Genomic DNA, 53,762 nt, shown 5'->3' with positions numbered 1-53,762 from the left:
TTTTCTGTTCGGCAGAAAAATTGGCCATAAAAAACACCCCATAAATGTTAGTTGGTGTCTAACATTTACGGGGCAGTTCAAGTTTGCCTACAGTCTGTAACCACGAAGATGGACTCGTGATTTCAGTTTGGCAACAAGATGGTGTTAGGAGTCCGAATAGTGAGATGAAGGTCATAAAATCACGCGAACGGTCGAATATAGTACTCCGGTCTTAATAGTTTTATACTCTAATCCTTATTGGATTGAAGAAATTTGCGACAATCCTGCCGAATAACTGGCTAGCCGAGACCCCACAGAGGCTTGCGTCGAGGAGGCCTGTCAGACAGTGGGCGGAAAGGGAGCGGATTTCTGAAATCGACTGGAAGTTTTTAAATAAAACACTGCAGTCGAACTCGCTTTTCTTCGAATTTGTCTATGTTTGAAACCAGCTTACGGGCTGGTTTTTTTATGTCGATCCGGCAAGTGCTTTAGTAAGATAAGTATGATAAAATTTAACGGAATCGAATTTAACCGGATCATAGGAGCAGATAAGAATGAAAACAACCGAAGTGTACATATTGGGCGGCTTTCTCGGCAGCGGGAAAACGACGCTTCTTCGAAATATTTTAAAACAGGAAAGTGAAGCGGGTAGAAAAGTGGCCGTGCTGTTAAATGAGCTCGGCAGTGTATCGGTTGACAGCGGACTCATTGGTGATGGAGTGCCTCTTAAGGAGCTGTTTGACGGGTGCATTTGCTGCACAATTCAAGATAAACTGGAGGTTCAGCTCCATGAATTGCTAACGGAAAATGAACTGGATGCGGTTTATATTGAAACGACGGGCGCAGCTCATCCAGTTGAAGTATTGGATGGCATCATGTCGCCGATCTTCGCCAAAAGGCTGGAGTATAAAGGGATTATCACTGTCGTCGATTTATTAAGGTGGCGCGATCGGGAGGAACTGTCTCCACAGCTTCGGCAGTTGCTTGCCGAGCAAATCCACCATGCCGATTTCATATTATTGAATAAAGTGGATTTGGTAAGTGAGATGGATGCCGCACAGCTGATATATACGATACAGGCGCTGAATCCGGATGCTGTATGTTTATTGACGGAGTATGCAGCCGTATCCTTGGCATCATTGCAGCAAATGCAAAGAAACCGGCATAATGGCCATCAAAAGCTTGATGTACATGACCATTTGCATTTAACTGCAGTCGTTCATACATTCGAAGGTGCCGTGGCACAAACCGACTTTGAAGAGTGGCTTAGGGCTCTGCCGGAAACGGTCTATCGGATGAAAGGATACATTTCCTTTACACATTCACAATACCCCCATTTATTCCAATACTCATACGGAATGCCAATGTATATGAATGAAATGATGAAAATGCCATTGAATATCGTCATGATCGGGGAAAAGTTGGATAAGGAAATGTTGATCGGTCAGTTGAAAGCTTTGGAATTGAAAGCTGCCCGATAAAAGTTTACCGCCCATTAAAGAAGGGAAACATAAAAAGGAGACATTCTTATCAAGGAGGCGGTTTTAGTGCCATGGAATAAGGACGATTACCCAAACTCGATGAAGAATCTAGATAAAGATGTAAGGGAAAAGGCGATAGAAATCGCCAATGCATTATTGGATGAAGGATATGAGGATGGAAAAGCCATTCCAATCGCCATAGACCGAGCTAAGATGTCGGTAGGAAAAGATTGAAAAAATGGTCAGACCCACAAATGGGTCTGACCATTTTTATTGTTGCATTCCAAAGGCGGCAAATGTCTTTTCGTCTTCTATCAATCCGCAAGCAGCACATTGAACCCGAACTTCAGGACCATTATAGGCTAGATGGAATGGCTGAAGGGCTTCGTTCGAATATTGTTCAATGATCTCACCTGACTGCGGATCCTTTTTAATGGGGGTCGCTACTTGCTGAATGAGATTGAAGCGAGATTTATTTGTCCGGCAATTCGGGCAGCGGTATACTTGAGACATTGTACTCACTCCTTTTTTGAATTTTTAAAAGCATAATCGTATTATTAAGCTAGTCTTTACAAACTTGAACATTAATATGTATAAATTAGTAATGGATGGAAGGGATAATATGAAAGAAAATGTCAGGCAAGAAGAATTACTGATGGCTTATTTAAGCATATGGAACAATCGTAAGGTGACCGATGGAGGTGGAAGGGAAGTGTTGGCGGAACTCATCCGCCGTGAGCTTTTGGATGAAAATGCCCATCCCCGTGCCCGAAAATCAGTATTGGAGAAATTTTACCTCTGTATTAAACGCGTGATGGAATCATCGCTTTCAGAAGAAATGAAAAATGCGATCGTCATGGCCTATATCACTGAATTGGAAAGATTATAATTCCGGGTGTGTTACGGATGCTTGTTAGCAAATATTCTTTTCAGCTTCATACTTTTTTCACAAATCATTGTTAAAATCTTTAAAAAATGGCTCTTTTCGTTAAGATTGTTGTTTTTAAAACGAAACGATTTAAGGTTGATTGGAGCGCAAGTGCGAGACTCCAGCGGGAGCAGCGGGACAGGTGAGACCATAGGCGTTTACGCCGAGGAGGCTCACCGCCCGCCCCGCGGAAAGCGAGCATCTGGAGGGGAAATCAACCACACCGCTTTCCTTGGTAAATAGCAACAAAGTATGCGAAAACAGCCTAAAAAATAGATATTTAATGAATAAGGAGCTTAGAATATGAAGTGGGGCATTGGGTTTTTTCTTGCCATCGTACTGCTTACTGGGTGTAATAGCGGTAATGCATATACTAAAATCAATAAAAATGAATCTTTCCTGGCGACTGTCAATATCAAGGATACCTCACTGACTTTCATAGATGAAAACTATCATCCATTTGCAAAATGGGATATTTCAGAACCATTTACCGGAGCCCTGCTCCTGGCAGACAAAGATACTATCCTGCTTTATGGAAAAGAGATGGAGAAAGTCCAAGTGTACTCTTTATCAGCAGGAAAATTGATAAACAGTTGGGAAATTGGCAAAGGGATCGTTAATATGCAGTTATTACGTGATGGAAAAAGCATCGTGGCAGTCAACCAATCGAATCAATCCATTTATTTTTTAAATACAGATGGAGAGAAACAGGATATTGTCAAGGTTGGTAAAAGCCCCCTGACCGTTCTTCAAGGAGTGCAAGAGAATCGTTTGTATGTTATTAATTTTGGTGATACCAAATGTTCTGTGATAAACCTTGAAACGAAAAAGGTCGATTTTGAATTTCCTGTACATAGTTCCAGCACAGGCACATTGTTAAGGGAAGAAAAGGATGAAATATGGATCGGAGGACACGGTGATGGGGACAAAGTGGAAGAAGATCTATATATTTATTCGGCAAAAACGGGAGAGTTGAAGAATAAGCTGAAGGCTCCAACCATGCCGATAAAGTTCCTTGAGAATGCTGAAGGCATATTTGTCCTTAGTCATGGTACAAGCTCTTTATATAAATTGAATGATCAATATGAAGTAGTGAAAAGCAAAGTGGTCGGCGTTAACCCATTTGAAATGTCGAACTTCAACGAAGATGTGATCGTGGCGGGTTATGATAGTGATGAAGTGTATGTAATGGATGCTGAAACAGTCGATGTTAAAAAAACGATCAAAGTCGGCGAAGGTCCGTTCCAATTGATGTTGAGGGAGTAGATGACATGCATGTTTACACCATTTTAGTCGTGGATGATGAGGAGGATATGCGAAATCTAGTTGAAATGTATTTGCTGAACTCAGGTTATCGATGCCTTCAAGCTGCGAATGGAAAAGAAGCTATTAGTATGGTTGAAACAGAGGAAGTGGATTTAATCCTATTGGATATCATGATGCCAGGTATGGATGGTTTCTCCGTTTGTGAAGAAATCCGAGAAAATTGGGAAATCCCTGTGATATTTGTCAGTGCGAAAGGTGAAGAATGGGATAAGGTGAAAGGGCTGAAGCTTGGCGGCGACGATTATATCGTCAAACCGTTCAATCCAGGAGAATTGGTCGCAAGGGTCGAAGCTGTATTGCGAAGGACAGGGAAATTATCATTGAATGAAGAGAGTCAAAACCATGTCCGGTTCGGTAAAATTAGCTTGAACTTACAATCCAGAACGGTTTTGGTCGAAGGTAAGCCAATCAATTTAACATTGAAGGAATTCGAATTGCTGTTGTTCCTCATGCGTCATAAAAGCCAGGCACTCAGTCGTGAACAACTGCTTGAAAATGTATGGAGCGGGGAGTATGGAGGATCTTTACGTACAGTGGATACCCATATCAAAACGTTACGAATGAAATTACGAGCTGCCGATTACATTCAAACCGTCTGGGGAATCGGTTATAAGATAGAGGAAAAGAAATGATCAATAAATGGCGGACCCTCTCTTTTAAATTATGGCTCACCATCATCACCGCCATCATCCTATCCGTGCTGTTCGCTTATTCACTTTCTCAATATTATTATAAAAATCTATATGTGGAGAAGCTTAAAACGGATTTAGTCAATGAAGCGTCATTGCTAGGGGCAGATTACTCCGGCGGTGAAATCAGCGAAGATTTCAAGGAAAAAGTTGAATGGTTTAACAGTAAGAATGACAGCGAGATCTTTGTCGTCAACAATCCCAGGGAATTGAGTGCCTGTCTGCCTTTTGAAATCAATTATGACACCCTTATTTCTGAAGAAGAACGGCAAATGCTTTTAGATGGAAAAGCAGTTGAAAAAGAGGGATATGAGAAAAGGTTTGAAAAGAACATCGTAGCGGCGATCATACCACTGATTGACGAAAATCGGCTCGAAGGTATCATCTATACATATATTCCTGTAGATTCCATTACGGTCTTACTTAAGGAATTTGCCGCAAAATGGTTGGCGGCAGTTCTATTATTTTTGATTGTCGCGATTTTGTTTACTACGAAATGGTTGAAAAAGCTAGTCAGTCCGATTAAGGAAATCGAGACTGCAGCCCATCGTGTCTCAGAGGGGAATTATGACATACAGGTCGAGGTAAGGAGTCAGGATGAAATAGGGAAACTGGCAATGGCCTTTAATGATATGGCCAATTCCATCCAAATGGAAGAAGAAAGAAAAAAGGAATTTCTAGAAAATGTTGCACATGAACTCAGAACCCCGCTTAGTTACGTAAAGGGCTACACGCAGGCTATATTGGATGGTGTCGTGAAAAATGATGAAGAGCAACGGAAATACCTTCAACTCATTTCAAGGGAGGCTCTTAGGCTGCAGCGGCTTGTCGGAGATCTGATGGACTTATCAAAAATGGAAAGTGATCCATTCTTGTTAAATAAAACCCCAATTGCCTATGCGCAATTCATTGAAGATGTACTAGTGAAATATGAACCGATAATAAAAGAAAAGCATTTGGGCTTGCAGCTAGATCTGGATCCAGACCCGATTATTTTGGGGGATGAAGGAAGGATGGAACAGATCCTGCATAACATTATTGATAATGCTATTCAGTACACGGATTCCGGAGGGGCGATCCATATTGCCCTAATTCAGCATAAAGATGATTGCGAACTGCTGGTTACTGATACGGGTAACGGGATTCCGGAAGCCGATCTGCCATATATCATGAATCGTTTTTACCGAGTGAACAAAGCACGCAGCCGTTTTGATGGCGGGTCAGGGCTTGGACTGTCCATTGTCAAAAAATTGGTGGAATTACAAAATGGTAAAATCGAAATAGAAAGCAAGGAAAAAAGGGGAACAATAGTCAGGGTCATCCTACCGATTATAAAAGAAGAATGGAATTCATAAAAAGGGGATACGTTCAAAAATGAAAAAAATCATGTTATTTTGCATGGCGTTAATTTTTTTGGCTGGATGCAGCAAGGAAGAGGAAATTCCGAAACTGTTAAATGTCGATTTAGCTGTCGATCCAATTCAGGGTAAAGTGAATGAGCCTGTGAAATTTCAGGCAAAAGTAACATATGGGGACGAAGCCGTGACAGATGCGGATGATGTCAGTTTTGAAATTTGGCTTGCGAATAGCGAAAATCATGAAAAAATCGCAGTGAAACATAAAGGGAACGGCATATATGAATTGGAACAGAATTTTGATGAAGAAGGAACCTACTATGTATATGCCCATGTAACGGCAAGGGATATGCACAACATGCCAAAGAAAGAATTCGTAATAGGAAAACCAAGCACTCCTGAACAAAATGGCGAAAAAAAGGAAATGGACGAGATGAATGATGAAGAAATGAAATGAAGAATGTACGATCGAAATCAAGACAATTCGGGTTTAAAACCGGATTGTTTTTTTTGTTTGGAAAAATGTTCAAGACAATAGGGGGAAATGACGAAATGTCGAAGTTAAACCGAAAAATTTGTAACATAAAAGTAAAGAAAGTCATAAAAAGCAGGCAGGAAAGGATATGTCAAATAAAATTTATTAGTATTCAATGGAAATGGTTCTATGTAACTACCATTGACAAGAAATAAATGGGAAAATATGAGTATTTATACTACTAGCAGAAACATAGATAGTTAAAGCGTTTTTGCAAGAGTTCTCTGAAACTTGAATCATAAATATATTTTCATTCCCTTCCTGTGAATTTGTTGGAAATTGATGGAGCCTTTATTACAAAAAACGCATGTTATGATGATTCCAGAAGCAAAGCACAACAAAAAATGAACATCACAGGAGGAATTACGAATGAAAAAGAAAATGTTTATGTCAGCAGCAGCGGCTGCAGCTATTATATTCACAGGAGTAGGAGCTAACCAAGCTGAAGCAGCCAACTGTGATACTGTGAAACAAGTAACTTTTAAATCTACTAATAAAGAGGATATGCAAAAAGCCCTTAACCAATACCTAGCTAAATACAATATCACTTTACCTGCAGCGCAGGCACAACAAATGCCAGCTCAAACGCCAGTTCAAACGCCAGTTCAAACGCCAGCTCAAAAACCAGTTCAGCAAGAAGCTGGAACAACGAACCAAGCAAAACCTGAAGCAAAACCAGTTACACCTAATAAATCAACTGATGAAAAACAAGAGACAAGCTCTGAATTAAGTGCCTTTGAACAACAAGTTGTTAAATTAACAAATGCAGAACGTGAAAAACAAGGTTTGGCAGCTCTTAAAATCGACACTGAGTTGAGCAAAGTTGCACGTATTAAGTCTCAAGACATGAAAGATAAAAACTACTTTGATCACAATAGCCCTACTTACGGCTCACCATTCGATATGATGAAACAATTCGGAATTAGCTATACAACAGCTGGCGAAAACATCGCACAAGGCCAACAAACACCTGAAGAAGTTGTACAAGCTTGGATGAATAGCCAAGGACACCGTGAAAACATCATGAACCCTAGCTTTACTCATATCGGGGTAGGTTATGTAGAATCTGGTAACTACTGGACTCAACAATTCATCGGAAAATAATAGATTAATAGAAAAGAGCATCCCATTGACATGGGGTGCTCTTTTTTTTGCGGGAATGGATCATTCCATTCCATGAAATAAAATACATCGAAATCTAAAAAAGGGTGGGACCAAGAAAATAACAGGAACCGCACTTTATTATCAGCGAGGCCCTGGTGTGTAGCAGCTTATATCTCGGATACATCGATTTCTGAATACTGGGTATTGAAACTTTTCTGAAGACGTATTTCCAATGTTGATTCTTTATATTGGGCCGATGCCCCTTTTTTCTTAACAAGTGCGGGGAGTGTAATGACATGCCGATCCGACTCTTCAGGAACTCCCTCGATGATGGATTGGTTAGATGTATGGTAAAGTTTCATTTTTTTTAGCCAAGATTCATCTTCTATGGGAATTCTTACAAAGACATATAAGTGGGTTTCAAATACTTCTGCATGTAAAGGAAGTTCAGATCTGGCATTTACTTGTGAGCCGCCATTTACTTGTGAGCTGCCATCATTTTGGTTCATCATACCTTGCATATTGTCAGGGATGACTTGTGAAAATACTTTTTCGATGAACGATTGTACATCACTTTGCTGCATATTTTTCATGAATTCCTTCTGGTTCGAGTTATTCTTAAAAGAAAAAAGTGAATTCCAGGGAAACATAATGGATTCCTCTCTCCTGCTTTTGGTCTGACAGGTTTATTTGTTATATTTTATGCAGTTAAAGCCCATAGGTTCTTTTTTATAATTACTAAATTATCGAAAATGGAATAAACTTATGTATAATTAAGTAAAATCCATTAGATAAAGAGGGTAAAGCCTGTGGATGACAAAGTAGCTTTTATTACTGGTGGAGCAACGGGAATCGGCAAAAGGATGGCACTTTCACTCGCGGGTAATGGAATGTCCATTATCATTACTTATCGAAAAAGTAAAAAGGCAGCTTTAGCATTAGTGGATGAATTACAGGAAAGGTACCATGTTAAGGCAATTGCGATTCAAGGTGACTCGTCGAGTGAGGAGGATTGCCTGAATATTTTGCAAAAGATTTCGGAGTCATTTGGCCATGTTGATATTTTCATTCATAATGCAGGGCCATATATGCATGACCGTAAGCCCATGACTGAATATGGCAGTGATGAATGGAAATACATCATGGATGGAAATTTAAATGGTTTTTTCTATTTTGCGAAAGAGCTTATTCCACAAATGCGCAGTAGAAACTGGGGTAGAGTCATTACATTGGGGTTTGAACGGTGTGAAACTGCACCAGGTTGGATCTATCGTTCTGTTTTTGCTGCTGCCAAGAGCGGCTTGACCTCCTTGACAAGAACTTTAGCTGCCGAAGAAGCTACACATGGCATCACCGTGAATATGGTCTGTCCCGGTGATATCGTAGGTGACTGGAAAGAGGAGGAAATTAGGGTCGCGAGAGAAGAAAAGGATGATACGGTTCCAGTCGGCAGACCGGGAACAGGGGAAGATATAGCGAGGGTCATCACGTTCCTTTGTGATGAAAAATCAGATTTCATTACCGGCAGCATCATACCGGTAACAGGCGGTAAGGATGTTCTTGGGAAAATATATAAAGCCTAGTGGTTTAGGAGTTTAATTCAGAATGAAAAAGGGTGGGGCCGGAATTATCCAGCTCCACCTTTTTTTACGTCATTTTTTTATATTTGACTTGCTGTATGAACCGTAGGCGAGCTGCCAAGCCTATAGCTCCGAGAGCCAAGCCGGAAATTAAGCCGATCCAGTACCCAAAGGCTCCCATATCCGTATACTTTGCAAAGAAATAGCCAATGGGAAGTCCGAGAATCCAGTAGGAGACAAGTGACATCGCAAATGTGACATTTACATCTTTATATCCACGCAAAATACCCTGAATAGGTGCCTGCAGGGCATCCGATATCTGAAAGAAGATGGCATATATCAAGAAATGTGAAGTCAGCATCATTACCTCATGGTCTTTGGTGTATAAAGCGGCCACAGGTTCGCGGAAGAGGAATAGGATGGTCGACAAAACGAGCGACATCGTCAATGCCATCGAAATGCCAATCCAGCTATACTCTTTGGCGTCTTTATAACGGGCTGCTCCAATTTCAAATCCAATGACGATCGTCAATGCCATGGATATACTTAGCGGGATCATATAAAGCAGTGACGCAAAATTCATGGCGATCTGATGCGATGCAATTGTCACGGTGTCATACTTACTCATTAAAAGGGTGACGGCCGAGAAAATGCTGGTTTCAAAAAAGATTGCCAGTCCAATGGGTACCCCGATCAATAATAAGGCCTTCCATTCTTTCCAGGAAACCCGGAAAAATTCACTGAAAACATCATATGTCGAAAATGGGTTGATTTTTATCACAACAAGGATGGCCACAAGGGCAATTAACCAATACGTAATGGCAGTGGCGTAACCGGAACCGACACCGCCAAGTTCAGGGAATCCAAACTTCCCGTATATTAACAGGTAATTAAAAAGGACGTTTACCGGGAGTGCACATAAGGTGATGATCATGGAAATCCTAGTCTGTCCCAGAGCATCGATGAAAGCTCTCAACGCATTATAAACGAATAAAGGAAGGATGCCGAGTGAAAGGGCGATCAAGTAATCATGGGCCACCATATGAACACCATCTTCAAGGTCCATGGCACTCAATATGGGGTTCAAAGAAAACGCCCCAATGACTAAAATGATCAAGGCTAAAGTTACAGCTAAATAAATGGCCTGCATCACGGAATAGGAAACGGATTTAGACTGCCTGGAACCTACCAGCTGCGAAACCACTGGCGTCAAGGCAATCAATATCCCGCTCAGCCCCGTGTACACTGGTGTCCATAGCGAACTGCCGATGGAGACGCCAGCAACGTCCTGGGTGCTATATTGTCCCGACATCATCACATCAAAAAAAGTCATGGCATACATGCTGATTTGGGTGATCAGGATAGGTATCAATATATAAAATAACAAGCGGATCTTTTGGGATTTAGTATAAGTCTGATTCATCAAAGTACCTCAATATCAATATTTGGAATTTTCAACACAATGAAAGAATTATATCACATAAGCATGTGATGTTTTAAGAGTTTTTATTAGAGGCTAAAAAAGACTTGCCGTATTGGGCAAGTCCTTTTGTCAGTCGCGCATGGATTCAAAATCATTCATGGCTTCAAAATTTGAGTCTTTTTGAAGAATGAATGCCTGTGAAGGAATGGCAATTTGTACATCTTCCTGATCCAATATCTCCATTATTTTAAAGTTCACATCTTCTTTGATTGATAAATATCCCCCAAAGTCCGTCGCATTCGTGAAGAAATAAAGGTAAAGGTTGAAACCGGAATGACTGAACTCATCAAATTTAACCAAAATCGTTTCAGGATGTACTTCAGGATGATCAATGAGCATTTTTTCAATTTCCCTAATGACATTTTCCAATTTTTCTTTTGGTGTCGTGACATTTACGCCCAAATGAAAGGCAATCTGTCTTTTGCCCATCTTGGACCAGTTGATGATCGGTTCATTCGAAAGGGTGGCATTTGGGACTGTAACTAAAGCTTGGGCAAAAGTCCGAACTTTGGTGCTTCGGAATGTGATGTCTTCGATGGTTCCCTCCACACTGGGAGTTTTGACCCAATCTCCTATGGTAAAAGGTTTTTCGGTAACGATGACGATACCCCCAAAGAAATTGCTGACGGTATCTTTAGCGGCAAGAGCGAAAGCCAAACCACCCAAACCAAGCCCTGCAACAAATCCATCGACATTAAATCCCCATTCTTCCGCAATGATGGAGGCACCAAAAGCAATGATGATTAATTTTATGATTTTCGTAAAGAACGGCATGACGATTTGATCGACTTCAAGTCCGAATTTACTTACCAATTTCGGAAATAATATAGTAAAGCTCGAACTGATATTAAAAATCGTCCAAAAGAATAAGAAAACAAAAAACGATCTATATATTTTCGATCTGAATTCAACCGAAGGTGAGTCGATCGGAAAATAGTGCATGGATATAATGATACCAATCAAAACGATAAGCAATCTTACCGGTTGTTCTATAGCGAGCATTAAGTTGGCGGCAAATTCTACTTTGCGTTTTTCTGCAAGTCGTAGAAAGAACTTGAATATATATGTAGTAAATACTTTTCGAAGCAAAAGGAAAATTAGAAAAATGCCAATGGAAATTCCTAATTTGGTCCAGGCTTCGATTCCATCAAATTGATCGAGTGATTCAGAAACTTCTTGCAATGTATTACTCCTCCAATGTATCTTGTAGTATTGTAGAATACTAAGATTATAATATATTCATGCTGAAAAAGGAAAAATAATCGATGATTACATTCATCATTGGGATTTAGCGATTCACTGAATACTTTTTCAAGTTATTAATGGCAAGGATATATGGTAATATGGATGCAAAGTGATTTTTTAAGTTTGGAAGGTGGAAATATTGACTAAGAAAATAGTATTTACCGGAGGCGGTTCTGCCGGTCATGTATCTGTTAATGCAGCAATCATCCCGGAATTTTTAAAGCATGATTGGGATGTTACTTATATTGGATCAAAAAAAGGCATTGAAAAAAATATCATCGAAACGGAATTTCCCGAGGTCCGTTATGAAACGATTTCCGTTGGAAAATTTCGGCGTTATCTATCTGTTGAAAATATGAAAGATCCTTTCCGGGTCATAAAAGGGATTTTTGATGCACGAAAAATATTAAAAAAGACCAAGCCGGATTTCATTTTTTCTAAAGGTGGATTCGTTTCGGTTCCAGTCGTTTTGGCAGGCAGGATGCTGAGAATACCGATCGCGATACATGAATCGGATTATACGCCTGGTCTGGCTAATAAGATTGCCATGCCGCTTGCATCTAAAATCTTCACCACTTTCCAGGAAACGGAAAAAGATCTTCCTAAAGAGAAGGCCATGTATCTTGGCGCTGTATTGCGCGATGGGATTTTTACTGGAAACGCTTCTGCTGGAAAGACATTTTGTGGATTCACGAATAACAAACCGGTATTGCTCGTTATGGGAGGAAGCCTTGGGGCCGTTAAAATCAATAATCTGATTACAGATAACCTTGATGCCTTATTAAAGGATTATCAGATTATTCACATTTGCGGGAAGGGAAATGTGAAAACGGAATTGAAACAAAGGGGATATACGCCTTTTGAATTCGTACATGAAGAATTATTCGATCTTTTGGCGGCTGCTGATGTCGTTGTGTCAAGGGCAGGTTCAAATTCAATTTTTGAATTCCTTGCTTTGCAAAAGCCGATGTTGCTTATCCCTCTAAGTGCCAATGCATCCCGTGGAGATCAAATCCTGAATGCGTCAAGCTTTGAAAAACAGGGTTTTTGTAAAGTCATCGAAGAAGAAGAGCTAAATGACCGGATTTTTAATGCTACATTAGCGGATTTAGTGAAACAATCGGATGAATATCAGGAGAAAATGCGTCAAAAACGCCCATTCAAAACGGCAGCTGAAATGTATGAATTATTACTTAAAGTAATGGGTGCAAAAAAATAAGTATCAATCCCCTCTATGTAGCATATCTTTTTCGAACAGAGGAGGGGGTAGAATGGCTTATGTATATTCCAAAGGGTGGTTCATTCAGCAGCTGAAAGCCGCAGGGATTAGCTATCATCCAATTGAGAAAAAAAAGCTGGAGCTGTATAAAACCTATATTCTAAGGCGTCTATACGACGATCTGCAAAAAAAATAAATCATAAAGAAGAACCGCAACGTCGTTGACGCTGCGGTTCTTCTTATAGGAAATTACTTATAAAAGGAAAGAAACAGGAAATAAGGATACCTGCGATAGCCATTGCCGCACCTGCGACAGCCCCGGTAAACTCACTTTCCTGGGCAGCTTGAGCCGTTCCGAGCCCATGGGCGATCGTACCATAAGCGATACCGCGTGCGAAGGGCATCGTAATGTTTAGTTTATCCATCATTTTTGGAGCGATCATCGTACCCAGTACCCCAGTCAAAATGACGAAGGCTGCTGATATATTGGAATTACCGCCATAAAGTTCGGTGATTTCAACAGCGATGGGCACTGTAATGGATTTAACCGCCAATCCTTGGAGCATGATTTGCGGAAGTGAAAATGCTTTAGCGATGGCAAAGGCAATGAACAATGTGACCAGAAGACCAAAAACCATGCCGCTAATTGCCGGCATTGCATATTTAACGATTATTTTTCTATTTTTATAAAGTGGTACGGCCAAAGCAACGGTTGCTGGTCCCAGGAAGTAGGTGATGATGTCCTTCCCTGGTGAATAATCTTCGAAGTCCAATCCGCTGATCAGCAGTACGAGAATAATTGTAATCGTACTGAAAAATACGGGTGTCGTAAAAGGTGATGGATGTTTAGCATATATTTTCCTTCCAATGAAATAAGCAAGGATGGTTATCAAGATGCTATAAGTTGTGATGAGCTCTGTCATGCTGCTTAACCTCTTCTCTATGGGATAGCTTCTGGACGGTCCAAGCCGAAACGATGAATCCAAAAACCAGGCTGACTCCCAATGTCAGTGCCAATGGCAAACCGAATTCAATGAAAAGCCATCCCATGGTCATTAAACCGATTGAAATGGGAATGAAGAAAAAGGCTAAGTGCTTTACCAAAAATCCTGAAGTAAGTTCAATCCATTCTACTTTTATTACCTTCGTCTGTAATAAACCGAATAATAGAATCATGCCGATGACGTTGCCTGGTATGGGTAAATGAAGTACATGGGCTAAATAATAGCCGAGCTTGCAAATGATGAGCAGGAAGATGAGCTGCACGATAAAAGCAAATGTTTTTTTCATGATTAAGTCCTTTCAATGATGCTTTGAATATATTGTTGAATTGGTCAATTGTATTCATTATAAAAAAATATCACTAAAAAGAATAGGGATTTGCAGCAATCGATCTTAAACATCCTGTGAAAATGGAAAAAAGAGCTTTCCAGGTTTGGAAGCTCCGGCCATTATATGAAAAGAAAAGCAAAGCCATGTTGAAATATTCATCGCTCTATGCTTCAAGTAACTGTTGTTCGTCATCATCATGCTGTCTAAGGATATGAAGGGTGTATAAATCTTTAGGGATTTCATACAAATCGTATATATCTCCTTCATGATTGATTTGATCATAAAGGGATTTTCTTGTTTCGTTGGCATTGACGGCATAGGGAAGCTTTTCTGCGGCTTTTATAGAGCGGATATTTTTTTTGCGGATACGCATGAAGACCGTTTCCAAACCGAGCTCGAAAAAAAGCTCTTTAAAGAAAGCGTCTTTTGCAATGGCATTATACCCTTTTCCATGATAAGGCTTGCCGAGCCATGTGCCTAAGAAACCTGCACCATTTTCAATATCGTATAAAGAAATACAACCGATGGGATTTTCCCATTCATCCAAGATTGTTCGTGATATGAGTTGCCCAGCATCTTCGGCTTCGATCGTTTGCTTAGTAATGAAAACATATTCTTCATATGAATCTACCTTTTGGCGCACGAAAGGGAAGACATCTGGATGCGTCATTTGTTCATAAAGAGAAAAACAATCTGTGAAATCTCTCTTTTTTAACATTTCCGTCCCTCCGTTTGAGGGCAGTTCTTATGCGTAGTCGCTGCCCACCCTCGAAATTTTTTAAGTCGCTCATCAAAAAATTTCGGGGTGGGAATCGAACCCACTAGAACCGGAAACCGGTGGCGCACCATTTGCCTTCCCTATTTTTATTGTCAGAAAATATGCAAATCAAAAGAACCTTACGAAGGTATAATACTAAAAAAAAAACGGTTTGGGAATAGGTTTTTTGCCTTTTTTTTTCGTCAAATTTCAACTTTTTCAACAAGGGTGAATTTGAAAGGCAAACGTATGCATTTTTCCATGAAAAACTGGTTTTTTCGCCTGCTTTTTTCTTTAAAATTCACCTGTGAATTGCATGAATAAAATGATCGCGCCGAGGGCCCATACATAAATGGAGAATATTTTCAGTGATCGCTTTTTTAAGAAATCGATCATCCATACTACGGCTATATAACCAAAGATTGCTGCTGCCAGGGTTCCGACGAAAAGTGCAGTGAGTGGCAGACGTTCAACTTCTCCTGTAAAAATCGGTTTCATCTGAAATGCAATGCCCCCGGTAATGGCAGGAATTGATAGCAAAAAGGAAAAATAGGCTGCAGTGGCCCTATCCAGCCGGCAGAATAGGCCAGCGGCTATCGTCAGGCCGGAACGCGAAAGGGCAGGCATGATGGCAGCAGCTTGGAAGGTACCGATGATCAAGGCATCTTTAATCGAAATTTCATTAAGGGATTTACCGCCTTTTCTTACTCCGTCCGCTACCCATAAAATCAGTCCGGTCGCTAAAAATTCCCAGCCTATGGTCACGCCTGTTTTTGAAAGGCCATCGAACCAATCTCCGAGTAAAATGCCGGCAATCACTGCAGGGATTGTCCCGGCAATGAGAAGCAGGGTCATTTTAGAGAAAGGTTTTTTCAAAATGGCAATAATGTCATTCTTATAGACGACCAATAACGCTAGCAAGGTACCGATATGGAGCATGGTATCCAGAAAAATGCCGGCCTCGTCAAGATGGAAGATATGCCGTCCTAAATATAAATGTCCAGTGCTTGAAATAGGTAAAAACTCAGTCAAGCCTTGAATGATCCCAAGGATGAAGGCTTGAAATTCGTTCAGCAAAAAAACATCACTCCATTCTAGAAGGTATGGGACATCCATTATTTAAACTGTATGCACAAGACGGATGAACATATTCTGATTTTTTGTCATATGTATTGCCAATTGGGTTTTATGAAGAAAAGGCAGTCCAAATTTACTTTTTTCGAATATAATGAGAGGAAAAATGAAACTATTTTGCATTTGATTCGTAATTATTCATATGAGAAAGGAGGAGAAGACACTATGCCTACTAAAGATGAAAGAGTGTTTGCTGCCCTTATTTATGTGATCAGCTTTTTTACAGCATTTATCGGTCCTTTAGTGATTTGGTTATTGAAGAAGGACTCGTCACAATTTGTGGATTATCACGGAAGGGAATACCTGAATTTTTTCATTTCCTACACCGTATATTCAATAGTTGCAGGGGTACTCACTATAGTATTGGTTGGATTCTTGCTATTGCCGGTTATCGGGATAGCTTTAGTCGTATTCACCATCATCGCTGCCGTTAGGGCTTATGAAGGAACGGATTATCGGTTCCCATTGATTTTCAGGATTTTATAGTTATGATGTAAAAAGGATTCCGTTCAATTCGGAGTCCTTTTTTATATGAACAAAGTTGGGAATTGACCTACATTAAAAAGGGAATAGATCACATTAAAGCGAATAAAATATTATGATAACTACTTCAATGCACTTTTAGGAAGTGGTTGCCGGGCGGTTTGTGGTACTGCAGAACAATGTTCGTGCAAGGGGGCAATCTTTCTTGTAAGGAGTGAGGAGCAGAGCAGGATATGAATATACGTGAATATTATCAGAAAACAAGCAATTCAAATCTTCATGCATCTTGGATATCACTTCTTTTGGCCATTGTATTTTTCCTTTGCCATATTTTTAAAATGATTCCGGGCAATATATTATTGATAACGTCTCCTTTTATTTTCTTTAGCATTGCCCAATTTGTCAGTTATCGTATATATGAAAATAGAATGAAGGAATTGCCTGATGATCACATCGGGACACATGCTGGGTTATTTAAAAATGAACATGTTTTATTGACTTTTATGCCAGCACCGACATTGCGCCTGCTTCTATTTGCGCCTGATGGATCTCTAATGGGCGAGGTACGTGATTTGAATATGAAGTGGTTCATGTGGATGATACCCAATTTCTTGTCGATGCTTTTGGCCAAGCGTTATGAACTGGTGGACCATGAGGGGCGTTTGCTGGCTAAGTACCATATCAAAAGGGGACTTTTCAATAAAATGACGATCATGGATGATCAAGGCGGCATTATTGGATCTTATCAAGAAAATCGGTCATTCGTAAAGGTTAATGGAATGATATATAAGGAAGATGGTACGGAATGGATGCCCATTGAAACGCCGGGAAGTGTGAATTCATTCGAGATTGCCACAAAAGAAGGGGGGAAAATCGTTTCATATCAAGAGGGCTGGATGCCTTTGGAGTGGGGGAAACGATTCAAGACAAATACACCCATCCTTTCTTTTTCTTCAAATGTTGATGAAATTCCTAAAATCATCGTCTTTGGGTTCTGTGCAGCCACGCTAAATCATCGTTCAAATTGACTAGGATTACTTCTTTAGCAAATCTTTTAAATATTTGATATAATCAAAGTGGAATACATAGATTAAATACTCAATTAAAAGGTGGTAAATATGACTTTACTTAATGAGATTCTTGATTTTAATGAACAGTTTGTAGAAAAAGGTGAATATGTCAAGTATAAAACGGATAAGTTCCCTGAGAAACGTATGGTCATCATTAGCTGTATGGACACTCGGCTCGTTGAACTATTGCCGAAATCCTTGAATGTCAAAAATGGCGATGTCAAAATCCTGAAGACTGCCGGGGCAATCGTCTCCCATCCATTCGGAAGTGTCATGCGGAGTATCCTTGTTGCCGTTTATGAGTTAAAGGCGGATGAAGTATTGGTCATTCCTCACCATGATTGCGGGATGGCATCAGTCGATGCTGATTCTATGGTAGGGAAGATGATCGAACGTGATATTCCACAAAGCACCATCGATACCCTTGGAGCTTCAGGAATAGATATTCGGAGTTGGCTTCGCGGATTTGACGATGTTTATGAAAGTTGTAAGAAAAGTGTGGAAGTGATTAAAGGGCACCCTTTGATTCCTAAAAATATTCCTGTACATGGTCTTATCATTTCACCTGATACAGGGAAGCTGGAATTGGTAGTCGATGGGTATGCCGAAGGACAAAAATAATATATTCAACGAGGCTGTCGGGATTATTTCCGACAGTTTTTTTCAAATTCTGATCAATACTATTTATTTTTATCCTTTTTTTTGTTAAAATCGCCAAGTGTAGTTTGTCACTAATACAAACGGGTGGGCGAGGGACAAATTTAATAAGGATACAACATGAAGAAATTAAACTTGGAGACGTTTTTTCATTTTTCCGACTATGGAACGAATGGGAAGCGTGAAATCCTTGCTGGAGTGGTCGGCTATTTTACAATAGTCTATATTCTCATCGTGAATTCCCTGATTTTATCGGAAGCGGGCATTCCGATTAATGGTGCAGTGATTGCGACGATTCTTTTATCGGCTTTAAGCTGTGTCATGATAGGACTTTGGGCGAATGTCCCAATCCTCCTCGTTCCAGGAATGGGCGTAAATGCCCTATTTGCTTATACCATGGTCCAAGGAATGGGTCTATCTTGGCAATCGGCATTGGGTGCTGTATTTATCTCAGGGGTTATTTTTGTAGTCATCGCTTTTACAAAATACTCTAAGTTAATCAGTGATTCGATTCCAAGGTCGATAAAAGAAGCCATATCTGTCGGTCTTGGCTTATTCTTGATGCTAATCGGTCTCGAGAAGGGCGGGATAATCACGAGAGGTTCATCATCTATCGTCGCACTGGGAGATTTAAGCGATCCAGCGGTGTGTGCAACGGTGTTGACCTTTTTGCTGGCAATTACTCTGTTCATCAAGAATGTCCCCGGTAATTTCATGATTACCATCCTGGCAGGCAGCCTCATTGCTTATTGGTTCGGGACAGTTCAACTTTCAAAAATTCATTTTTCAGGCATTGACACAGCTTCCTACGGCGATCTATTCTTTTCATTATCGTTCTTGGAAGCGAACCGGATAGAATTCTGGATAAGTGTATTTGCAATGACGATGGTTCTTGTTTTTGAAAATATTGGTCTTGTACACGGGCATGTAGATAGCATAAACCGCCAGGATGCCTATAAAAAGTCGCTGCAGGCGACAAGTGTGTCCGTTCTGTTTTCAGGTATATTCGGTTCGAGTCCTACCGTTGCTACAGTTGAAACGGCAGCTGGAATCGCATCAGGAGGCAGAACTGGTTTTACTTCCGTGGTGACGGGCGTGCTATTCATTCTATCACTTCTATTTATACCGGTGATTAAAGTAATCCCTGATAGCGCCATTGCCCCCATCTTAATTATCATTGGCATCTTGATGCTCGGAAATATAAAAGAGCTGGATTTCAGCGATTTAACCGAGAGCATACCTGCAATCATGATCATCACGATCATTCCTTTCACTTACAGCATTGCCGATGGAATGGCATTCGGTTTCATCCTGTACCCGTTCTTGAAGCTGGTAACCGGAAAAGCGAAAGAAGTGTCAGCCCCGATGTATGTGAGTGCCGGAATGTTTATCGTCTATTTCATCATTGGTATGATCGGTAAATAATCCAATAGAGCGGTTGGAATGAGTTAATTCTTATTCCAACCGCTCTTCTTATTTTTTCGTCGGAAAAAATGGATATAATGTGATTTACGCGATGACACATCCAGCTTGAAAATGCTATGATATAGAATATTAAAAAATTGATATATGACAAGCAGCATATTAGAGGATGTGACAGGATGATTATTGAAGGTTTAAAAAGCCATGGTTCAGGAAATGATTTCTTAATCATTGATGAGTTGACTACGGCCCTGACGTTTACTGAAGAGGAGCGGAAAAATTTCGCGAAGGCCCTATGCAATAGGGAGAAGCTTGGGGCGGATGGTATTTTGTTCGTAATGAAAAGTGAACATGCTGATTGCCGGATGCGTGTTTTTAATGCGGATGGTTCGGAAGCCTCGATGTGCGGCAATGGACTTCGCTGTGTTGCACGATACGCGAACGACGTTCTAGGACTCGATAAAATGATTGTGGAAACCATGAAGGCAAATCTACTCGTGGAAAAAACGGAAGATATTTATGAGGGAATTCCGACTTTCAAGGTGGAAATTTCACCGGTAAGTTTTAATGTGAAGGATCTACCTCTTGTATTGGCTAAAGAACAGTTGCAAAACGAATTATTGCCGGAACTTCATGATACCCTATTATTTTCGGCATTGGCGGTTCCTAATCCACATTTGATCACGCTGGTCGATAGTGAGGTTTTGCAAAGTGGTTTGCAGGACGAACTTTCAACAAAGGTCAATCAACCGAATGAGCTTTTCCCTGATGGTGTCAATGTCAGCTTTGTGAAGGAGCTGGAACCAGGGAGCATTTATGTGCGGACATTCGAACGGGGGGTAGGCTTCACAAATGCGTGTGGAACGGCGATGTCAGCCTCAAGCCTAGTAACATGCTCTGTTGGATTAAACGCGTTGGAAAGTGAAATATCTGTCTACAATAACGGCGGAAAAGTTAAATGCGTGGTCCACCATGATGATGAAAGCCAAAAGTATTCAATTGATTTAATCGGGAACGCAACCTATGAATTCAAGGTATCGATTGAAATGGACTTAGATCAGCCTGAAAAATTTGAAGTGCTTGAAAAAGAGGATTTTGAATTGGAAACAAGCTTATATGCCAAGCTTCAGGATGAAGTTCAAAGTTATTTGAAAACAAAATTATAAAAAATTTCAGACTGCAGCAAACTCGAAGAAAAGAGAGTTTGCCTGCAGTTTTCTCATTTAAAAACCTCTTAGTAATGTAATCAAAAGACCATTCCCGTTAATCCGGAACGGAAGTCACGGGGCTCCTGCATAGAAAAGTGCGTTCCAGGAAGAGTGCCTGGTGAGGGGGATCAACGTTCCATATTAAACTCCTTAAGACCATCAGTTGTTGGTCTTTTTTTGTTTTAGGAACGACAATACTTCCAAAAAGGCTGGTCCATTATCGATGAGTCTGTAATCCATAAATGCACACCCTTCCCTTTTTATTCTGCTTGGTATGGTTTCAATCGTAAAGTCCTTTAACTGGAGACTTTCGTCCACTTCCTTCCAAAACAAGGGTGTAGCCACACCAGCGAAAGAATTTCCCCGCGGGGAATAAGGAAGGATGATGGTTTTTCCTTCACTATGCTGCACAAAGTCCAGGTAAAGTCGATTATGCCGATTTATTTTCATCCTTTCCGTAGTAAAATCATTTGGGGTGGAACTTGATAAGTAGTCACCGAGAAAGTCAGTGAAAATGCGTGTCTCTTGATAAGTAAATGTGTCTGCAGGCAGTGGGATGTGTATTTGCAGTCCTTTGTTACCTGAAGTTTTTACAAAAGCTTTTATCCTTAATGAATCCATCACCTTCTTTATTTCCTGTGCGGCCTTTATCGCTAAGGAGAAATATTCGATGGAAGGAGGATCCAAGTCCAGGACGATTTCGTCGGGACGTGTTTTACCCGCTTTCTGAAATGGCGCATGGAATTCCAATGCAAGTTGATTGCCGAACCAAAGAAGCGTTTCAATATCGTTACATAGCATATACTCGATATCTTCATCAATGAACGTTTTAATAAAGGACGGCGCATAATCAGGTTTGTTTTTCTGGAAAAATCTTTCTTTATCCAAAGTGCCATGAGGATAGCGGATCGTCGTAAGCAGTTTATCCTTCAAGAAGGGTAAGAAGAAAGCTGAAACCTCCCGTAAATAATGAAGGTATTCAACCTTTACCACCTTTTTATTTCCTGTTATCCAAAGCGGTTTATCCCTGGAAGTTATTTGTACAGTATCTGGAAATGTATATTGACCTAGCACGAATTTCTCCCAGGTACATTCTTCAGGAGCCGTTTGTAAAAGCCATTGTGAAAACTGAGGCTCACGCAATTCATTCTCCTCATACACGTGTAAGAATTGGACTTCGATGCAAATGGATGGATGGATATAAAAAAATTGTATGTCCTCGTCTGATGCATTTTGCTTGATCAGTTCATATAATATCCTTTTATCTTGAGGACTCAGTCCATTTTTAACACTTCCGATTTTGGTTACGGCACCTTCTTTGAAAACTGCGAGGGAAACGTAACCATTTTCTTTGTGCAATGCTGTAATGAAACAAGAAACGGTCTTCCAATTTTTCACCTTGATCCATGAGGCAGTACGTTTCCCTTCCTGCCAAGTCCCACCAATTTCCTTGGCGACAACCCCTTCGCCATCTAATAGGGTGACCTTATTCAAGGCATTATCCAATACGTCAAAACTCTCTATTAATTGTATCAAAGCCTTATCGTTGGGATCAGGAGGCATAGGAAAGCCAAGATTTGCCCCCATATTCAACATCAATTCCCTTCTTTCTTCCATGGGTTTAGCTGCTACGTTTTTTCCGCTGATGCTAAGCAGGTCAAACGCTATGAACCGGCATGGGGAAAAACGGGCCTTTTCTGAAATTAAGGATTGTTTCCCAAGGCGTCCTCGCCACTGTATTTGGAAAAAGTCGGCTTTCGCCTGATTGGTAAGCCAGACCAATTCGCCATCCATCCGAAGCGGGAGATATTCTTCCAGGTGCAGATTTTTGATGTAAGCAATGATTTCCGGGAATTGTGGTGATAATTCCTTTTCGTTCCGACTCGAAATGCTAATGGTATCGGAGTCTATCGTTAATATAGCCCTAAAGCCGTCATATTTGACTTCATAACGCCAATCCTTGGAATTGGGGGCTTCAGGGTAATAGGTAGGCAGCATCGGTTTCATTTTTTGTATTTACCTCCGCAAATAATTGATTAACATTATTTTGCCAAAAAAACGAAGTGTTAGAGTTGGCAATTGTTTTTTCGGTTTTTTTTGAACAAAGGGGAATAATAAAATTGTTCTTCTCTTTAAAAATAAGTTATGAGGTGACGAATATGCATACGATGTGGAAGGGGAGCATATCATTCGGTTTGGTGAACATTCCGATCAAACTTCATGCTGCAACGGAGGATAAGGATATTTCTTTGAGGACGTTGCACAAGGAATGTCATTCACCGATTAAATACGAAAAGGTTTGCCCGGTATGCCAGAAAGAAGTGGGGAAGGATGATATAGTCCGCGCTTTTGAGTATACAAAGGGAAAGTTTGTTGTATTGGAAGACAATGAACTAGAACAACTGAAAAAACAAAACGAAGAAAAAGCCGTGGAAATCGTGGATTTCGTTAAAATTGAAGAAATAGATCCCATTTATTTTAACCGGAGTTATTACATGTCTCCTAATGACGGAGGGATAAAAGCTTATTCCCTTTTGAGACAGGCACTCAAGGAATCGAATAAGGTAGGGCTAGCGAAAATCATCATTCGCTCCAAAGAACAAATGGCGGTAATCCGAGTCGTTGATAATACCTTGGTGATGGAAACGATTCATTATCCGGATGAAGTTCGCCCCACAGCGGATGTTCCGAATATTCCTGCCAACGATACCATTGTAAAAAAAGAAATCGATACTGCCGTATTATTGATAGATCAATTAACGACTACTTTCGATCCGACAAAATACACCGATGACTATCGAACCGCGTTACTTGAATTGATTGAATCAAAGAAAGCAGGACAGACGACGATTCCAGCCAAAACAAAAGAACCAATTTCCAACAATGTAACCGATTTAATGGAGGCATTACAGGCATCCATTGACCGTACGAAACATGATGAAACGGAAATGAAAAAGACGACCCGAAAGAAAGTGGCACCGAAAAAAAAGAAGCAAGCTTAAACAGGAAGCTGAGCGGAAGACACATGATGTCGCTCGGCTTTCTGCTTGTTTTAGCAAGGTAATTTGCTTTCTAAATGGTAAAGAAAGTGAATTAATAGGGGGGAGATTTACATAGGTAAGGAAAGTGCAAATATGTAAGTGGATCACGATGTAAGAAACAGAATGGAAATAAAAGAAAATGGTGGATGGAAATGAAGGCAAAAAAAATTCGCTCCCTAAAGAGCGACAATGAGGAATTCAATCGTGAAAATCAACATATAGGCGAACGGTTGTAGTTTTCGACTATATATTGTGTTCATATTCTACCATATTTAATTCTGAAATAGCAACAAAATTACTGAAACTAACCTATGAATTTTTCTGGAAATCAATGATATTTCCCCCATTTAACGGCTCATGAGGCTTTTGCATTTTCATATTCTTATAAAAAACTACAGTATAAAATGGACTTTTAGTATAATTTATACATACAGGATGATATAAATTAAATATGAATGGAAGATGCAAAATGGAAAATGGAAAAATCAAAGCACTTCATGCCGGGAAGCCGAAACAAGAAATTTTTTCAAATATCGAAATCTATTCAGCAATGGATAAACAAGAACAGGATAATGTGACAGTGACTAAATCAGGTATAATTGGTGATGGGGTTGGTAATGTAAAGTTCCATGGAGGTCCTGATCGCGTTTTGTGCTTTTACCCCTTTGAGCATTATTCAATATGGAATGAAAAATTCTCTAAAAAACTGGAAATCCCTGCATTCGGTGAAAATTTAACCGTAGCGGGGATGAGGGAAGAAACAACATATATTGGCGATATTTATCAAATAGGCGAAGTGATTGTTCAAATTAACCAGGGGAGGATACCTTGTTCGACCATTTCCCATTTCAATCAAGAACCTAAGTTTTTGGAACTCGTGCTGAAAACGAGTTTCACTGGTTATTTTGCAAGAGTACTTCAAGAAGGAACGATAAATAAACAAAACGATATTGGGCTGATAGATCGTTTGCAGGAAAAAATTTCAGTTCATTATGCAGCAGAGGTACTCCTTCATAAACGAGATGGGCTGGAAGGCGCAAAGGCTTTACTTACACTAGACTCGTTAGCGGAAGACTGGAAACAAAGGATTTTGAAGAGTGTTCAAGCTGCAAAAGGTTGAATGATTTTTGCAAAAGTGAAAAAAATGTCGATCAGGTATTGAAATTGACAGATTATTAATGTAAATTAAATATAATCAAATTTTGAAATCTTATGAAAATTATATAAATGGATCTTATCGAGAGAGGTGGAGGGACTGGCCCGAAGAAACCTCAGCAACCAGCTTAGGCAAAGGTGCTAAATCCAGCAAGCAGAGCTTGATAGATGAGGAGAATGTTTCAAAAAACCTTCTTCTTTGAGAAGGTTTTTTTTCCTTTTCTCTCATACTCATAGAATACGACAAAAACAGGATTGTTTTTGAGAGAGGGTGTAATGATGGATTTTCGTAAAGACGTGAAAGATAGAATACTGGTTGGGGAAGGGGCAATGGGGACCTTATTGTATTCAAATGGCATCGATCAATGTTATGAGGAATTAAACTGTACGAACCCAGATCAAATAGAGTCCATCCATCGTGCCTATCTGGAAGCCGGTGCAGATATCCTTCAATCGAATACATACGGAGCCAATTTCAACAAATTGAAACGGTATGGAATTGAAGATGAAGTAAGCAGAATCAATCGCCAGGGAGTCATTCTTGCTAAAAAAGCGGCAAAAGGAAAGGCATACGTCTTCGGTACCATAGGGGCACAGCGGAGCATCAGGAAATCGGATTTAAGCATGGAAGAGATAAAACGGGGTTTTCGTGAACAGCTATACAGTCTTTTGATGGAAAACCCTGATGGGATTCTCTTGGAAACATTTTATGACCTGGAAGAACTGGAAACCGTCCTGCAAATCGTTAAATATGAAACTGGACTGCCGATCATAGCAAATGTTTCGATGCATGAACTGGGAAATCTTCAAAATGGAATCCATTTAAATGAAGCTTTTCAAAAACTTGAGCAACTGGGTGCCGATGTTGTTGGGGTGAATTGCCGTCTCGGTCCACATCATATGATTCGGGCCTTGGAAGAAGTGAGTTTGCCAAAGCAAGCATCAATTGCCATATACCCAAATGCCAGCCTCCCGGATTATGTGGATGGAAGGCTCGTCTATAAAGCTGTGCCGGAATACTTCGGTTCAAGTGCCCTAGAACTTCGTGAGCAGGGGGCCGCGATCATAGGAGGGTGCTGTGGAACGACTCCGCTGCATATTCAAGCTGTAAAGAATGCGATTGGAAGTTTGGCTCCTGTGAAAGAGAAATTTACGAAATCCCGTGAAATAGAAATAATTGAAGTGAATGATAGAGAATTGGAACGTCCCCTGTTCGAAAAGGCCAAAACAGAAAGGACGATTCTAGTTGAACTTGATCCTCCGAAAAAGTTAGGTATAGAGAGCTTCATGACTGGTGCCGAGGTTTTGAAAAAAGCAGGGGTCGATTCCATTACATTAGCCGATAATTCGCTTGCCTCACCAAGGATATCGAATGATGCACTGGCCAATTTACTGAAGAACCAATTGAATATAGAGCCAATGGTGCATATAACATGCCGTGATCGAAATTTGATTGGACTGCAGTCACATTTAATGGGTCTGCAAACGGTGGGTCTGAACGAAATATTGATCATCACCGGAGACCCTTCAAAAATTGGGGACTTCCCGGGCGCCACTTCGGTTTATGATTTATCTTCCTTTGACCTAATAAGTATGGTCAAACAATTTAATGAAGGTCTTTCCTATTCGGGTCAAAGTTTGGGCCAACGGGCAAATTTCAAAATTGCTGCAGCGTTTAATCCCAATGTGAAATATCTGGATAAAGCGGTACTGAGAATGGAAAAGAAGATTGCCTGCGGTGCCCAATCCTTCTTGACACAGCCAATCTATTCCGTGGAGCAGATCGAAGAAGTATATGAAGCCACAAAACATTTAGAAACCCCGATCTTCATCGGTATCATGCCCTTGACAAGCACCAGGAACGCCGAATTCATCCATAATGAAATCCCAGGCATCAAATTGCCTGATAATGTTAGAAGAGCCATGGCGTTAGCGGGGGATGACCCTGTAAAGTCGAGGATTGAAGGAGTGAATATCGCGCGAGAGCTAGTGGACGCGGCAAGGGAAAAATTCAAGGGCATATATTTAATCACTCCGTTCCTTCGCTATGAAATGACGGCGGAACTTACGAAATATATTAGAAAAGTCGATAGTAAACATACATCAGAGGTGGCAGTACATGAATAAAAAAGCGATTCAAGATCAGTTAAATTCTAAAATACTCCTTCTTGACGGGGCGATGGGAACCATGCTTCAAGCGGAGAATTTGACGGCAGGGGATTTTGGAGGGGAACAATTCGAGGGCTGCAATGAATATTTATCATTGACGCAACCGGAAATCATCCAATCCATTCATGAAAAATATTTAGCAGCGGGTGCAGACATCATTGAAACAAATACCTTCGGAGCGACCAGCATCGTACTGGAGGAATACCAAATAAGCACTATCGCCTACAAGCTAAATAAGATTTCAGCTGAGCTTGCCGTTAAAGCTTGTGAAAAGTACTCCAATGATGAATGGCCAAGGTATGTAGCTGGCTCGATGGGTCCAACTACAAAAACGCTTTCCGTAACGGGAGGAACGACTTTTGATATTTTAACCGATTCCTATGCAGAACAGGCACTCGGTCTCTTGGATGGCGGGGTAGACTTGTTATTGGTGGAAACCTGTCAGGATATGCTTAATGTCAAGGCTGCCTTTTCCGGAATCAAAGCAGCATTCGCTAAAACAGGAAAAGATGTGCCTGTCATCATATCAGGGACAATCGAACCGATGGGCACTACACTTGCTGGCCAGTCCATCGAAGCTTTTTATTTATCGGTTGAACATATGAAGCCCGTTGCTGTCGGCCTTAATTGTGCAACAGGGCCGGAATTCATGATAGACCATATCAGGACACTTGCAGATATATCAAATAGCGCCATTAGCTGTTATCCGAATGCCGGGCTCCCTGATGAAGAAGGGCACTATCATGAGTCACCTACTTCACTGGCAGAGAAAATGAAGCAATTTGCCGAAAAGGGATGGATCAATATCATTGGTGGATGTTGTGGTACGACACCAGAACATATTAAAGAACTTTCCAGGGTCCTCGAAGGCATGAAACCCCGTACAATTACGGAAACAGCCCATGGTCATGCCGTATCGGGCATAGAGCCGCTAATTTATGATGATTCAATGCGGCCTTTATTCGTAGGTGAAAGAACGAATGTTATCGGTTCCCGAAAATTCAAGGAGCTGATACGCGGAAAGCATTATGAGCCAGCTGCCGAAATTGCACGATCCCAGGTAAAAAAAGGGGCCCATGTCATTGATATCTGTCTTGCTGATCCTGATGGGGATGAGCTTGGCGATATGAAGGAATTTGTGGAAGAGGTCGTCAAAAAAGTGAAAGTCCCATTGGTCATCGATACTACGGATGAAGCCGTGCTTGAACAAGCATTAAAACATTCACAAGGAAAATCGATCATTAATTCCATAAACCTTGAAGATGGTGAAGAGCGCTTTGAAAAAATAGTGCCATTAGTCCATCAATATGGTGCTGCCGTTGTCGTAGGAACCATTGATGAAACTGGGATGGCAGTCGATGCTGAACGGAAATTGGAAGTGGCTACACGGTCTGTGAATTTGCTCGTTAATAAGTACGGTCTGAACAAAAGTGACATCATTTTTGATCCGCTTGTATTTCCTGTAGGTACAGGGGATGAACAATATATTGGATCTGCATTGGAAACGGTGAATGGAATAAAGGCGATTAAAGAAAAATTTCCGGAATGCCTAACGATACTTGGCATTTCTAACGTTTCATTCGGTCTGCCAGTGAGGGGAAGGGAAATATTAAATGCCGTTTTCCTCTACCATTGTACAAAGGCGGGTCTCGATTATGCTATCGTGAATACAGAAAAACTTGAACGTTTCGCTCTGATACCGGAAGAGGAAGTGAAATTGGCTGAGGCACTGCTATTTGAGACTTCAACTGAAACTTTAGCGATTTTTACCGAGTTTTATCGCGGGAAAAAAGCGGAGAAGAAGGATAATGGTGTGATCCTGCCATTGGATGAACGTTTAGGTAACTATATTATCGAGGGAACGAAAGAAGGATTGGTTGATGATTTAAATGAAGCGATTGAGCGCGGTGACACCCCATTGGAAATCATCAATGGACCATTGATGGATGGCATGAGTGAGGTGGGGAGATTGTTTAATGACAACCAACTTATTGTCGCAGAGGTGCTTCAGAGTGCTGAAGCGATGAAGGCGGCAGTATCTCACCTTGAACCACTAATGGAAAACTCTGAAGATAGTGCTAAGAAAGGGAAAATCCTTTTGGCGACCGTCAAGGGAGATGTGCATGATATCGGGAAAAACCTAGTGGATATCATCCTATCCAATAATGGCTATGAAGTCATTGATTTGGGCATAAAGGTCGCACCGCAACAAATCATAGAAGAGGTTCGAAAACATGAGCCAACCATCATTGGCCTATCTGGGTTACTTGTCAAATCTGCACAGCAAATGGTTTTAACAGCACAGGATTTAAGGCAAGCGGGAATAGATACCCCAATTTTAGTGGGAGGGGCAGCATTATCCCGTAAATTCACCGATTTTAAAATATCACCAGAATATGAAGGACCGGTTTTATATTCCAAAGATGCGATGGATGGTTTGGCTGTAACGAATATTTTACATGACTCTGACAAAAAAGTGGTGTACTTGGAAGAGTTAGTCGAGAAACGGGAAAGAGCGAAAGCGAATGCCGCCATTGCTGCCACGATGGAAAAACCTGTTCGGAAGCAGTCCACAGCTGCCCCTTTAAGCGATGCTCCTGTTCAAATCCCGCATGACATCAAGCGTCACGTCCTGAAAAACTATCCATTGGATGTCATCCAGCCGTATATTAATAGGCAAATGCTGATTGGACATCATTTGGGGTTAAAAGGTAAAGTGTCCGAATTGCTTAAGCAAGGGAATGAAAAAGCAGTGCAACTCAATGATCTCGTTGATGAATTGATTGAATTTCTAAAGACGGAACCGGATTATGGTTTGAATGCAGTTTATCAATTTTTCCCTGCTCAAAGCGAAGGAGATAAGCTATTGGTATACAACCCGGAGAACCATAACGAGGTTTTGGAAACTTTCGACTTCCCCCGGCAAGATACGAATCCGCATCTTTGTTTAGCGGACTTCGCGAAACCAATCTCCTCCGGGCAAATGGATTATGTTGGTTTCTTCCTGGTCACTGCCGGAAAAGGGATTAGAAAATGGGCAGAAAAACTAAAGCTTGAAGGCGATTTCTTGAAAAATCACGCCCTTCAATCACTTGCTCTCGAAACAGCTGAAGGTTTCGCAGAAAGAATTCATCAATTAATGCGGGATGATTTAGGTATAAGCGATCCGATTGAAATGTCCATGAAAGAGCGGTTTGCCGCTAAGTACACCGGGCAAAGGTTTTCATTTGGTTATCCTGCTTGTCCTAATCTGGAAGACCAGGAGAAGCTATTCCGCCTGTTACAACCTCAGGATATTGGCGTGGAATTGACTGAAGGATTCATGATGGAACCAGAGGCTTCCGTGTCAGCCATTGTTTTTGCACATCCTGAAGCCCGTTACTTCAATGTCGATCGATAACTCATTTAATAAAGGCAGCGGTATTTTTTACCGCTGCCTTTTAGTGCATGAAACCCCTTAATTGGTACATCTTAATGGTCAAAAGGAAGGGGATGCAACACCTATGAATTATATCCTGAAATTATTTCTTTCCATGGCGGGTTCCTTCATTATTATTTTGTTGGCTGTGGATGTCCAGAACATTCAAGTACATGCAATGGTTCCCGAAGAGATCACACCGCTCCTGAAAAGTAAGGAAAATCAGAAAATCGCTTATTTGACATTCGATGACGGACCATCTTTGAATACCATGAAGATATTGGATATTTTGGACGGCTATCATGTTAAGGCTACATTTTTCGTTAAAGGGAATGAAGAACCATACGCAAAGGAAAGTTATCAGGAAATGGTTTCCCGGGGTCATGCGATTGCCCTTCATTCTTATACACATGATTATTCCATCGTTTATCGATCGACTGAGAGTTTCTTTCAAGATTTGAATAGGCTTGAAACCATGCTGCAAAAGGAGTATGGGATAAAAAGCCGTATTGTGCGCCTTCCTGGCGGCTCGAATAATCGTCTGCGGCATCAGGCTGCAACGAAACCCATCATCAACGGAATCCTTCAACAGCTAAAGGAAAAAGGGTATATTTACTTTGATTGGTCCATTGACTCGACAGATGGCTTCAGTCCGTCAATAAGTGAACAACAAATCATTACTGCCGTACAAAAAGGGACGAAAAATCAAAAGCATGTTAATATCTTATTGCATGATATCAATAGTATGAAGAATACAGTGAAAGCATTGCCTGATATAATTGAATTTCTTAAAAAAGAAGGGTATACCTTCGATACTATTGATGAGACAACCCCGAAATTGCAATTTAATTGATGAACACAATGTTTATCTATAGTAAATTAAGGTATAGGGTATTGAGATTACAATGCGAAAGGATTTATCGTTTCTATGATGCCATCATTGTTTTTATCACATGGAACACCGCTATTAGCTTTGGAAAATAATGAATACACTTCTTTTTTGAAGGATTATATGCAAACTATGAAGAAACCTGCTGCCATCGTAATTTTGTCAGCACATTGGGAATGTGAAGATCAAATGATTTCAGCAGTAGGGAAGCATGAAGTCATTTATGATTTTGCAGGGTATCCTGAAGAAATATTTCAGATTACTTATCCAGCCAGGGGATGCCTTGAGCTGTCAGATCGAATTTTAACCTTATTGTCCAGGATAGGTGTATTGGGGGAACTTGATGAAAGGCGCCCCCTGGACCATGGATCATGGGGGCTTTTGCATATCATGTATCCAGAAGCTGACATCCCGACCGTATCTATGTCCATTAGTCCTGCACTGCCATTGGACAAGCAGTATGAAATTGGGAAAACATTGAGGGTATTAAGGGAAAGTAATGTCCTTATTATCGGGAGTGGTGGAATTGTCCATAATTTCTCCCAAATACAGGAGGATATGCATGTTGCAGAAGGATGGGCAATCGAGTTTGAGAACTGGGTCGAAGAGAAAATCATGAATTGGGATTTGCAAACCTTGTTTGAGTATGAAAAAATCGCCCCATACAGTACAGAGGCTGTGCCCTCCAAAGAGCATTTCGTTCCATTGGTCATCGCAATGGGGTCAGGGGATGACAAAAAAAAGGCAACTCTACTGCATAGGAGCTTTCAATATGGCAATCTAAGTTTATCAGCTTGGAAGTTTGATTGAGCTGAAAGGGCTTTCAGACTAGTTAAATTTACCTGAAAAATAATCATTATACAAAAATACAAAAATCTTTTTTTAGCGAAAAAAAGACTTAAATGAGCAAAAAAGTCAATTAAAAGCGTATTTTGACGAATTAAACAGAAATATAGTTTCAAAAAGGTTGCATAAAGTAGTTTAACCTTTGGATATTTCGACAAAAACATGTTAATATAACATCTGAAAACGTTTTATCCTTTAAAATTTTATTATTCAATGACCAAAGTTATTTATTGTATATCTTATATATATCATATATTTGGGGAAAATTTAGAAGAAAGAAATTTGGGGATGGATAAAACGTAATGAAAAAAATTATGAGAAAAATTTGGGGGTTTACAAAATGACCATCAATGATTCTAAGGTATTAGACCACTGGAAAGCTTTTTCAGGTCCAAACCTTGGGTATGTCATGGAGCAATACGATCTATTTCTAGCCAACCCGGAAGAAGTGGATCCGGAACTGAAAAACTTTTTTGAAGTAGCAGGTCCTCCTTCATTCGATGTATCGGCAGAAACAACGACTGGAAGTGCACCAACTGTACAAGCTGGAGAAGTTCTTCCGATGAAGAAAATTATGTCTGCAGTAAAGTTAGCTGAAAATATCCGTGCATACGGACATCTTGCTGCAAATATTTATCCTTTAAAAGAAGAAGCTCTGGACACTGAACAAATTCACTTTGAAAAATATGGCTTGACTGCAGATGATTTAAGGAAAATACCGGCTGACTTTATTTGCCCGGAATCACCTGAAGACGTGAAAGACGGATACGAAGCCGTACAATACCTAAAACAACTCTATACAAAAACGATAGCCTTTGAATTTCACCATGTTAATGACTTGGATGAAAAGCAATGGCTTACTGATATGGTCGAATCCGGAAACATGTTCCCGGAAGTGACTAAAGAGAAAAGGGAACTATTACTTAAACGATTGAATGAAGTTGAAGGTTTCGAGAAATTCCTTCACCGCACATATGTAGGGCAAAAACGTTTCTCTATTGAAGGACTGGATGCTTTGGTTCCGATTCTAGATGAAATGATTTCACAAACTGTTCAAAGCGGTACTGGGAATGTGAATATTGCCATGGCTCACCGAGGACGTTTGAATGTTCTAGCACATGTATTAGGAAAGCCATATGAGGTCATCTTCTCTGAATTCCAACATTCACCGAATAAAGATTTGGTTCCTTCCGAAGGTTCAACAGGCATTAACAATGGATGGACCGGTGATGTTAAATACCATTTAGGTCTGGATAAACAGATAACTAAATCAAATATACAAAAAGCAAGGATTACACTTGCCAATAACCCAAGTCACTTGGAAGTAGTCGGTCCAATCGTGGAAGGGTATTCTCGTGCGGCACAAGAAGACCGTTCAGAAAAAGGATTCCCGGTTCAAGACATTTCCAAATCTCTTGCCATCCTGATTCATGGTGATGCAGCATTCCCAGGTGAAGGAATTGTACCTGAAACGTTTAACTTAAGCCGTTTACGCGGTTATCAAGTTGGCGGCGCCATCCATATCATCGCCAATAACATGATCGGTTTTACAACGGAAAGTGAAGATTCACGTTCTACCCTATATGCCAGTGATTTGGCCAAAGGCTTTGAAGTGCCGATCGTGCATGTGAATGCAGATGATCCGGAAGCATGTATGGCTGCTGTGAACCTTGCTAACCTATATCGTGAAAAATACAACAAGGATTTCTTGATCGACCTGATCGGTTACAGACGTTTCGGCCATAACGAAATGGATGAGCCATTGGTGACTCAACCTGAAATGTATGCATTAATTCATAAGCACCAAACCGTTAAAGAGCTTTATGGAAAAAAACTGATTCAATCCGGTGAGTTCACTGAAGCTGAAGTTAAAGCGATTGCTGAGCAAGTGGATACAAGGCTTGCAGATGCATATGCGAAAATTTCCGGAAATAAACCGGAAGCTTCTAAAGAATGTAATCCTCCTGGGATTATTGAAAAAGGACTTCCAGCCATTGATACGTCAGTTCCTAAACAAGAACTTGTTACAATTAACGAAGAACTTGTTAACTGGCCGGAAGGATTCACTCCTAATAAAAAGTTAGGAAAGATCTTATCACGTCGCTTGGATTCCTTTGGTGCTGACGGGAAAATTGATTGGGCTCATGCTGAGACATTGGCATTCGCATCCATATTAAGTGACGGCACTCCAATCCGTTTGACAGGACAAGATTCAGAGCGCGGAACATTCGCACAACGCAATATCATGTTACATGATAGTGTTAACGGAAAAACATATTCACCACTTCACACACTAGAAACTGCCAAAGCATCATTCGCTGTTCATAACAGCCCGCTTACTGAAACGGCAGTTCTGGCTTATGAATATGGATATAATGTATTTGCACCTGAGACACTTGTATTATGGGAAGGACAATTCGGTGACTTCGCTAATACAGCACAAGTGATCTTTGACCAATTCATCGCGGCAGGCCGTGCAAAATGGGGTCAAAAGTCAGGCCTTGTCATGCTGCTTCCACACGGTTATGAAGGACAAGGACCAGAGCACTCAAGTGCCCGCCTGGAGCGTTTCCTTCAATTAGCGGCTGAGAACAACTGGACAGTTGCCAACTTAAGTTCGGCAGCTCAATACTTCCATATCCTTAGAAGACAAGCGAAGATTTTGGATCAAGAGCAGGTACGTCCGCTTGTCATCATGACACCGAAGAGTATGCTTCGTAATCAAGTGATGGCTTCTACAGCAGAAGAATTCAGTGAAGGCTCTTTTGAATCATTCGTAGAAACCAAAGCTTTGGGCAAAAAACCTAAATCGGTTGAACGCATTGTTTTTGCATCAGGTAAATTGGCGGTTGAACTTCGTGAAAAAGCGGCAACTGAAAAAAATACAGATTGGTTGCAAATCATCAGTATCGAAGAAATTTATCCATTCCCATTCACTGGAGTTCAAGAAGCCCTGAAAAAATATACAAATCTTAAAGAAATCTTCTGGGCTCAAGAAGAACCTAAAAACATGGGTGCTTGGACATTTGTTGAACCTCGCCTAAATGCTGCGGCTCCTGGCAATCTTTCAGTAACGTATATAGGAAGGAAGCGCAGATCAAGCCCGGCTGAGGGAGATCCACTTGTCCATAAAAATGAACAACAACGGATTATGACTCAAGCAATTACACGCAATAATGAGGGGGAGAAATAAAATGGCTGAAGTAAAAGTACCTGAATTAGCAGAATCAATTTCTGAAGGATCTATTGCGCAATGGTTAAAACAACCCGGTGATCACGTTGAAAAAGGAGAATATGTCCTTGAACTTGAAACGGATAAAGTGAACGTAGAAATCATTTCAGATTATACTGGTACACTTTCGGAACATTTAGCAGAAGAAGGCGATACTGTCCAAGTTGGACAGGCTATCGCCATCGTTGATGAAAATGGATCAGCTGCAGCAGCTCCAAAAGAGGAAGCTCCTAAGGTTGAAGAAGCTAAAGCAGAACCAGCTAAGGCTGAACAAGCTGCTCCTGCTAAAGAAGCTCCTAAAGCAGAAGCAAAAGAAGCATCATCCACTCAACAAGTTATTGCATCACCAGCTGCAAGGAAATTGGCTCGCGAAAAAGGAATTGACTTGACTCAAGTGCCTGTAGCCGATCCACTGGGTCGCGTTCGTGTACAAGACGTAGAAGCAGCAAGCAATGCACCTGCAGCACCAGCGGCAGCTCCTAAACAAGCCCCTGCAGCTAAAAAGGCAGCAGCTGTTGAAGTGAATGATGACCGCATTGAAGTGGTTAAGATGACACGCCGTCGTCAAACCATTGCCAAACGTCTAGTTCAAGTACAATCCGAAGCAGCCATGCTTACTACTTTTAACGAAGTCGATCTTTCTGCAGTCATGGAATTGCGTAGCCGCCATAAGGATTCTTTCGTGAAAACAAATGATGTTAAACTTGGTTTCATGTCATTCTTCACTAAAGCGGTCATTGGCGCATTGAAAAAATATCCATTATTGAATGCTGAAATCCAAGGCGACCATATCCTGAAAAAGAACTTTTATGATATCGGTGTAGCTGTATCCACTGATGAAGGTCTTGTCGTTCCGGTAGTAAGGGATGCTGACCGGAAAAGCTTTGCTGAAATCGAGAAGAACATTTCGGATTTAGCTGTTAAAGCGCGTAACAACAAACTGGGACTTTCAGATTTATCAGGTGGTACTTTTACTATCACAAACGGCGGGACTTTCGGTTCCCTATTATCTACACCAATCTTGAATGCCCCTCAAGTTGGGATCTTGGGTATGCATACAATCAAGACTCGTCCAATCGCTGTTGGAGATCAAATCGAAAACAGACCGATGATGTACCTTGCATTATCTTATGATCACCGTATCGTTGACGGAAAAGAAGCTGTTGGTTTCTTAGTAGCCATCAAAGATATGCTGGAAGATCCAGAACAACTTTTACTTCAAGGCTAATAAAATAAATACGAACCCCCATGTCATGATGACATGGGGGTTTTTTTTGCGTGAAGAACGGAAAGGATATTTTCATAGAAAAAAGAAGATGGTATTAAAGAAAGGTCATCTCTAACTATATGAATGTTTTTGGAGGTGTTTTTGAATGAATTTGGTTACTTTTAAACGTTTTTGATTGATTATTGCTTCGTTTTCATATATTATGATGATATTAAAGTGAGGTGGGCGAATTGTTGACAACTGAAAGGCACCAGTTTATCTTATCGATCCTTAAAGAACATGGAACGGTAAAGCTGCAAGAGCTTGTAGATCAGTTACAAGCCTCGGAGTCGACCATTCGGAGAGATTTAGTGCAACTCGAGGAAATGAAGCTCTTGAAACGCGTGCATGGTGGGGCCTCTTTACTTCAGAGAAAAGGCCTTGAACCAACAACTATGGAAAAGCAATACAAAGCAAGAGCTGAAAAACAACTTATAGCAAAGCTGGCGGTTTCATTCATTGAGAAAAATGATTGTATATATCTCGATGCAGGCACCACAACTGCGGAAATGATTCCTTATTTAAAGGATAAAAATATAACGGTGCTGACGAATGGTCTTATGCATATACCAAAACTCATCGAATTGGAAATCAAAACAGTGTTAGTGGGCGGGACGATAAAATTTTCGACAAATGCTGTTATTGGAAGTAATGCTGTACAGTTTCTGAATGAATACCGTTTTGATAAATGTTTCTTGGGAATGAACGGAATCCATCAAGATCTGGGTTTCACAACACCCGACCCGGAAGAAGCTCTACTGAAGAAGATGGCCTTGCGCCTCTCTAACGAGTCCTACGTGCTTGCTGACAGTTCAAAACTGAATGAAGCTACTTTCGCTAAGGTGGCAGATGTAAGCGATGCCATAATCCTTACTGACAGCAATGATGAAGAGGCAATTGCTCAACTCCATAAAAATCCAAAGATAAAGGTCGTGACCATTTAATGATTTATACAGTGACACTAAACCCATCCATCGATTACCTGGTCGAGGTGGAGAGTTTTCAAATGGGCAAGGTGAATCGAACCAGTTATGATGCAAAATTCCCAGGAGGGAAAGGGATCAATGTTTCCAGAGTGCTAAAAAGGCTCGGAAATAGTACGACAGCGTTAGGATTCATCGGTGGACAAACTGGTGAATTTGTAAAAAGGTTTTTAAGACAAGAAGAAATTTTCACGGACTTTACAGAGATAGCTGGAGATACAAGAATAAACGTTAAATTGAAAACAGGGCTGGAGACTGAAATAAATAGTCAAGGGCCAATCATTTCAAAAGGGAATTATCAACAATTAATTAGTCAGATCGAACAGTTGAATAATAATGATATCCTCATTTTGTCAGGAAGCATCCCTCCAAGCGTTCCTTCTGATGTATACGAAGCCATGGCAAGGTCTTGTTCCCATAACGGCATTAAAGTGGTGGTGGATACGAGTGGCAAGGAATTACTGGATGTCCTACCACACCGGCCATTTTTAATAAAGCCCAATCATCATGAACTGGGTGAGCTTTTTTCAACCGAAATAAGAACGGTTGATGACGCTAGGGAATATGGCGCTAAATTGGTTGAAGCAGGAGCACAAAACGTTATTGTATCAATGGCGGGACAGGGGGCAGTGCTATGCTCCGGCGGAGAGTCATATTCCGCAAATGTTCCAAAAGGGAACGTCATCAATTCAGTGGGTGCCGGTGATTCCATGGTCGCAGGTTTCATTGGGACATATGAAAGTACAGGGGATATTCTATCTGCATTCCGCTTCAGTCTTGCAGCAGGAAGTGCTACAGCCTTTTCATCCGATCTCGGTACATTGGATAAAATTGAAGGGTTATTACCGCAAATTGCCATCAATCATCTAACAGGAGGCTGACTCTATGAAAATTACAGACTTGTTAAAATTGGATACAATCATCATCAATCTGCAAAGCGTTACAAAGCAAGCAGTCATTGACGAACTATCAGGAAAGCTAGCCGAGGCAGACAGGTTAAACGATGTGGAGGGTTTCAAAGCTGCCATCTTAAAACGTGAAGAGCAAAGCACAACAGGTATTGGTGAAGGGATAGCCATACCACACGCAAAAACAAGTGCTGTAAGGGTACCTGCCATCTGCTTCGGCAAATCTGTCAGTGGTGTGGATTATGAATCGCTTGATGGGCAGCCTGCTCATTTGTTCTTTATGATTGCAGCAAGTGAAGGAGCGAATGCAGATCACTTGGAAACCCTTTCCCGGCTTTCTTCATTACTGATGGATGATAAATTCAGAGCCCGATTGATTTCTGCTGCTTCTGGTGAGGAAGTGTTGGAGATAATCAATCAAAAAGAAATGGAAGCCGATGAAGAAGAAATGGAAGAGCAGGAATCAAGTAAGGCTGCAAGCGGTAAAAATAAAGGAGGTAAAATCCTAGCCGTTACAGCTTGTCCTACAGGAATTGCACATACTTATATGGCTGCCGATGCGTTAAAGGCTAAAGCTAAGGAAATGGGAATCGATTTCAAAGTCGAAACAAATGGTTCCACAGGAATCAAAAATGGCTTAACCGCTGCAGAAATTGATGAGGCGGATGCGATTATCGTTGCAGCTGATAAGCAGGTGGAAATGAATCGTTTTAACGGGAAACATGTCATTATTGTCCCAGTGGCGCATGGAATCCGGAAGACCGAGGAGCTGTTAACCAGAGCCTTGAATCAGGACGCCCCTGTTTACAACGGAACAGGAAACGATAAAAGTGATGAAGGGGATTCAGCAAAAGGAGGATTGGGGATTTACAAGCACTTAATGAATGGCGTAAGTAATATGCTTCCATTTGTCGTCGGAGGCGGAATCTTGATTGCGCTTTCTTTCTTTTTTGGAATCGAGGCAGCCGATCCGGCAAATCCGGATTATAATCCCATTGCCAAAGCATTAAGTGATATTGGCGGGGGAAATGGTGCTTTCTTCTTACTTGTCCCTGTCCTGGCTGGATTCATTGCTTCAAGTATTGCCGACCGTCCGGGTTTTGCTCCTGGTATGGTAGGGGGATTATTGGCAGCACAGGCTAATGCCGGTTTTCTTGGCGGACTGATCGCCGGTTTCCTTGCAGGTTATGTCGTCTTACTTTTAAGAAAATTGTTTTCCAGATTACCGCAAACACTCGATGGCATTAAACCAGTTTTACTCTATCCTGTATTCGGTATGTTAATTACAGGGTTTATCATGCTATTTCTCATAAATGAACCAGTAACCGCAATAAACATGGGCTTGACCAATTGGCTGCAAGGTCTATCTGGTACGAACGCAATATTCCTTGGCTTGATTCTAGGGGGGATGATGGCTGTAGATATGGGTGGCCCCCTAAACAAGGCTGCTTTCACATTTGGGCTAGCCGCCATTGAAGCTCAGAGTTTCGGACCGCATGCTGCTGTAATGGCTGGTGGAATGGTTCCTCCTCTAGGGATTGCCTTGGCCACTACATTCTTTAAAAGCAAATTCACTGAAATGGAAAGAAAATCAGGATTCACTAATTATTTCATGGGTGCTTCGTTCATTACAGAAGGAGCGATCCCTTTTGCGGCAGCGGATCCATTGCGTGTTATCGTCAGCAGTGTTGTCGGTGCAGCGACAGCGGGAGCACTGTCAATGGCTTTTAACGTGACTCTCCCTGCACCACATGGTGGAATATTTGTAATCCCACTTGTCAATCACCCATTTTTCTATTTGTTGGCCATTTTAATAGGATCCCTCATCACCGCCTTACTATTGGGATTCTCGAAAAAGAAACAGATATAAAAAAACGGAAAGAAAGCGGATCCGCTTTCAGTTTATAGACAAAAAGGTTACGGAATGGCAACATTCCGTAACCTTTTTCAATTTTATTGGATGGAAGCAGTTATAAATAGAGGATCTAAGATGACTCGATTTTAATCAAATTTGTCTTCAGTCTGAAAGCGCATCTAATTACAGCGGGTCCGCTTTTCTTATATCCAATCCAAAACTCAACCCCGTTGCCGAAAGGGTGATACAAAAATACTGTTCGCTTCAGGAAACTTGCGTCACTTTAAAAGATATATGATTAATTATTAAATGTGGCTAGAAGCCTTTAGCCTATCTGATTTTCAACTACAAGAGCTGGGTGTGACTTTTCGCGCAGCCCTCAATTAATCGATCTGCATTCAAACCATACTCTCCCTTAACGCTGCAGGTTTGTCTTTTAAATGGAATTTCCGTGAACTACTTCATCAATCGGTCCACTTTATATGCAGGAGTGGCTAATTGGAAATGTTGACTTAAAATCCCCCCTCATTCCTTATAGATCCAATATGAAAACAAAATAATTATAAAAAGGTTTGTTAATCTTAAAATCGACTGGTTTATTAAAGCATGAACTTTTATGTTTATGGGTAAAGGAATATAAAAACGAACAAACAAAAGGAGTGAACGTATATGCTGAAGAAAAATACCTTAAAAACGACGAAAAGGGATGATATGATTGATGTTACAACAGAAGTACAGGCGTTAATCAAGGAAAATGGGATTCAAGAGGGAGTAGCTCTTATATATTGTCCACATACGACAGCAGGGATTACGATTAATGAAAATGCTGATCCCGATGTCAAAAAGGATATGTTAAGAAGACTGGACGAGCAATACCCATGGAATCATGCATTGGATTTACATATGGAAGGAAACACGGCAGCCCATTTGAAATCAAGTGCGGTTGGTTCTTCACAGCAGGTGATCATCCATAAAGGGAACTTGATCCTTGGTACCTGGCAAGGTGTGTATTTTTGTGAATTCGATGGTCCCAGAGAAAGGCAATATTTTATTAAATTATGTGTCGACAGGTAAAATGGAAAGTACGGCAAGGTTGAATTGGGAGGAAGCGGATTGGACGACGATGTTTGGATTGAAGGAAGTAAAGTAATATTGAGGAATGTTAAACAAACCGATTTAAAACGTTTATGGAGCCTGAAATATGGAGAAGCAGATCCAGAATGGAAAAAGTGGGATGCACCTTATCATCCTCTTGAACTCATTGATTTCCAAACGTATATCGATAAAGAAACGAAATATAGAACCTATGATGAAAAAGTGGGGGCTTACTCTGAGCTATTAATGGAAAAGAACGATCAAATAATAGGATCTGTTGTATATTACTGGGAACATGAAGCTTCACGTTGGCTTGAAATCGGAATTACGATATTTGAGCCCAAGTATTGGAATGGCGGTTATGGAACTGAAGCGTTAAGGTTATTCATAGGCTATTTATTCGAAAAAATGGAGATTGAGCGGGTGGGTCTGACGACATGGTCAGGTAATGAACGCATGATCGCGGTAGGGGAAAAGGTAGGTATGCAAGTAGAGGGAAGGATGAGGAAATGCCGTTATCATGATGGTTATTATTATGATTCAATCAGAATGGGAATGCTACGGGAAGAATGGGAATCATTAAAATTTCGAAGTTAATAGACCCCCGTGAAAATTTTTCCTTCATTTCCTTGGAAAAAATTTAGCACTGTTTTCTCCCATATGGTCTGTTATCCTTGGAAGATGCTTAACGAGGAGGTTACAGGATGAAATTATCAGTTATAATAACTGTGATAATGACTCTAAGTGTCATCATACTTGGGATAGCTTTTCCTAAGGGAACGACCAGTAAAGCTTCGGATGGAGCAACCAAACATGTCATTAAACAAGGTGAATCGATATGGGATATTGCGAAGCAGTACGGTGTTCCTATCGGAAAGTTAAAAGAAGTCAATAATAATGTAAATAATGTTGCCGAGCCAGGTAAAACATTAATTATTCCACATGTAATGAATGAAAAAGATAAAGAATTATTAGCAAGGCTTGTGCATGCAGAAGCTAAAGGGGAGCCATACAGGGGTAAGGTCGAGGTGGCAGGAGTCGTATTGAATCGCCTTGATAGCGATGAATTTCCTGATACGGTACGGGAAGTGATTTATCAAAAAAACCAATTCTCGCCTGTTGGTGACGGCAGTATAAATAAACCAGCGGGAGATGATGCCAAGAAGGCTGTAAATGAAGCATTGGCGATTCATGGCTATACAAATGATGCCTTGTATTTTTGGAATCCTAGTATTTCAGACAGTGAATGGATGAAGCAATTACAGGTAATAAAAATTATCGGCGGCCATCATTTTGCCATATAATCTAAATCTCAAGAACCGGCTTTCCAAATGGGAGGCCGGTTTTTTAATTTTGAAACCTTCCGTTAAACGATATCAGCCCACATCTCGCGGGGGTTCAATTCATAAATGCTGTTTTCACGGTACATGATACTCCCGATAATGAGTTCACGCCTTATTGTTGCATAATCCTCATGGAAAGACTGGATGAATTCATTCAATTCTTTTTCTGGATATTTACGTCCCTTTTCCAAAAGGCTGGCTATATGATGAAGAACGATCATTTTCTTTTTTCTCTGTGCAGGTATGGTTTTTAGTCGACCATCTGGCATCAAAAAGTTTTCAAGGATCTTTTTGTGTTCTAAATTCAGCTTTTGATTATCCATTTTATTGGAATCCCCCTTAGTTGAAACGAGTTTAGGTAATGCTGACGAATAATGCTTCAGGACATCTTCATTCAAAAAATAATACACCGTATTTTTTTCCCTTCGATCCTTCACTAAATTAATGTCCTTCAATTTAGTTAAATGGTGCGAGATGGTCGGTGCCGTCAATTTTAATATTCCGGCAAGTGCTTGTCCGTGTTTTGGACCATTTGCCAGGATGGATATAATTCTAATCCTTGTTACATCACCAATCGTTTTATGGAATGCGACCAATTTTTCTAATTGCACTTTTCCCCCTCCTTTAATTAGATTATCATCTAATTAGATGATAATCTAATTAAGGGGTGATAATCAAGTTAATATTCACTTTTCTATATTGCTTGGAAGATCTGTTGTATACTTTGGTTGGATACTAAAAAATTAATTCGGAACTAAGGAGCTGTAACATGGCCAATACACATGTTTATACAAAAAAAGAAGAAGTGGTCAATGCGATAACCCACGGTGTCGGCGTTTTGTTAAGTATTGCAGCACTTGTGTTTTTAATCATATTCTCAGCTCAAACAGGATCGCCTTGGCATATTGTCATTTCAGTCATTTATGGTGTTTCCATGCTACTTTTATACGTCTCTTCTACATTAGTGCATAGTTTTCCTGAGGGCAAAACTAAGGATATATTCGAAATCTTTGATCATTCAGCCATATATATATTCATTGCAGGAACATACACGCCCATCATGCTTCTTGTGATCCAAGGGTCACTGGGCTGGACGCTGCTGGGTATAATTTGGGGAGTTGCCATAATTGGGGTCGTCTTTAAAGCGTTCTATGTGAAAAAGTTCCTCTTCCTTTCGACGATTCTCTATATTGCAATGGGGTGGATGATCGTTATCGTTTGGGGACCACTTACAGCAACGATGCCTTCAGCTGGTATCCAGTTACTGATTGCAGGCGGGTTGCTTTATACATTTGGTGCCATATTTTATGTTTGGCGCGGTTTTCCGTTTCATCACGCGGTTTGGCATGTATTCGTGCTTGGGGGATCTGTCACACACTTTTTTGCGGTCTTGTTTTATGTCCTTCCACTATGATCATTTGGCCGATTTGTTGTATGTGAGGGATTCTGAAGTTTTCATTGACCTTTATTAGGAAATACATAAGGTATAAGACTAAAGGAGGAAAAACTAATGAGAAGATCAATCAAAACATTATCAGGGCCGTTTGCCGCTATGCTTGTTTTGGCTGGATCCGGCGAAGAAAACGATGAGGTGAAAAACCCGCCAGGAGAATGAAAATCAAGCTGAAAATAATCCTGAAACAGGAACGGATAAAAATGAAAAACTGCCATTCACTTATAACGATTTTCAATTGGAAGTGGATTATACAGGCAATGATAACGAATACGAAGCTGAATATGATACAATGGGTGCTCAAAAAGAAGCTTCGATCGAGGACAAACTTAACAAACATGAAGTTTACGGTGATGAAGCAATGAAAGAATTGACCCCGATTCTGGAAAAATTGACATTCGCCAAAGATTCATCAGAGGAGGAAGTCATTCAAGAAGTGACAAAAGCTTTTAATCTGAAGGATGACTATCAAGAATTTGATTTAGAGGTCGTTTTCGAAGATGGTACGAAAAAAGAATATAAAGTGAATAATAAGTAATTAAATCCGTTACTTTATACTTCCTAAAGTTATAAAATGGCAGTAAGTTCATGTGTATCCTCAATAGTTGTCAAATGACTGTTACTATAGTAAAATGATTACGGTTAGCAAAGGGGATTATATACATTTGCTATTCATATTCGGACTTATGGGGATAGGACCGCAATAATTACTTGTAAAAAAGATTCTTATTTAAGAGTCTTTTTTTGTGCAAGTGTTCGGGAAGTTGAATATAAATGAAAGAGAGGGTACCACAAGCGGTACCCTCTCTTTCATTTACCCATCATTGGGAAAGTGATGCATTTTTTTTGGGCAGCATATTAGCCGAGGCTAACCTTGAACGGATTGTGATGCCAAGCCATGATGCAAGGAATGCCTTTAAAAAGCCTCCGATTATAAATGGAGCAAAACCGCCGGCAAATGCCACTGGCCAAGATAATGAACTCATATATTTTAACCAAATCGTACCGATGACCAAAGTAATTATCATCCCGATTGTATTTGCAAGGAAAGCCATTGCAACTGTGAAACGGGTTTTTTCCAATATCAGACCCGTTATATATACTGTCGGGATATAGGATAATAAATAACCGCCTGTCGGACCGAATATCTTAGCTAATCCTCCAGACATTTCAGCGAATACCGGCACTCCCGCTGCCCCTATGAACAAGTATAATAAAACGGAAGAAGTTCCATAACGTGAACCGAGAATCGTTGCTGCCAGTCCAATTGCTAGAGTTTGACCTGTAATCGGCACTAAGGGCAGTGGAATTGTGAATTGGGCAAAGATTCCTATAAGTGCTGCAAATAAAGCTGTTACCATCATCATTCTTAACTTCTCATGACGTTCCTTCATTGTGCTTCCTCCTAATGTAAACCTATTTATATGACGAGTTAACATATAAAGAATTTTAATATGTTAACTAAACACTGTCAATGAAATTATGGATTTTAATTCATTAATGATTTATTGGACGACAATGTTTGAAAGTGAATAAAAAGGAAAATTCAAAACTTGGAAAATAAATGAAACTTTTTTAATGAATGATTCGTATGAATGGTAGGCAAGTAAATGGAGGGGGTTATAACAAAGAATATCAATGTTGGGAAAACGCTTATCCCAGGTCCTTAAAATAGTATGCGGCTTGGAAAAAATCGAATTTAAAGGATGAAAGAGATGGAGTTATTTGGGGTTCCATTAGAAACAATCTATTTATATGGATTAATTATATTCGGGGGGCTAACATTCTTATTTATCTTGTTTAACGATTTATTTTCCGGCCTTGAATTACCGGATATATTTAATCCTACACTCATTTTTAGCTTTTTGACCGTGTTTTTTGCGAGTGGGTTTTTGCTTGAATCGCTTTCAGGACTTCATGCTGGGTTGATTGCCGGCATTTCCCTGATCATTTCATTTACCATCGTCACTTTACTGAATGTATTTGTTTTGATTCCCATCTCATCAGCGGAAGAAAGTTTGACATTTCATGATAATGATCTGAGAGGTAGGGTCGGCAGGGTTCTGACATCAATCCCGGTTGACGGGTTTGGGGAAGTCTTGATTGAAAGCATCAGTGGAAGCATCGCGAAAACTGCGGCCAGTTATAAGAATGAAGGAATTGTTTCGGATTCAAAGGTCTTGATCATCGAAGTTAAAAACGGGGTTGTCTATGTTATGCCCCACCAGGATTAAAAAAGGTAGGAGGTAGTTTATGTTTAATTTGATTTGGATTGTCGTCGCCATTGTTGCATTTTTACTTATCGCACTTATTGCTGTCTTTATTACGAAATACCGCACGGCTGGTCCTGATGAAGCATTGATCGTGACCGGTAGCTACTTAGGAAGCAAAAATGTTCACATCGATGAATCAGGAAATAAAATAAAAATCGTCCGCGGAGGGGGCGCTTTCGTTCTCCCAGTGTTCCAGCAAGCGGAACCACTAAGCTTGTTGTCAAGCAAACTTGAGGTCTCAACTCCTGAAGTATATACAGAACAGGGAGTTCCAGTCATGGCTGATGGTGTATCGATCATCAAGATTGGCGGTTCAATCACCGATATTGCCACAGCAGCGGAGCAATTCCTTGGTAAATCCAAAGATGACCGTGAACAGGAAGCTAGGGAAGTCCTGGAAGGACATCTTCGTTCCATCCTTGGGTCGATGACGGTCGAGGAAATTTATAAAAACCGCGAAAAGTTTTCCCAGGAAGTACAGAGGGTAGCCTCCCAGGATTTAGCTAAAATGGGACTCATCATCGTATCATTTACAATAAAAGATGTCCGGGACAAAAATGGATATCTTGAATCGCTCGGTAAGCCAAGGATTGCACAAGTGAAGAGGGATGCTGATATAGCTACCGCAGAAGCAGAGAAAGAAACGCGAATCAAGCGTGCCGAAGCTTCGAAGGAAGCCCAGCGTGCCGAACTTGAAAGGGCAACGGAAATAGCCGAAGCCGAGAAAATCAACAAGCTGAAGGTTGCGGAATTCCGTCGCGAGCAGGATATTGCCAAAGCACGAGCTGACCAAGCTTACGATCTGGAAACCGCCCGCTCCAAACAGGATGTAACGGAACAGGAAATGCAAATCAGGATCATCGAACGGCAAAAGCAAATCGAGCTGGAGGAAAAAGAAATCCTCCGCCGTGAAAAGCAATATGATTCCGAAGTGAAGAAAAAGGCGGATGCCGACCGTTATGCGGTAGAGCAGGCGGCTTCCGCAAATAAAATGAAACAGATAACGGAAGCGGATGCCGATAAGTATAAAATCGAAGCCATGGCAAAAGCCGAAGCGGAACGCGTTCGCATGGACGGTCTTGCTAAAGCGGACGCACAAAGGGCACAAGGTACGACAGAAGCGGAAATCATCCGGTTAACAGGGGTAGCAGAGGCCGAAGCCAAGCAGAAGATTGCCGAAGCATTTGAACAGTTCGGTCAGGCAGCCGTCATGGATATGATCTTGAAAATGCTTCCGGAGTATGCCAAACAAGTGGCAAGCCCGCTTAGTAATATCGACAAGATCACTGTAGTGGATACAGGTGGAAGCGGTGCGAATGGCGGGGCCAATAAAGTGACTGGGTATGCAACGGATTTAATGGCCACATTGCAGGAATCATTAAAAGCATCTTCGGGCATTGATGTCAAAGACTTGCTTGAGAATTTCTCAGGAAAGAGAAATTTACCATTTACAACCATCAGTCAGGAGAATGTCGAAGCGAACATGAATATGGCAGCAGGCAAGGAAGAGTAACAGGGAAAAGGTAAATCTACTACTGTTCATTAAATGAAATTTAAGCTGATGCATTAGAATAAGAAGTACTGCAAAAAAACAAAAAGGATATAAAAAACAAAAAATTTAAGAGCAATAGGGCATACAAGAAGAAGCAACAGATATACAATCTGTTGCTTCTTCTTGTTGAAGTGCTCTGACATTTATTCTGTAAACTCTATGGAATATTCCTAGTTGTTGCCGCGATTGTGGATAGATTTTAATCACTTTCTTTGGACTTGCGTTACAATGACAATAAAGAGTTCGTATACAATCCCCTTAAATATTGTAATTCATGGGGGATAAAAGAGCGCTTTCTTCATGGTTCAATTCGAATATTCGAGTGGAAATCACTTTTTATACAATTGATCACCTGAGCATTGAAAAGTCAACCTGTTAGTAATTTTTAGTAGATTGTGCATTCAATACAGAAAGCTTTTTGGAGTCTCTCATTATATCAAAATATGCAGTGAAAAATATTAAACTCAATATTGTTTTAGATCATCCGGATGTGCGTATTAGTGATTGTTCTGGAAAAAGGAGCCCGCTATGCTCAGAAACTTATGTAATCATTAATAATTATATAGAAAGAGTTCAAGGAAATTAAAAGGTCAAAAAGTTAAACCATTGGAGCGCTCTTGCTGTTGTCCTTTTTATGATCGGTATGCCTGTGGCCAATGTTATTGGCGCACCAGTAACGACTTGGATTATGGATAACATAAGCTGGTTCGAATTATCAGCATAGCGTTGGGTTTTTATGGTAGAGGGCTTGCCTGCAGTACTTTTTGGAATATTAAACCTCTATTTATTAACCGATCTTCCAGAACAATCCAAATGGCTTAGTAGGGAAGAGAAAGATTGGCTTAAGTCAGAATTAGATAAAGAAAAAGTAGAAGTAAAAGATAAAAAGCAGCACAGTTCTCATAAAAAAGAGTGTGGGATGAAGAAATCGATCTAACCCTATTAAGAAAGAAGTAAAATTAGTTAAAACACAACAGCTTATAGATTGGATCATCTACATTACCCATATTCCCCTTTTTAGCTAAGAACTTGCCCCTAAAAAAAGCAATGTATCTCAAGTTCGAGAAATTCATTGCTTTTTTTTTCATTTGCCCGTACCTCTGTGTGATCTGTCTGTTTTCACATCCATGAGTTGACTTTATTGTTCAGGAAGGTTTAGGGCTGTATTGGCTGTATTTATATCAACTTGTAATTGTTCACTTAAATCATGTGGATGATAGTAACCTTTTGAAATCATATAGTTACTTATCTCTCCGTGTCTTTCTACAGCGACACGAAGCTGTTCTCTTAAGGCTGCTTTCAATTCAGGTGTTTTTGTTTCTGTAATGGCAAATGCAAGATTTCTAATTCCTGATTTTGCGGATATTAAGTAGTCCGTTGCAATCACCTGATCAGTCATGCCACCCATACCCGCCATATTTTGCAAAAAATTTGTCATTACTGTTTCCCTCGATTCGTAAGAATTTCCTGCAGTTTTTGAATATCTTGTGTCCCAGTGCTCATGTCTTTTAATAGAATATTTTGTAGTTCTGTATCCTGCACTAAACTGCTCATTGTAGAGGACTTTGTTAGACAAAGACTCTTGAAAGTTAAAATTTCGTGCGCCTCTAAAGTTTCATGCAGTCCTAAATTTTCCGTCATGATTTTTCACTCCGTTTCTTTTTAGAATTCACATATATATCTTTCGTAATACAAAAGTTTTTATACATCATCATTTGCAAAAGTAACGTGTATTTTGCGAAATAAACTACCTATCGGTCAATAATCCGTATAACAAACAGATGAACTGGGAAAGGTATTTCATAGGATTAGGGAGGTGAACCGTATGGAAAATGAAAGCTTGGCATTTCATGAAACCATGGAAACGCATGAAATTTTAAATTTTAAAACAATAGGTTTAATGAGATCTAAATTAATGCAAGGAATTTGCTTTGACAATGACTTAAAAGCATTAATGGAAAAAGACGTACAACAATCTATAGCTGCTATAAACGAGCTAAAGGGTTTTTATACAGAAGCCCGAACAAACTATGAAAAATGAGGTGAAATTTAAATGGAAATGGATTTTTTAGATCCTCAAGGTGCTGAACATATGCCGGAAATGGCTGATTCCTCTTTCGCGCTAGATTTTCTACTCTCTATCAAAAGTGGGATTCATACTTATGGTATTGCATTATCTGAAACAGCGAATCCCGCATTGAGAAAAGCACTGTACCAGCAAATGGAGCAATCTATTGACTTACATGGTGAGTTATCCGATTTAATGATCAGGAAGGGCTGGCTTTATCCGAACGATATAGGTAAACAGGTGGAATTAGATTTGAAATCAGCCGATATGGCGGTTAGTATTGCTGGAATGAATCTTTTCCCGAATGATACTGACAGACTCGGCATGTTCGCAACGCCGAATAAATAAAGGAGGAAAAGCATCATGAAAGCCGTAACTTACCAGGGCAATAAAAATGTACAGGTTAAAGAAGTTAAAGACCCTAACATCAAAAATTCGGATGATATTATTGTAAAAATCACTACTTCAGCGATTTGCGGCTCCGATTTGCACTTAATCCATCAATTAATTCCCAATATGCCTACAGATTATGTGATTGGTCATGAGCCGATGGGGGTTGTTGAGGAAGTTGGACCAGGGGTAACTAAGGTAAAGAAGGGAGACCGGGTCATTATCCCCTTTAACGTTAGCTGCGGGAGCTGCTGGTATTGTGACCACGACCTTACAAGTCAGTGCGATAATTCAAATCCTCATGGGGAAATGGGTGGTTTTTTTGGATACTCAGAAACAACTGGTGGGTATGCGGGCGGGCAAGCTGAATATATGCGTGTTCCTTATGGAAACTTTACCCCTTTCAAAATCCCAGAAGACTGCGAGGTAGAAGATGAAAAATTGGTGTTGCTCGCTGATGCAGCATCCACAGCATTCTGGAGTGTAGATCACGCAGGTGTCAAACCTGGCGATACGGTTATCGTTTTAGGCTGTGGTCCTGTAGGTCTGCTTACTCAAAAATTCGCTTGGTTTAAAGGGGCGAAAAGGGTGATTGCTGTCGACCATCTCGATTATCGTTTAGAACATGCAAAAAGGACGAATAAAGTCGAAACCGTAAATTTTGCACAATATGAAAACACTGGCGAATACCTTAAAGAAATCACTAAAGGTGGTGCAGATATCGTTATTGACTGTTCCGGGATGAGTGGCAAAATGACTCCGATGGAATATCTTGCATCGGGTCTTAAATTACATGGGGGAGCCATGGGAGGGATTGTAATTGCGTCCCAAGCCGTACGTAAGGCGGGAACCATACAAATAACAGGCGTTTATGGCGGACGTTATAATGGATTCCCCCTAGGAGATATTTTCCAAAGAAACGTGGATATTAAAACCGGACAGGCTCCTGTTATTCCATATATGCCCTACCTTTATAAACTAATATCAGAAGGAAAAGTAGATCCTGGCGATGTTGTAACCCATGTACTTCCAATTGACCAAGCAAAGCATGGGTATGAAGTATTTGATACAAGGACAGATGGATGTATTAAAGTGGTCCTTAAGCCATAAAGATGGTTGTTTTCATTTGGAAAAATAGATTTTACAACTATGGGTATGGACTATGAGTAAGAAGGGAAGGTATCAAACCCTTTTTTAAATTTTTTGGAGTAATTTTTACTTCTGTATGAAATACGCATAGAAGAAGATTTAAGAAAAGTGAACACCCCTGTCTTAAGAGGTACATTTACCTTATTCAAATTAAGCACCAGAAAAGACGATTTTGCCCACATTAAGGGAAAATCGTTTTTTTTGGTGCTCTAAGCTATCTTTTTTTCAAAGAGGTTTTTTTCATTAAGTAAAACCCACGACCTACAAAAACTAAAAGTGGCAAATTAGTTATAGGGTTTTTGTTTTTTTTTTACTTTTTTCGTTTGGATTTATATCATATACTCTTTCTTTTCTTTGGAGATCAAAATCAGAAAAGGTTATAGCAATAAGTGGACTCATTCTGCGAATCATTCGGCATATACTCTTTTATAGTAAAATCCTTAACAATCGTGATAGGAATTTTAGTTTGTTATTTTGATTTACCAAATGTTTTTTTAAAAAATTCAAATCCAATCGATCCATCAACTTTCAAAACAAGAGAAGCATCAAAAGGCTTCTTTTCTTTTGCCTTTGGTTTCATACCTTTGATCACACTTGTTTTCTTGTTGGTGCATAAATCTTTCACATGTTTTTCTGTCACTTTCTTTAAGCGTTTGAGAGGGGAATGTCTGTTTACACCCACTTGCATATTCCGAGCATCCAAGTAAAATGAAATGTGATCAAAGCGTTACGATGACTGATATCCGAAGAAGATTATCCTTAATAGCTTCCAAATATTATCTCTTTGTCCTCTCCAATAAACGATCTATGGAATCCTGTATATGGCTGGAGATTGCAATCTCGGCTCTATATACATCCCTTGTCCGGATGGCCTCAATGATTTCCATATGTTCTGATGGTGCGTCTTTTTGGTCGATTTCACCTTTGACATGATAAAACCGGCCTATATGAAGATGGCAGTGCATGCCTTTATACGCTTCATATAAAAATGAGTTTCCTCCAGCTTGCATGATGGCATGGTGAAATTGTTGATCTAAATGAGTGAAATCGAGTATTTTTTTGTTGGAAGCACCTGTGTTTGTGGAAAACATTTCATCTGTAAGCGCGGCCATTTCTTCCGTCGCGCTTATATTATTTAAGCGGATCATATTACGGACCGCATGCGTCTCCAGTAATATCCGGGCCTCTAGCATTTTCGCCATATTTTCCGCATCTAATATGTCACTGACACGATACCCCTTATTCGGTTCCAAAACGACTAAGTTCTCGGAATGAAGTCGAGACAATGCTTCTCTGAGAGGTATGGCGCTAATGTTGATTTCCCGGGTTAAATGGCTGATATTGATTTTTTGGCCCGGTGATAAATCCCATTCAAAAATCTTTTCCTTTAATAAATTGTATACATATTCCGTTGTCTCTCCGCGTTCTTTTTCTTTTATCATCGAAATGCCCCTAACTTGAAAAAATTCTATGAGAAAAAGTGTTATTGCATATTGATGTAACAACCTAAATTATAACTGAAGCAACTTAAAACGTGTTTACCCTATCAGTAAGATAAGGTGAATCCATATTGATATCAAGAATAGACAGTTTGGAAAGAGACCGACTAGTCTGCTGGAAAGCTGTAAAAATATATCTTCCTTACTGATAATTATATATGATATTTAATAGAATTTGGGAGGATTATAT

General features: G+C 40.3%; 52 protein-coding genes, 1 pseudogene and 1 riboswitch. Of the genes and pseudogenes, 38 read left to right on the top strand and 15 right to left on the bottom strand.

The window, feature by feature from the left end; genetic code table 11:
* Positions 1–533: 533 nt before the first annotated feature.
* Together ACFRAK_RS23195 and ACFRAK_RS23190 are read left to right on the top strand one after the other, a co-directional pair.
* A complete protein-coding gene (locus ACFRAK_RS23195; RefSeq protein ID WP_387708594.1) occupies positions 534–1,460 on the top strand; it encodes a CobW family GTP-binding protein in 927 nt (308 codons plus the stop codon).
* A gap of 66 nt (positions 1,461–1,526) precedes the next feature.
* Positions 1,527–1,673: pseudogene (locus ACFRAK_RS23190) on the top strand (DUF2188 domain-containing protein); the annotation flags it as partial.
* Positions 1,674–1,730: 57 nt separating this feature from the next.
* Here ACFRAK_RS23190 and ACFRAK_RS23185 read toward each other — a convergent pair.
* Positions 1,731–1,973, bottom strand: a complete 243-nt coding sequence (locus ACFRAK_RS23185) for a DNA alkylation repair protein (protein WP_387708596.1) — start codon at positions 1,971–1,973, stop codon at positions 1,731–1,733.
* 109 nt (positions 1,974–2,082) lie between these two features.
* Here ACFRAK_RS23185 and ACFRAK_RS23180 point away from each other — a divergent pair, with 109 nt between their 5' ends.
* The 6 genes from ACFRAK_RS23180 (at position 2,083) to ACFRAK_RS23155 (ending at position 7,397) form a co-directional block, all read left to right on the top strand.
* Positions 2,083–2,349, top strand: coding sequence for a hypothetical protein (locus ACFRAK_RS23180; RefSeq protein ID WP_387708598.1), 267 nt, complete (start codon positions 2,083–2,085; stop codon positions 2,347–2,349).
* A 342-nt stretch (positions 2,350–2,691) separates the two neighbouring features.
* Positions 2,692–3,654 (top strand): YncE family protein, encoded by a 963-nt coding sequence (locus ACFRAK_RS23175; protein WP_394572574.1) that lies wholly within the window; start codon positions 2,692–2,694, stop codon positions 3,652–3,654.
* A gap of 5 nt (positions 3,655–3,659) precedes the next feature.
* Positions 3,660–4,346 (top strand): response regulator transcription factor, encoded by a 687-nt coding sequence (locus tag ACFRAK_RS23170; RefSeq protein ID WP_098369359.1) that lies wholly within the window; start codon positions 3,660–3,662, stop codon positions 4,344–4,346.
* Entirely contained in the window at positions 4,343–5,758 is a 1,416-nt protein-coding gene (locus ACFRAK_RS23165; RefSeq protein WP_387604220.1) for a sensor histidine kinase, read from the top strand. The genes ACFRAK_RS23170 and ACFRAK_RS23165 overlap by 4 nt, the downstream gene beginning before the upstream one ends.
* 19 nt (positions 5,759–5,777) lie before the next feature.
* Complete coding sequence (locus ACFRAK_RS23160; protein ID WP_387604222.1) at positions 5,778–6,215, top strand: FixH family protein; 438 nt, start codon at positions 5,778–5,780, stop codon at positions 6,213–6,215.
* Between the two features lie 447 nt (positions 6,216–6,662).
* A complete protein-coding gene (locus tag ACFRAK_RS23155; RefSeq protein WP_394572573.1) occupies positions 6,663–7,397 on the top strand; it encodes a CAP domain-containing protein in 735 nt (244 codons plus the stop codon).
* A 167-nt stretch (positions 7,398–7,564) separates the two neighbouring features.
* Here the strand turns inward: ACFRAK_RS23155 and ACFRAK_RS23150 are convergent, their stop codons facing one another.
* Positions 7,565–7,990, bottom strand: a complete 426-nt coding sequence (locus tag ACFRAK_RS23150; RefSeq protein ID WP_387604225.1) for an Hsp20/alpha crystallin family protein — start codon at positions 7,988–7,990, stop codon at positions 7,565–7,567.
* Positions 7,991–8,206: 216 nt separating this feature from the next.
* On the opposite strand from ACFRAK_RS23150, the gene ACFRAK_RS23145 reads away from it, so the two are divergent.
* Positions 8,207–8,980, top strand: coding sequence for an SDR family oxidoreductase (locus ACFRAK_RS23145; protein ID WP_394572572.1), 774 nt, complete (start codon positions 8,207–8,209; stop codon positions 8,978–8,980).
* A 64-nt stretch (positions 8,981–9,044) separates the two neighbouring features.
* Here ACFRAK_RS23145 and ACFRAK_RS23140 read toward each other — a convergent pair whose 3' ends face one another.
* Both ACFRAK_RS23140 and ACFRAK_RS23135 read right to left on the bottom strand, forming a co-directional pair.
* A complete protein-coding gene (locus ACFRAK_RS23140; protein WP_260286374.1) occupies positions 9,045–10,400 on the bottom strand; it encodes an MATE family efflux transporter in 1,356 nt (451 codons plus the stop codon).
* 129 nt (positions 10,401–10,529) lie between these two features.
* Entirely contained in the window at positions 10,530–11,642 is a 1,113-nt protein-coding gene (locus ACFRAK_RS23135; RefSeq protein WP_387604227.1) for a mechanosensitive ion channel family protein, read from the bottom strand.
* Positions 11,643–11,835: 193 nt separating this feature from the next.
* Between ACFRAK_RS23135 and ACFRAK_RS23130 the strand changes: the two genes are divergently transcribed.
* Positions 11,836–12,924 carry an undecaprenyldiphospho-muramoylpentapeptide beta-N-acetylglucosaminyltransferase gene (locus ACFRAK_RS23130; RefSeq protein ID WP_387604228.1) on the top strand — a complete coding sequence of 363 codons (1,089 nt, stop codon included), beginning with the start codon at positions 11,836–11,838 and terminating at the stop codon, positions 12,922–12,924.
* A 52-nt stretch (positions 12,925–12,976) separates the two neighbouring features.
* Positions 12,977–13,120, top strand: coding sequence for a DUF2639 domain-containing protein (locus ACFRAK_RS23125; RefSeq protein WP_387604230.1), 144 nt, complete (start codon positions 12,977–12,979; stop codon positions 13,118–13,120).
* A 43-nt stretch (positions 13,121–13,163) separates the two neighbouring features.
* On the opposite strand, the gene ACFRAK_RS23120 is transcribed toward ACFRAK_RS23125, so the two are convergent.
* From ACFRAK_RS23120 to ACFRAK_RS23105, 4 genes are all read right to left on the bottom strand, one after another.
* Positions 13,164–13,847 carry an LrgB family protein gene (locus tag ACFRAK_RS23120; protein WP_387604232.1) on the bottom strand — a complete coding sequence of 228 codons (684 nt, stop codon included), beginning with the start codon at positions 13,845–13,847 and terminating at the stop codon, positions 13,164–13,166.
* On the bottom strand, positions 13,822–14,214 hold the full coding sequence (locus ACFRAK_RS23115) for a CidA/LrgA family protein (RefSeq protein ID WP_394572571.1): 393 nt from the start codon (positions 14,212–14,214) through the stop codon (positions 13,822–13,824). Before ACFRAK_RS23115 ends, ACFRAK_RS23120 begins: the two co-directional genes overlap by 26 nt.
* A 205-nt stretch (positions 14,215–14,419) precedes the next feature.
* Positions 14,420–14,974, bottom strand: coding sequence for a GNAT family N-acetyltransferase (locus ACFRAK_RS23110; RefSeq protein ID WP_387604236.1), 555 nt, complete (start codon positions 14,972–14,974; stop codon positions 14,420–14,422).
* A gap of 333 nt (positions 14,975–15,307) precedes the next feature.
* A complete protein-coding gene (locus ACFRAK_RS23105; protein WP_394572575.1) occupies positions 15,308–16,087 on the bottom strand; it encodes an undecaprenyl-diphosphate phosphatase in 780 nt (259 codons plus the stop codon).
* A 225-nt stretch (positions 16,088–16,312) separates the two neighbouring features.
* Between ACFRAK_RS23105 and ACFRAK_RS23100 the strand changes: the two genes are divergently transcribed.
* From ACFRAK_RS23100 to dapF, 5 genes are all read left to right on the top strand, one after another.
* Complete coding sequence (locus ACFRAK_RS23100) at positions 16,313–16,633, top strand: DUF4870 domain-containing protein (RefSeq protein ID WP_387604238.1); 321 nt, start codon at positions 16,313–16,315, stop codon at positions 16,631–16,633.
* Between the two features lie 230 nt (positions 16,634–16,863).
* A complete protein-coding gene (locus ACFRAK_RS23095; RefSeq protein ID WP_394572570.1) occupies positions 16,864–17,658 on the top strand; it encodes a hypothetical protein in 795 nt (264 codons plus the stop codon).
* A 90-nt stretch (positions 17,659–17,748) separates the two neighbouring features.
* Complete coding sequence (locus ACFRAK_RS23090) at positions 17,749–18,321, top strand: beta-class carbonic anhydrase (RefSeq protein ID WP_387604242.1); 573 nt, start codon at positions 17,749–17,751, stop codon at positions 18,319–18,321.
* A gap of 156 nt (positions 18,322–18,477) precedes the next feature.
* Entirely contained in the window at positions 18,478–19,782 is a 1,305-nt protein-coding gene (locus tag ACFRAK_RS23085) for an NCS2 family permease (protein ID WP_387708803.1), read from the top strand.
* A gap of 176 nt (positions 19,783–19,958) precedes the next feature.
* On the top strand, positions 19,959–20,945 hold the full coding sequence (gene dapF, locus ACFRAK_RS23080; protein ID WP_387604246.1) for a diaminopimelate epimerase: 987 nt from the start codon (positions 19,959–19,961) through the stop codon (positions 20,943–20,945).
* 201 nt (positions 20,946–21,146) lie between these two features.
* Here the strand turns inward: dapF and ligD are convergent, their stop codons facing one another.
* On the bottom strand, positions 21,147–22,994 hold the full coding sequence (gene ligD, locus ACFRAK_RS23075) for a DNA ligase D (protein WP_387604248.1): 1,848 nt from the start codon (positions 22,992–22,994) through the stop codon (positions 21,147–21,149).
* 152 nt (positions 22,995–23,146) lie between these two features.
* Between ligD and ku the strand changes: the two genes are divergently transcribed.
* The 14 genes from ku (at position 23,147) to ACFRAK_RS23005 (ending at position 43,149) form a co-directional block, all read left to right on the top strand.
* Complete coding sequence (gene ku, locus ACFRAK_RS23070) at positions 23,147–23,989, top strand: non-homologous end joining protein Ku (protein ID WP_387604250.1); 843 nt, start codon at positions 23,147–23,149, stop codon at positions 23,987–23,989.
* Between the two features lie 508 nt (positions 23,990–24,497).
* Complete coding sequence (locus ACFRAK_RS23065) at positions 24,498–25,148, top strand: MOSC domain-containing protein (RefSeq protein ID WP_394572569.1); 651 nt, start codon at positions 24,498–24,500, stop codon at positions 25,146–25,148.
* Between the two features lie 111 nt (positions 25,149–25,259).
* Positions 25,260–25,358, top strand: a riboswitch (SAM riboswitch).
* A gap of 104 nt (positions 25,359–25,462) precedes the next feature.
* On the top strand, positions 25,463–27,310 hold the full coding sequence (locus tag ACFRAK_RS23060; protein WP_387604254.1) for a bifunctional homocysteine S-methyltransferase/methylenetetrahydrofolate reductase: 1,848 nt from the start codon (positions 25,463–25,465) through the stop codon (positions 27,308–27,310).
* Complete coding sequence (gene metH / locus ACFRAK_RS23055) at positions 27,303–30,752, top strand: methionine synthase (protein ID WP_394572568.1); 3,450 nt, start codon at positions 27,303–27,305, stop codon at positions 30,750–30,752. Before ACFRAK_RS23060 ends, metH begins: the two co-directional genes overlap by 8 nt.
* Positions 30,753–30,855: 103 nt before the next feature.
* Entirely contained in the window at positions 30,856–31,623 is a 768-nt protein-coding gene (locus ACFRAK_RS23050; protein WP_387604258.1) for a polysaccharide deacetylase family protein, read from the top strand.
* Between the two features lie 75 nt (positions 31,624–31,698).
* On the top strand, positions 31,699–32,469 hold the full coding sequence (locus ACFRAK_RS23045; RefSeq protein ID WP_394572567.1) for a dioxygenase family protein: 771 nt from the start codon (positions 31,699–31,701) through the stop codon (positions 32,467–32,469).
* 376 nt (positions 32,470–32,845) lie between these two features.
* Positions 32,846–35,698 (top strand): 2-oxoglutarate dehydrogenase E1 component, encoded by a 2,853-nt coding sequence (locus ACFRAK_RS23040; RefSeq protein ID WP_394572566.1) that lies wholly within the window; start codon positions 32,846–32,848, stop codon positions 35,696–35,698.
* A gap of 1 nt (position 35,699) precedes the next feature.
* The gene (odhB, locus tag ACFRAK_RS23035) at positions 35,700–36,965 is read left to right on the top strand and encodes a 2-oxoglutarate dehydrogenase complex dihydrolipoyllysine-residue succinyltransferase (RefSeq protein ID WP_394572565.1); all 1,266 of its coding nucleotides are present in this window, start codon (positions 35,700–35,702) and stop codon (positions 36,963–36,965) included.
* A gap of 230 nt (positions 36,966–37,195) precedes the next feature.
* Positions 37,196–37,948: a DeoR/GlpR family DNA-binding transcription regulator gene (locus tag ACFRAK_RS23030; RefSeq protein WP_394572564.1), complete on the top strand. Its 753-nt coding sequence runs from the start codon at positions 37,196–37,198 to the stop codon at positions 37,946–37,948.
* Positions 37,948–38,868: a 1-phosphofructokinase gene (gene pfkB / locus ACFRAK_RS23025; protein ID WP_387604266.1), complete on the top strand. Its 921-nt coding sequence runs from the start codon at positions 37,948–37,950 to the stop codon at positions 38,866–38,868. The genes ACFRAK_RS23030 and pfkB overlap by 1 nt, the downstream gene beginning before the upstream one ends.
* Before the next feature lie 4 nt (positions 38,869–38,872).
* The gene (locus ACFRAK_RS23020) at positions 38,873–40,765 is read left to right on the top strand and encodes a PTS fructose transporter subunit IIABC (RefSeq protein WP_394572563.1); all 1,893 of its coding nucleotides are present in this window, start codon (positions 38,873–38,875) and stop codon (positions 40,763–40,765) included.
* Between the two features lie 654 nt (positions 40,766–41,419).
* Positions 41,420–41,824, top strand: coding sequence for a secondary thiamine-phosphate synthase enzyme YjbQ (locus ACFRAK_RS23015; RefSeq protein WP_394572562.1), 405 nt, complete (start codon positions 41,420–41,422; stop codon positions 41,822–41,824).
* A gap of 39 nt (positions 41,825–41,863) precedes the next feature.
* A complete protein-coding gene (locus ACFRAK_RS23010; protein WP_387604272.1) occupies positions 41,864–42,442 on the top strand; it encodes a GNAT family N-acetyltransferase in 579 nt (192 codons plus the stop codon).
* 107 nt (positions 42,443–42,549) lie between these two features.
* Complete coding sequence (locus tag ACFRAK_RS23005; protein ID WP_228467434.1) at positions 42,550–43,149, top strand: cell wall hydrolase; 600 nt, start codon at positions 42,550–42,552, stop codon at positions 43,147–43,149.
* Between the two features lie 62 nt (positions 43,150–43,211).
* Here ACFRAK_RS23005 and ACFRAK_RS23000 read toward each other — a convergent pair whose 3' ends face one another.
* Positions 43,212–43,799 (bottom strand): DUF2087 domain-containing protein, encoded by a 588-nt coding sequence (locus ACFRAK_RS23000; RefSeq protein WP_387708933.1) that lies wholly within the window; start codon positions 43,797–43,799, stop codon positions 43,212–43,214.
* A 158-nt stretch (positions 43,800–43,957) separates the two neighbouring features.
* Here ACFRAK_RS23000 and trhA point away from each other — a divergent pair, with 158 nt between their 5' ends.
* Entirely contained in the window at positions 43,958–44,602 is a 645-nt protein-coding gene (trhA, locus tag ACFRAK_RS22995; protein WP_394572561.1) for a PAQR family membrane homeostasis protein TrhA, read from the top strand.
* 277 nt (positions 44,603–44,879) lie between these two features.
* Positions 44,880–45,179 carry a YusW family protein gene (locus tag ACFRAK_RS22990; protein WP_394572560.1) on the top strand — a complete coding sequence of 100 codons (300 nt, stop codon included), beginning with the start codon at positions 44,880–44,882 and terminating at the stop codon, positions 45,177–45,179.
* A gap of 283 nt (positions 45,180–45,462) precedes the next feature.
* Here ACFRAK_RS22990 and ACFRAK_RS22985 read toward each other — a convergent pair whose 3' ends face one another.
* The gene (locus ACFRAK_RS22985; protein WP_394572559.1) at positions 45,463–46,035 is read right to left on the bottom strand and encodes a biotin transporter BioY; all 573 of its coding nucleotides are present in this window, start codon (positions 46,033–46,035) and stop codon (positions 45,463–45,465) included.
* A gap of 321 nt (positions 46,036–46,356) precedes the next feature.
* Here ACFRAK_RS22985 and ACFRAK_RS22980 point away from each other — a divergent pair, with 321 nt between their 5' ends.
* The 3 genes from ACFRAK_RS22980 to ACFRAK_RS22970 all read left to right on the top strand — a co-directional run bounded on the left by ACFRAK_RS22980 (position 46,357) and on the right by ACFRAK_RS22970 (position 49,403).
* Positions 46,357–46,875: an NfeD family protein gene (locus ACFRAK_RS22980; RefSeq protein ID WP_387604282.1), complete on the top strand. Its 519-nt coding sequence runs from the start codon at positions 46,357–46,359 to the stop codon at positions 46,873–46,875.
* A gap of 19 nt (positions 46,876–46,894) precedes the next feature.
* Entirely contained in the window at positions 46,895–48,427 is a 1,533-nt protein-coding gene (locus ACFRAK_RS22975; protein ID WP_394572557.1) for a flotillin lipid rafts scaffold protein FloT, read from the top strand.
* 775 nt (positions 48,428–49,202) lie between these two features.
* Positions 49,203–49,403: a hypothetical protein gene (locus ACFRAK_RS22970; protein ID WP_394572555.1), complete on the top strand. Its 201-nt coding sequence runs from the start codon at positions 49,203–49,205 to the stop codon at positions 49,401–49,403.
* 201 nt (positions 49,404–49,604) lie between these two features.
* Here ACFRAK_RS22970 and ACFRAK_RS22965 read toward each other — a convergent pair whose 3' ends face one another.
* Together ACFRAK_RS22965 and ACFRAK_RS22960 are read right to left on the bottom strand one after the other, a co-directional pair.
* Positions 49,605–49,904 carry a spore coat protein gene (locus ACFRAK_RS22965; RefSeq protein WP_394572554.1) on the bottom strand — a complete coding sequence of 100 codons (300 nt, stop codon included), beginning with the start codon at positions 49,902–49,904 and terminating at the stop codon, positions 49,605–49,607.
* A complete protein-coding gene (locus ACFRAK_RS22960) occupies positions 49,904–50,107 on the bottom strand; it encodes a hypothetical protein (protein ID WP_387708138.1) in 204 nt (67 codons plus the stop codon). The genes ACFRAK_RS22965 and ACFRAK_RS22960 overlap by 1 nt, the downstream gene beginning before the upstream one ends.
* A gap of 184 nt (positions 50,108–50,291) precedes the next feature.
* Between ACFRAK_RS22960 and ACFRAK_RS22955 the strand changes: the two genes are divergently transcribed.
* Genes ACFRAK_RS22955 through ACFRAK_RS22945 form a run of 3 tightly spaced genes read left to right on the top strand, consistent with a single transcriptional unit; the run spans position 50,292 to position 52,034 of the window.
* Complete coding sequence (locus tag ACFRAK_RS22955; protein ID WP_056519692.1) at positions 50,292–50,507, top strand: hypothetical protein; 216 nt, start codon at positions 50,292–50,294, stop codon at positions 50,505–50,507.
* 12 nt (positions 50,508–50,519) lie between these two features.
* A complete protein-coding gene (locus ACFRAK_RS22950) occupies positions 50,520–50,882 on the top strand; it encodes a spore coat protein (RefSeq protein WP_387604302.1) in 363 nt (120 codons plus the stop codon).
* A gap of 15 nt (positions 50,883–50,897) precedes the next feature.
* The gene (locus ACFRAK_RS22945; RefSeq protein WP_098186930.1) at positions 50,898–52,034 is read left to right on the top strand and encodes a zinc-dependent alcohol dehydrogenase; all 1,137 of its coding nucleotides are present in this window, start codon (positions 50,898–50,900) and stop codon (positions 52,032–52,034) included.
* Positions 52,035–52,542: 508 nt separating this feature from the next.
* Here ACFRAK_RS22945 and ACFRAK_RS22940 read toward each other — a convergent pair.
* Positions 52,543–52,761, bottom strand: a complete 219-nt coding sequence (locus ACFRAK_RS22940) for a topoisomerase C-terminal repeat-containing protein (protein ID WP_387604307.1) — start codon at positions 52,759–52,761, stop codon at positions 52,543–52,545.
* 88 nt (positions 52,762–52,849) lie between these two features.
* Complete coding sequence (locus ACFRAK_RS22935) at positions 52,850–53,515, bottom strand: GntR family transcriptional regulator (RefSeq protein ID WP_387707669.1); 666 nt, start codon at positions 53,513–53,515, stop codon at positions 52,850–52,852.
* Positions 53,516–53,762 lie beyond the last annotated feature (247 nt).

The organism is Peribacillus sp. NPDC056705, assembly GCF_043656335.1.
Note: the sequence above shows the minus strand (reverse complement) of the source record. Positions and strands in the feature narration are given on the sequence as shown.

What these genes read in the sequence shown, in the direction of transcription:
- ACFRAK_RS23195 (WP_387708594.1), top strand. Translation starts at nt 534, where the DNA reads ATGAAAACAACCGAAGTGTACATATTGGGCGGCTTTCTCGGCAGCGGG.
- ACFRAK_RS23185 (WP_387708596.1), bottom strand. Translation starts at nt 1,973, where the DNA reads ATGTCTCAAGTATACCGCTGCCCGAATTGCCGGACAAATAAATCTCGC.
- ACFRAK_RS23180 (WP_387708598.1), top strand. Translation starts at nt 2,083, where the DNA reads ATGAAAGAAAATGTCAGGCAAGAAGAATTACTGATGGCTTATTTAAGC.
- ACFRAK_RS23175 (WP_394572574.1), top strand. Translation starts at nt 2,692, where the DNA reads ATGAAGTGGGGCATTGGGTTTTTTCTTGCCATCGTACTGCTTACTGGG.
- ACFRAK_RS23170 (WP_098369359.1), top strand. Translation starts at nt 3,660, where the DNA reads ATGCATGTTTACACCATTTTAGTCGTGGATGATGAGGAGGATATGCGA.
- ACFRAK_RS23165 (WP_387604220.1), top strand. Translation starts at nt 4,343, where the DNA reads ATGATCAATAAATGGCGGACCCTCTCTTTTAAATTATGGCTCACCATC.
- ACFRAK_RS23160 (WP_387604222.1), top strand. Translation starts at nt 5,778, where the DNA reads ATGAAAAAAATCATGTTATTTTGCATGGCGTTAATTTTTTTGGCTGGA.
- ACFRAK_RS23155 (WP_394572573.1), top strand. Translation starts at nt 6,663, where the DNA reads ATGAAAAAGAAAATGTTTATGTCAGCAGCAGCGGCTGCAGCTATTATA.
- ACFRAK_RS23150 (WP_387604225.1), bottom strand. Translation starts at nt 7,990, where the DNA reads ATGAAAAATATGCAGCAAAGTGATGTACAATCGTTCATCGAAAAAGTA.
- ACFRAK_RS23140 (WP_260286374.1), bottom strand. Translation starts at nt 10,400, where the DNA reads ATGAATCAGACTTATACTAAATCCCAAAAGATCCGCTTGTTATTTTAT.
- ACFRAK_RS23125 (WP_387604230.1), top strand. Translation starts at nt 12,977, where the DNA reads ATGGCTTATGTATATTCCAAAGGGTGGTTCATTCAGCAGCTGAAAGCC.
- ACFRAK_RS23120 (WP_387604232.1), bottom strand. Translation starts at nt 13,847, where the DNA reads ATGACAGAGCTCATCACAACTTATAGCATCTTGATAACCATCCTTGCT.
- ACFRAK_RS23115 (WP_394572571.1), bottom strand. Translation starts at nt 14,214, where the DNA reads ATGAAAAAAACATTTGCTTTTATCGTGCAGCTCATCTTCCTGCTCATC.
- ACFRAK_RS23110 (WP_387604236.1), bottom strand. Translation starts at nt 14,974, where the DNA reads ATGTTAAAAAAGAGAGATTTCACAGATTGTTTTTCTCTTTATGAACAA.
- ACFRAK_RS23100 (WP_387604238.1), top strand. Translation starts at nt 16,313, where the DNA reads ATGCCTACTAAAGATGAAAGAGTGTTTGCTGCCCTTATTTATGTGATC.
- ACFRAK_RS23095 (WP_394572570.1), top strand. Translation starts at nt 16,864, where the DNA reads ATGAATATACGTGAATATTATCAGAAAACAAGCAATTCAAATCTTCAT.
- ACFRAK_RS23090 (WP_387604242.1), top strand. Translation starts at nt 17,749, where the DNA reads ATGACTTTACTTAATGAGATTCTTGATTTTAATGAACAGTTTGTAGAA.
- ACFRAK_RS23085 (WP_387708803.1), top strand. Translation starts at nt 18,478, where the DNA reads ATGAAGAAATTAAACTTGGAGACGTTTTTTCATTTTTCCGACTATGGA.
- dapF (WP_387604246.1), top strand. Translation starts at nt 19,959, where the DNA reads ATGATTATTGAAGGTTTAAAAAGCCATGGTTCAGGAAATGATTTCTTA.
- ligD (WP_387604248.1), bottom strand. Translation starts at nt 22,994, where the DNA reads ATGAAACCGATGCTGCCTACCTATTACCCTGAAGCCCCCAATTCCAAG.
- ku (WP_387604250.1), top strand. Translation starts at nt 23,147, where the DNA reads ATGCATACGATGTGGAAGGGGAGCATATCATTCGGTTTGGTGAACATT.
- ACFRAK_RS23065 (WP_394572569.1), top strand. Translation starts at nt 24,498, where the DNA reads ATGGAAAATGGAAAAATCAAAGCACTTCATGCCGGGAAGCCGAAACAA.
- ACFRAK_RS23060 (WP_387604254.1), top strand. Translation starts at nt 25,463, where the DNA reads ATGGATTTTCGTAAAGACGTGAAAGATAGAATACTGGTTGGGGAAGGG.
- metH (WP_394572568.1), top strand. Translation starts at nt 27,303, where the DNA reads ATGAATAAAAAAGCGATTCAAGATCAGTTAAATTCTAAAATACTCCTT.
- ACFRAK_RS23050 (WP_387604258.1), top strand. Translation starts at nt 30,856, where the DNA reads ATGAATTATATCCTGAAATTATTTCTTTCCATGGCGGGTTCCTTCATT.
- ACFRAK_RS23045 (WP_394572567.1), top strand. Translation starts at nt 31,699, where the DNA reads ATGATGCCATCATTGTTTTTATCACATGGAACACCGCTATTAGCTTTG.
- ACFRAK_RS23040 (WP_394572566.1), top strand. Translation starts at nt 32,846, where the DNA reads ATGACCATCAATGATTCTAAGGTATTAGACCACTGGAAAGCTTTTTCA.
- odhB (WP_394572565.1), top strand. Translation starts at nt 35,700, where the DNA reads ATGGCTGAAGTAAAAGTACCTGAATTAGCAGAATCAATTTCTGAAGGA.
- pfkB (WP_387604266.1), top strand. Translation starts at nt 37,948, where the DNA reads ATGATTTATACAGTGACACTAAACCCATCCATCGATTACCTGGTCGAG.
- ACFRAK_RS23020 (WP_394572563.1), top strand. Translation starts at nt 38,873, where the DNA reads ATGAAAATTACAGACTTGTTAAAATTGGATACAATCATCATCAATCTG.
- ACFRAK_RS23015 (WP_394572562.1), top strand. Translation starts at nt 41,420, where the DNA reads ATGCTGAAGAAAAATACCTTAAAAACGACGAAAAGGGATGATATGATT.
- ACFRAK_RS23005 (WP_228467434.1), top strand. Translation starts at nt 42,550, where the DNA reads ATGAAATTATCAGTTATAATAACTGTGATAATGACTCTAAGTGTCATC.
- trhA (WP_394572561.1), top strand. Translation starts at nt 43,958, where the DNA reads ATGGCCAATACACATGTTTATACAAAAAAAGAAGAAGTGGTCAATGCG.
- ACFRAK_RS22985 (WP_394572559.1), bottom strand. Translation starts at nt 46,035, where the DNA reads ATGAAGGAACGTCATGAGAAGTTAAGAATGATGATGGTAACAGCTTTA.
- ACFRAK_RS22980 (WP_387604282.1), top strand. Translation starts at nt 46,357, where the DNA reads ATGGAGTTATTTGGGGTTCCATTAGAAACAATCTATTTATATGGATTA.
- ACFRAK_RS22975 (WP_394572557.1), top strand. Translation starts at nt 46,895, where the DNA reads ATGTTTAATTTGATTTGGATTGTCGTCGCCATTGTTGCATTTTTACTT.
- ACFRAK_RS22970 (WP_394572555.1), top strand. Translation starts at nt 49,203, where the DNA reads ATGGTAGAGGGCTTGCCTGCAGTACTTTTTGGAATATTAAACCTCTAT.
- ACFRAK_RS22965 (WP_394572554.1), bottom strand. Translation starts at nt 49,904, where the DNA reads ATGACAAATTTTTTGCAAAATATGGCGGGTATGGGTGGCATGACTGAT.
- ACFRAK_RS22960 (WP_387708138.1), bottom strand. Translation starts at nt 50,107, where the DNA reads ATGACGGAAAATTTAGGACTGCATGAAACTTTAGAGGCGCACGAAATT.
- ACFRAK_RS22955 (WP_056519692.1), top strand. Translation starts at nt 50,292, where the DNA reads ATGGAAAATGAAAGCTTGGCATTTCATGAAACCATGGAAACGCATGAA.
- ACFRAK_RS22950 (WP_387604302.1), top strand. Translation starts at nt 50,520, where the DNA reads ATGGAAATGGATTTTTTAGATCCTCAAGGTGCTGAACATATGCCGGAA.
- ACFRAK_RS22945 (WP_098186930.1), top strand. Translation starts at nt 50,898, where the DNA reads ATGAAAGCCGTAACTTACCAGGGCAATAAAAATGTACAGGTTAAAGAA.
- ACFRAK_RS22940 (WP_387604307.1), bottom strand. Translation starts at nt 52,761, where the DNA reads ATGCAAGTGGGTGTAAACAGACATTCCCCTCTCAAACGCTTAAAGAAA.
- ACFRAK_RS22935 (WP_387707669.1), bottom strand. Translation starts at nt 53,515, where the DNA reads ATGATAAAAGAAAAAGAACGCGGAGAGACAACGGAATATGTATACAAT.